Source organism: Pseudomonas siliginis (assembly GCF_019145195.1).
Taxonomy (GTDB): domain Bacteria; phylum Pseudomonadota; class Gammaproteobacteria; order Pseudomonadales; family Pseudomonadaceae; genus Aquipseudomonas; species Aquipseudomonas siliginis.
On sequence record NZ_JAHSTW010000008.1, the window covers coordinates 57,672 to 113,042 of the forward strand.

Here is a 55,371-nt window from a genome sequence, read left to right on the forward strand (position 1 = left end):
GTGCCAGCAGCATCAACCTTCAACCCAATAACACAAGGATGTGCCGGTAATGAACGGATACCCCCCGATTTATTTCCATGAATCGAGCAATGGCAAAACCAGCAAGCGTGCAGTTGATACGATCGGCGAGAACTTCCATGCACAACCATGAAACCAAGGCACCGGTGAGCCCGGTCGCCGCTCTCGCCGAAAGTCGTGCCAGCAAGAAACCAGACTTCTGTAACAGCGCCAAGACCCCTGGAGAGTTTGATATGGAACCCCGAGTCAGCGAGCTGGAGACTCACTTCAAATACATGCGCCGCGATATGGACGAAGTGCTCAATGATGTCCGGACGATCAAACACCGTCTGGCGTATTCGGCGGGTGCCACCGCTGTCATCCTCGGTCTGCTGGGCTGGGTGGCCAACAGCCGATTCGACCAGTTGGTGACATTGATCAGCAACTGACCGAATCATTCGTTGCACGCGCCGTGCGTTTCAGCCGACGCGTGCATGGGCGAGATGCTCTACCCCAGAAGGTCACTGAGGGGAATGAAGCTCACTGCATCACCCTCGCTCAGCGTGCGGCCTTCTAGGACTTCCACCAATCCGTCGGCCCACGCCGCGCTACGCAGCACCCCCGAACTCTGGTTGCGGTAAATGATCGCCCGCCCCTGTTCCAAGCGCCCGCGCAGATATTCACGACGGTTGCCGGCCACCGGCCAGACAAAGCCTGCTGGCACTGCAAACTTGAGCGGCTCGACATCTTGCACACCCAGGCGTCGCAACAGATAAGGCCGCGTCAGCAAGGCGAACGTCACCAGCGTAGAGGCGGGATTGCCGGGCAGGCCAATCACCGGCACGTTGCGGAAATGACCGAACGTCAATGGTTTTCCGGGCTTGATCGCCAGTTTCCACAGGTCCAGCTCGCCTTCTTCACGCAAGGCAATGCCGAGGAAGTCCGCTTCACCGACCGAGACCCCGCCGGTAGAGAGGACCAGATCGACATTTTGCAGCTCACCCAGCCGCGCCCGCGTCGCGGGTAGATCGTCCGGAAGAATTCCACCATCGATGACTTCGCAGCCCAGACGCTGCAGCCAGCTGCACAGAAGCACGCGGTTGCTGTTGTAGATCTGGCCCGGACCCAATGCCTGACCGGGTTCAACCAGCTCGTCCCCAGTGGACAGAACCGCCACCCGCGGCTTGCGCACGACGTTAACCCCGGCACAGCCAAGCGAAGCAGCCAGGCCTTGCTCAATCGGTCCGAGCCGGGTTCCAGCTTGCAGCACCAATTCGCCGACCGTGGTTTCCTGCCCTTGCGGACGAATGTTCTGCCCGGCTTTCAAAGGTTCAAGAAAGCGCACTCGGCCGTCGGCCTGAACTTCGGCGTTTTCCTGCATCTCGACACAGTCAGCGCCCGGCGGCAACGGCGCCCCGGTAAAGATGCGTGCGCAGGTACCTGGTTCCAACGGCTGCGGAGATTGCCCGGCAAACACCTTTTGACTGACCGGCAGCGGCTCGCCCTGCCAATCCAGCAGGTTCAAGGCGTAGCCGTCCATGGCGCTGTTCGGCCACGGCGGCAGATCCAGCGTCGAGATCAGATCTTCAGCCAGCACCCGCCCTTCGACCTGAGCCAGCGGCAAGTGCTCGCGTTCGACAATGCGCGACGCATCGGCCATGGCCAGCAAACGCTCGAGCGCCGTTTCGACAGGCAGCAAACTGCTGGTCTTGCCCGGCTTACCCACGGGATTCACAAGGCGCCGCCTGCTTCAGATGGGTGACGAAGTTGCACGGACGATGACGGGCGTCCAGTTGCTCAGCAAGAATGCCATCCCAGCCAGTGCGCACCGCATTGGTCGAACCCGGCAGGCAGCACACCAGCGTGCCGTTGGCCAAGCCTGCCAAGGCACGGGACTGCACGGTCGAAGTGCCGATATCGGCCACGGAGATATGGCGGAACAGTTCGCCGAATCCGTCGACCTGCTTGTCGAGCAGACATGCCACCGCTTCCGGTGTGCTGTCACGCCCGGTGAAGCCAGTGCCGCCGGTGATCAACACAACCTGAACCACATCGTCGGCAATCCAGTTGGCGACTTGCGCACGGATTTTGTAGAGATCATCTTTAAGCAAAACCCGCTCGGCCAGCGCGTGACCGGCCGCGATCAAGCGATCAACGAAGACCTGGCCGGAGGTATCGGTTTCCAGGGTTCGGGTGTCGCTGACAGTCAGCACCGCAATATTGAGCGGCACGAAAGGTACATCAGCCTTGGCTTTCATAGGCTCTTCCAGTTGTAGGGGAAACAGCCCGGTGTTATATCACAGCGGCTCATTTTTCCGCCGCCCCTCTGGAGAGTCGTCATGCCCTCGAACAACCCGTTGCCATCCTGCTCCGTCCTGCTTCTGGCCGGTGGACGCGGTCAACGCATGGGCGGTCAGGACAAGGGCCTCATCGAGTGGCTGGGCGAGCCGTTGATCGCGCATTTGCAGCGCAAGGTACGGCCGCTGACCGACGATCTAATTATCTCGTGCAACCGCAATCGCGAGCGTTATGCCGGGTTTGCCGATCAGTTGGTAATGGATGATGAAGGCGATTTCCCCGGGCCGCTGGCCGGTATTCGTGCAGGACTGAAAGCGGCGCGCCATGCGCATTTGCTGGTGTTGCCGTGTGATGTGCCGAGAATCGACAAAGCCTTGCTGCAAGACATGCTGACCACTGCCGATCTGCAACGTGAAAAACCTTTAATGCTGCGCCACGGCGAGCACTGGGAACCGCTGCTGTGCGTGATTCCGGTGGCGCTGTTGCCGGCATTCGAAGCAGCCTGGAATGCAGGCGAGCGCAGCCCGGGGCGGGTGATGCGCAGTCTCGGCGCCGTCGCATTGCAATGCCCTGACAACGATCCGCGACTGGCCAACCTCAACACCCCGGAATTGTTACATCTGCACAACACTGTGTCAGACTGACACTATCCAAGGAACTCTCACGCCTTGTTTACGTCTCAAGCTCAGTAACCAGAAGATTTCCCATTCGGAGACACACTCATGACTCAACGGACCCTCGCCACTTTCATGCTCGCACTGGGCCTGGCAACCCTCGCCGGTTGCTCCTCGCCGACAGTGATCACCTTGAATGACGGTCGCGAAATCCAGGCCGTCGACACCCCGAAATACGATGATGATTCGGGCTTCTACGAGTTCCAGCAGCTGGACGGCAAAGAGACCCGCATCAACAAGGATCAGGTTCGTACCGTTAAAGAGCTGTAAGGCTCCGCGTCGTTACCGGATACAGAAAAGCCCGCATTGTCATGCGGGCTTTTTCTTGGGCACTCGGAAAGCAGTTTCAGCATTACCACTGCAAGGTGATTCGACTCTCGAACTCCCGCAACTCACCGGTCACCGGATCGATGAAGCGCAGGCCTTGCGCAAGCAGCTTCAACGGGTTGGCGTAGTCGTCCTCGACATCTTTCAACACCGTCGGATAAAACGGATCGTTGCAAATACTCGCTCCCAGCGACGTCATGTGCACCCGCAACTGATGCTTCTTGCCCGTCACGGGATAAAGGCCATAGCGCCACAGATCACCATTTTTCTCACGCACCTCGACCGCCGTTTCGGTATTGCTGGCGCCAGGCCCTTCTTGCATGCGGAAGAACGGCTCGCCATCGACCAAACGGCTCTTGTGCACCAACGGGAAATTCAACTCGGGCAGCGCCCGGGCGATCGCTTCATAGCGCTTGTCGATCTGCCGGGTCGGGAACAACGACTGATAGGCCGAGCGGGTTTGCGGGTTGGCCGAGAAGATCACCAGACCTGCCGTGTGCCGGTCGATGCGGTGCAGCGGCACCAGATGCGGATTGTCCAGCCGACGGATCAGCCGCCGCAGCAGGGTTTGTTCGACATATTCTCCGGCCGGGGTTACTGGCAGAAAGTGGGGTTTGTCGGCCACCACCAAGTGTTCATCGGCGTAGAGAATCGACTCGAGCACCGGGATCGGCTTCTCGTCCGGCACTTCGCGAAAGTAGTGAATGCGCAAACCTTCCTTGTACGGCAAGTCCAGCGCAATCGGCTGGCCCTGCGCATCCAGCACCCGCCCCCGAGCAATCCGGTCGAGCCATTGTTCGCGGCCGATGGCACTGAAGTGCTCGCACAGGCAATCGAGCACTGTCAGCCAGGGACCGGGCGGTAAATACAAGGTGCTGGCCTGATTGTGCGCAGCGGAAAATACGGGGCTGGTCATACGAAACAGAAATCCTCAATGCAGGCCGGCATTATCCAACAGTGAGGCAAAGCCACCTAGCGCAGTTTGATCAGGCCGGAATCGATTTGAGAGCCGCTGCTTCGGTGAACTCCTTCAGCCAGCGCAACACATCGACCGCTTCCCAACGCCCTGGATCGTACAACGCGTATAACAGTCCCTGATAACCGACCACATCCAGCTGCTTGTGATAACCGGCGCGCTGAAACAGGGCTTCGATCTCGGCAAAGCAGGTGTTGAAATGCAGCTTGTTGAACGGCGTCTTGCCTTCCGTGACCAGCCCGTCCAGGCGCAATTCGAGGACGGCCTCGCGCACCACGTCGACCGACATCCGGTTAACGCTGCTCTTCAACTGTTCGACATTGACCACGGTTCATCCCTCTGACTCGATTGCTGTATGGACATACAGTAACCGAAGAAGTCAGCGAGCGCCAACGCAAGGATGCATTGCTGCGACCAGCGGGAGAACGAGAGTAAAGCTCATCATCGTAAAAACGCCGCGATTTCATCGCCACTGAACGGCCAATCCAGCTCAGCGCCAATGTCGACCCGCCGCAGTACCGGGATGCGCAAGCTGTATTTTTCGAACCACGATTCGTCTTCGGCGATGTCCACCAGTTCAACCAGCAGACCATGCTCGACGAAGGGCATCAGCTCGGCTTCGGCGACTTCACACAGGTGACACCCGAGGGTGCCGAACAGCTGACATTCAGGAGGCATGACGGCATTACCGGAAAACAAGTGAGCCCATTCTAGGACGCCACTAAACCCTCGTCGACCCGGCGCCGCTCAAAGGACCCAACGCTCCCGGCGCAAAATCCTGACGCAAATCATTCAGCGCAAATTGCAAATGCGTCATCCTCGCGGACTTTTTGCCTCTACGCTTCAGAGGCCAACGCCCTGACAGCGGAGTGTCCCGTGTTTGCAAATCTGTTGATCATCCTCGCCTCATCCCTGGTGGTGATTGCCCTGTTCCGGCGCCTGCGACTGCCGCCGGTACTGGGTTACCTGTGCGTGGGATTACTGGTCGGGCCGAACGCATTCGACTGGGTCAACGAGAGCGAACATCTGCCGGATGTCGCCGAGCTGGGCGTGGTGTTTCTGCTGTTTTCGCTGGGCCTGGAGTTCTCCCTGTCGAAGATGATTGCGCTGCGTCAGGTGGTGTTTCGCCTCGGCAGTCAGCAAGTGCTGATCAGCACAGCGTTGCTCGGCACACTGTTGATGGGCCTGGGTATGCCGCTGATGCCGGCGCTGTTGCTCGGTGCCGGTTTATCGCTGTCATCCACGGCGATCGTGACCAAGGAGCTGGGCAGCCTTGGTGAAGTGTTCAGCAGCCACGGCCAGAACGCGGTCGGCGTGCTGCTGTTTCAGGACGTTGTCGCGGTATTGCTGCTGACACTGGTTCCGGTGTTCGCCGGCACCAGCGAGCAGGCCTGGTATTGGGCCTTGCCGCTGACACTGGGCAAGACCTTGGTGCTGTTCTTCGGCCTGCTGCTCGCCAGTCGCTGGTTATTGCCACGGCTGTTTCATGAAGTGGCGGCCTCGCGTTCGGCGGAGCTGTTCGTCCTGCTGGCGCTGGTGATCGTGCTGCTGACTGCCTGGCTCACGCACTTGTTGGGGCTGTCGCCTGCACTCGGCGCTTTCCTTGCCGGCATGTTGCTCGGGGAAAGCCATTACCGGCACCAGATCGAAGCTGACATCCGGCCCTTTCGCGACATTCTGCTCGGCGTATTCTTCGTCAGCATCGGCATGCTGATCGACCTGCAACTGTTCGTCAGTCACAGCCTGTTGATCATCGGCCTGACGCTCGGCCTGATGCTGATCAAGGGCATCGTGGTCGCGCTGCTGGTGAAGTGGCGCGGCAGTGACAGCGAAACCGCATGGCGCAGCGGCCTCGCCCTGGCCCAGGGTGGCGAATTCTGTTTTGCCTTGATGGCGCAGATGCAGCAGAACAGCCTGTTGCCGGCCGAACCGGGTGCACTGCTGCTCGCGGCGACGTTCTGTTCGATGCTGCTCACGCCACTGCTGTTGCGTGCGGCGCCGCGCATTGCCGCCGTGCTGCACCGCAAGCCCAATCAGGAAGCGCAGATCGAACAGATCAGCGCGCTCAACGCCGACCTCGACCAGCACGTGGTGATCTGCGGCTACGGTCGCGTCGGCCAATCCATCGGCCGCTTCATGGGCAATGCGGGGCAAGCCTATGTTGCGCTGGACAACGATCCGGTGCGGGTGCAGGAAGCCGCATCCGCGGAAAGCGACGTGCATTACGGCGACTCGGCGCGTGGCGATCTGCTTACTGCGGTTGGCCTGTTGCGCGCCAGGCTGCTGGTGATTGCCGTAGATCAGAGCGACGTGGCGTTGCGCATTCTGCGCGAAGCCCGGCGACTCAACCGACAGGTGCCGATTCTGGTACGCACCCGTGACGACAGCCAATCGGCGGAACTCAGAGCCGCCGGCGCCACCGAGGTGGTGCCGGAGCTTTTGGAGTCGAGCCTGATGCTCGCTTCACATGCGCTGATCATGCTCGGCCTGCCCGCGCACAAAGTGCAGGAGAAGGTCGATCAAGTGCGCATCGATCGCTATCGCCTGCTCCACGGTTTCTATCCCGGAGCCAATGATGAGGAAATCTAGTCCTGACTCACCGCGCCGATCTTGTGCAGCGACAGGTCGGCGCCGTAATACTCTTGTTCCTGACTCAGGCGCAGCCCATGCAATGCCTTGATCGCGCCGTAGACGACGAAGCCGCCGACCAGCGCGACCGCGACGCCAAGCGCAGTGCCGATCAACTGGCTGATCAGGCTGACGCCGCCCAGGCCACCCAGCGCAGACTGACCGAAGATGCCGCAGGCAATCCCGCCCCACACGCCACACAAACCATGCAGCGGCCATACGCCCAGCACATCATCAATGCGCCATTTGACTTGCGCAGCGGTAAAGCACCAGACAAACAAGGCTCCGGCGATCGCGCCGGTTACCAGCGCACCGACCGGATGCATGAGGTCGGAGCCGGCGCAAATCGCCACCAGCCCGGCCAGCGGGCCGTTATGCAGAAAGCCCGGGTCATTGCGCCCAACGATCAACGCCGCGACGGTACCGCCGACCATGGCCATCAGCGAGTTGACCGCGACCAGGCCACTGACGCCTTGCAGCGTCTGCGCGCTCATCACGTTGAAGCCGAACCAGCCGACAATCAGGATCCACGAGCCCAGTGCGAGAAACGGAATGCTCGACGGCGCGAACGCGACCAGGCGCCCATCGCGGTAGCGACCATTGCGCGGGCCGAGCAGCAGAACAGCGGCCAACGCCAGCCAACCGCCCACGGCATGCACCACCACCGAGCCGGCGAAATCATGAAATGCCGCGCCAAACTGCGCCGCCAGCCAGCCTTGCAAGCCGAAGTTGCCGTTCCAGATCAGCCCTTCGAAAAACGGATAGATAAACGCTACGATCAGCGCCGTCGCGCACAACTGCGGGACGAAACGCGCGCGTTCGGCAATGCCGCCGGAAATGATCGCCGGGATCGCGGCAGCGAAAGTCAGCAGAAAGAAAAACTTCACCAGTCCATAGCCATGGTCAGCCGTGAGCACCGCCGCCGGTTGCATGAAGGTGACGCCATAGGAGATCCAATAGCCTATAAAGAAATAGGCCAGGGTCGACACGGCAAAGTCGCTGAGGATTTTCGCCAGCGCGTTGACCTGGTTCTTCTGCCGGACCGTGCCGACCTCCAGAAAGGCGAAACCGGCGTGCATCGCCAGTACCATCACCGCACCGATCAGAATGAACAACGTGTTGGAGCTGTGAACCAGCGTGTCCACAGCGCTTTGCAAATTTTCCATGAGGAGGCAGACCCAAGGCTAAAAGGCACCAAAGCGGTTCATGTGTGCATTTCATGCACCAAATTACGACTCATCAAATATCCAACGGCAGGGTTGATGAACTGGTTTGGCGCATATATCGATGTCTGATCACGAACCGCGAGCAAATGAATTAGAGTTTTCTGCTCGGACGCCCGGCAACAGCGCACATACGCCGAGCGACGCACCACGACACAGCAAAAGTTGTACCAGGCATTTGCACTGAACCTTCGCACAAGGCTCATACTCGAACGCTTCAAAGCCACCTACGGAGATCCACCCATGGCCAGCATCAAGGCAAAGACTGCTCAAGAAATCCTGATGAACGACTTCCAGACTCTGGTCGCCGACACCGAACGCTTGCTCGAACACACCAAGACCCTCGCGGGTGATCAGGCCGATGAGCTGCGTGCCCAGATTCATGACAGCCTGCTGCGTGCCCGGGAAACCCTGAAGGTGACCGAAGACACCCTGCGTGAGCGCGGTCAGGCGGCCGTAACCGCTACTGAAGACTATGTGTCGGCCAACCCATGGCAGTCGGTGGGCATCGCTGCCGGCGTCGGCTTTCTGATCGGCCTGCTGGCAACTCGGCGCTGATCATGTCGATCGGTGAATCCGGCCCGACTGCGGGCACCGCCTCCTCTACGCGTCGCCTCGGCGCTGCCGTTCTGGGCCTGCTGCACAGTCATGTCGAACTGTTCGGCATCGAGCTGCAGGAGCAGAAATCACGCACTGTCAGCCTGCTGCTGTTCGCCGGCCTGGCGCTGGTGTTTGCCCTGCTGTTGCTGGTAGGTCTGTCGACGTTGGTGATGATCATCTTCTGGGACACCTACCGCCTGGCGGCGATCATCGGCCTGTGCGTGTTTTACACGCTGGCGTCGATCTTCTGCGGTCTGCGCCTCAAAGCGGCGATTTTCGATGAGTCCTCGCCTTTCCACGGCACGCTCGAAGAGCTGGCCAACGACCGGGAGCGTCTGCTGCCATGAGCCTGCCTGAACTTCCGCACAACAGCTCACGCCGGGAAATGCGCAAGGCGCTGATCCGCCTGCGTATGGAAATGCATCGTCAGGAAATCCGCCACGAGACCGCGCAAGTGCTGCAACCGTTGCAGCGCATGCGTGGCATGAAGCAGAACGTGCAGGATGGTTTCGGCATCAAGCACGCGCCGTTGTGGGGCGTGGCGGCGGTGACGCTGCTGGGTTTCCTCACCGGCAAAGGCTCGAAACGCACCAGTGGTGGCGGTTTGACGCGACTGCTGCGTCTGGGCACGACGCTTGGGCCGCTGATCAGACTGGTCATGCACAGCTCGGGCAAACGCTGAAGCGCCCTTCTGGCTACATTCTTGCAGTAGCGCCGGGATGAATCTCCTTATCGGGAGATTCCATCCCGCGTGCCTATCCGGCAAGCGCGGCCAAACCAAAAACAAGATTAAGGACTTGCCGTGATCGACGGGCAACCGCTCGCCTGTTTTCAGCCTTTCATCGATACCGCCACCGGCCGCATTGCAGGCGTCGAAGCATTGGGCCGCCTGCGTCAGAGCGATGGTCAACTGACCTCGGTCGGACCGTTGTTCGCCGATCCGCGCACGCCGGCCACTGCCTTGCGCCGTCTCGATCGGCAGATCCGTGACCACGCCCTCAGCCGCCTGCATGAAGCGCCGGCCGAGTGGTTTCTCAGCCTGAACATGTCGCCACGCTGGATCAGCCGCCTGCGCGCCGATCAAGCGCTACCAAGTCTCAAGCAATTGGCGCGACACCAGGTTGATCCGCAGCGCATCGTATTTGAAATCACCGAACTGGGTGGTAACAGTGAACGCCTGGCCCACGTGGTCGGGCGCTACCGTGACGCAGGGGCGAGAATCGCCATTGATGATTTCGGCGCCGGCTATTCGCAGCTGGATCGGGTGCTGGCCCTGCAACCGGACATTCTCAAGCTCGACATGCGCCTGTTTCAAGCTGCGGCCCTCGGCGGACCGAGCAGCGATGTGGTCAAGGCTCTCGCCCAGATGGCCGAGAAAACCGGCTGCTGGATCATCGCTGAAGGCGTCGAAACCGAAGCACAGCTGAATTTCGCCCTGGAGTGCGGCTCGCGCTATGTGCAGGGATTTCTCTTCGCCCGAGCACAAGAAGAATTCTTCGCTACCGATGCCTTCGTCGCGCATTTCGCGCAATTGCGGCAACGCTACGTGAAGCAGAAACTCAGCGAGCGCGGAAGGCTGATGCAGATGCGTCAGCAGCTCAGCGAACTGATGGCGATTCTGCAGCAATGGGCGCAGGCCCGCGCCCCGCTCAGTGCGTTGCCGCAATTGCAGGCGTTTCCCTGGCTGCTGCGCTTTTATCAGTGCGACCGCCACGGCACGCAACTGACGCCCAACCTCGAATGGCGCCATGACGGCTGGTTTGCCGATGACCGCTATCTGGGGCACAACTGGTCGTGGCGACCGTATTTCTATCATCTGCTGGCCGAAGGCTGGGAAGAACGCCGCCTGACCCTGTCGAACACCTATCGCGATGCCACCAGCAACCAGTATTGCCTGACCGCCGGGCAGTTCTTCGATAACGGTGAACGGCTGTTGCTGATCGATATCGATGCGGCGGGTCTGTAGTTCCGCTTGCAGGCGCGCAGCCGAACCGGGAAGCTAGGGCGATCAGTCACCAGACGGAGAGATTCAGCCTTGGATTGGCCAACCCTGCTCAACCGCGAACGCCTCGGCAAGCCGCTGCACAGCCCGCAAGAACTCGGCCGCAGCCCTTTTCACAAAGACCATGACCGCATCATTTTCTCCGGGGCCTTCCGCCGCCTCGGGCGCAAGACCCAAGTGCATCCGGTCACCAGCAACGATCACATTCACACGCGCCTGACTCATTCGCTGGAAGTCAGTTGTGTCGGCCGTTCGCTGGGCATGCGTGTCGGTGAAACCTTGCGCAGCGCGCTGCCAGACTGGTGCGACCCGGCCGACCTCGGCATGGTGGTGCAGTCGGCCTGCCTGGCACATGACATCGGCAATCCGCCGTTCGGCCATTCCGGCGAAGACGCGATTCGCCATTGGTTTCAACAAGCCGCCGGGCGCGGCTGGCTCGATGGCATGAGCGAAGCCGAGCGTGGTGATTTCCTCAATTTCGAGGGCAATGCTCAAGGTTTTCGCGTGCTGACGCAGCTGGAATATCACCAGTTCGACGGCGGCACACGCCTGACCTACGCGACGCTGGGCACCTATCTGAAGTACCCGTGGACCGCGCGCCACGCCGACTCCCTCGGCTACAAGAAACACAAGTTCGGCTGCTACCAGAGCGAACTGCCGCTGCTCGAACAGATCGCTCACAAGCTCGGCCTGCCGCAAATCGAAGACCAGCGCTGGGCACGCCATCCATTGGTCTACTTGATGGAAGCCGCCGATGACATCTGCTATGCGCTGATCGATCTCGAAGACGGTCTGGAAATGGAGCTGCTCGAATATGCCGAAGTCGAGTCGTTGCTGCTCGGGCTGGTCGGTGACGACTTGCCGGAAACCTATCGCCAGCTCGGCCCGCAGGATTCCCGGCGGCGCAAACTGGCGATCCTGCGCGGCAAGGCCATCGAGCACCTGACCAACGCGGCAGCGCGGGCATTTGTCGAACAGCAGGATGCTCTGCTCGCCGGCACACTGCACGGCGATCTGGTCGAACACATGCACGGGCCGGCAAAGCGCTGCGTGTTGAACGCCAAGGACATCGCGCGCAAGAAGATCTTCCAGGACAAGCGCAAGACGCTGCATGAGATCGGCGCGTATACCACGCTGGAGATTCTGCTCAATTCGTTCTGCGGCGCCGCACTGGAACAACACAACGGCCGCACGCCATCGTTCAAGAGCCGGCGCATTCTCGATTTGCTTGGCAACAATGCGCCGGACCCTCAAGGTTCGCTGCACAGTTCGTTTCTGCGCATGATCGATTTCATCGCCGGCATGACCGACAGTTACGCCAGTGACATGGCACTGGAAATGACCGGGCGTTCAAGCCACTGAGTGTTGTGGGGTCAGCCGGTCATTGATCTGACCGGCTGACCACCATGAGAGTTTTCGCTGAATGCCCCTGCGAGCCAGGTGAGATTCAACTACGCTTGACCCATTAACCAGATCAAATAAACACCGCTAATTAAACGCAACTTTAAACATCGACAAATAATTGAATATCAATATTGGCCTTCGGATCATTTCAATCTTCGGCCAATTGATTGCTCGCCCTTCCTTACGCCGAACCTAATTTCAACGTAGTCTCTTTCCTCATTACGCGTAGGATTAATCCGATAACGTAGTCGCGACACTACCAGTCCATGCGAGTGCTCATGCATCTGAGCTAAGGTGCGCGCTTTATTCATGCTTGCATGGGACTCTATTTATGAACTCCGTTTTTATTGTGGACGATCATCCGGTCATCCGCCTCGCCGTGCGAATGCTCCTGGAACATGAAGGCTACAAGGTCGTCGGCGAGACCGATAACGGTGTCGATGCCATGCAGATGGTCCGTGAATGCATGCCCGACCTGGTCATTCTCGATATCAGCATCCCCAAGCTGGACGGCCTCGAAGTGCTGGCCCGCTTCAACACCATGGGTTCCAATTTCAAGATTCTGATTCTGACGGCGCAGTGTCCTACGCTGTTCGGCATTCGCTGCATGCAATCCGGTGCATCGGGATATGTCTGCAAGCAGGAAGACTTGAGCGAATTGGTCAGCGCAATCAAAGCGGTACTTTCCGGTTACAACTACTTCCCCAGTCAGGCACTTAATCCGGTGCGCAGCGATGACACTCGATATGCAGAACTTGAACTATTCAAATCCGTTAATGATCGCGAGCTGATGGTATTGCAGTTATTTGCACAAGGACGCACCAACAAGGAAATTGCCAAGGGCATGTTTCTAAGCAACAAAACCGTCAGCACCTACAAAAAGCGCCTGATGCAAAAACTCAAAGCCAGATCCCTTGTAGAACTTATCGAGATGGCCAAACGCAACGCACTCGTGTGAGACCCCACATGCCCAGCCGTCTGAAGGACTACCTGATCACCTTGAGCGCCGTTCTGTATCTGAGCGCCAATGCCTTCGCCTCGCCAAGCCCCTCACCCGACTATGCGTTGCTCAGCCGCTCGGCAACCGAGGCTGTCGGGATTGTCCTGCAACCGTCACAACGGCAATGGCTGCAGACTCGCAGCGAACTGAAACTGGGTACCTCCGCACCTGATTACCCGCCATTCGACATGACCGTCAGTGGCCAGGACTACGAGGGACTGACCGCCGATTACGCAGGGATTCTCGGTCAGGCCACCGGTTTGCCGATTCGCGTGCAACGCTTTCCCTCGCGCGAGGCTGCCATTCGCGCCTTGATCGATGGCCAGATCGACCTGCTTGGCACAGCCAACGGCTACGAAGCAGGCAATGCCAATCTCGCCCTCTCCACACCTTACGCGGTCGATCAGCCGGTACTGGTGACCCGCGAAGATGAAACCCGCTCGCTAACCGAAGGCCTGGCCGGGCTGCGTCTGAGCATGGTGTATCACTATTTGCCGCTGCCCGAGATCAAGGCGCTGTATCCCAAAGCGCTGATCACCTGCTATCCGTCCTATCAGAACGCAATCAACGCGGTGGCCTTCGATCAGGCCGATGTGTTTCTCGGCGACACCCTCTCCACCCATTACATGATCAACAAGGGATATCTCAACAACGTCCGCATGGCCAACTTCGGCAAGCAGGAAGCCCATGGCTTCAGCTTCGCCGTGCGGCGCAGCAATCCGCAGTTGCTGGGCATCATCGACACAGTGCTCGCAGCGATCCCGCGCAGCCAGCGCGATGACATCGCCAAACGCTGGAGCGCCGGCAGCGACCTGCTGCTCACCGACAGCAAACTCCAGCTGACGGATCGTGAGGAGAACTGGCTCAAGCAGCATCCCGTCGTCAGCGTAGTGGTCAATGAAGCGTACGCACCGTTGACCTTCTTCGACAGCGCCGGCAATTTTCGCGGCATCAGCGCCGATCTTCTAGAACTGATTCGCTTGCGTACGGGCCTGCGTTTCGAGATTCAGCGCAGCCGCAACGATGCGGAAATGATCAGGCAGATCGACAATCACAAGGCCGATCTGATTGCCGCCCTGCTGCCCAGCGCCGAACGTGAAAAAAACCTGAGTTTCAGTCGTCCCTATCTGGAAAATTCCTACGTGCTGCTGACCCGCAAAAGCGCCGACAGCCCGACCAACCTGGCCCAGCTCAAAGGCAAGCGTCTGGCGATCGCCCAAGGCAATCCGCTGGTCGCCTACTTGCATGAGAATTTTCCGGGCATCGAACTGATCGAAACCCCCGACACCTTCAGCGCCGTGTCGATGCTGGCCGACAATCACGTCGACGGCGCGGTGAACTCGCTGGTGATCGCCAACTATTTCATCTCATCGCGCATATTCGATCGGCCACTGCAAATCACCACCACGATCGGCACCAGTCAGGCAGCCTTCTCGCTGGCGACCGCCCGTGACAACACCGAACTGGCCTCGATCATCAACAAGGCGCTGCTGAGCATCGCTCCCGAGGAGCTCGGCGTGATCAACGGCCGCTGGCGCGGTTACTCCACGGCATCACAGAACATCTGGCAAAACTACCAGCGGCTGTTCTATCAAGTAGTCGCGGCCGCCGGCCTGATCCTGCTGCTGTTGTTGACCTGGAACGCCTACATGCGCCACCAGATCAAGCAACGTCAGGCTGCCGAACGCGCGCTGAACGATCAACTGGAGTTCATGCGCTCGCTGGTCAACGGCACACCACACCCGATTTACGTGCGAGATCGCCAGGGGCTGCTGCAAAGTTGCAACGACAGTTATCTCGAAGCGTTCAACGCCAGACGCGAGGACATCATCGGCAAAGGCGTCGTGCAAGGCACTCTGAGCAATGCGTTCGAGGCCGAGGCGTTCCAGGCCGATTACCAGAGAGTCATTGCCGAAGGCATTCCCTTGATACTCGACCGGCCTCTGCACATCGGCAGCCGCCGCCTGACGATTTACCACTGGATACTTCCCTACCGCGACTCCAGCGGTGCCGTCCAGGGCATCATTGGCGGCTGGATCGATATCAGTGAACGCCGCCAATTGTTTGAAAAACTGCGTGCGGCCAAAGAACAGGCAGACGAGGCGAACCGGGCCAAAAGTACCTTCCTGGCAACCATGAGCCACGAGATCCGTACACCGATGAACGCCGTGATTGGCATGCTCGAACTGACCCTGCGACGCATCGATCCGCAGCACCCCGATCGCGCTTCGATCGACACGGCCTACCATTCGGCCAAGGATCTGCTCGGGCTGATCGGCGATATTCTCGACATCGCCCGCATTGAGTCCGGCCGTCTGAGCCTGTCCCCGGAATGGATCAATCTGGTCGACACGGTGACCTCCGTTGCGCGTATCTTCGACGGCCTCGCGCGGCAGAAAAACCTTGCCTTGCAAGTCGTCTTCAACCCGCCGCACCCGGCTGTGGATGTGCATCTGGATCCGCTGCGCTTCAAGCAGGTGCTGTCCAACCTGGTCAGCAACGCTATCAAGTTCACCGAAAGCGGCCACGTGCGGATCACCCTCGACCTGATCCCGGCAGACGCTGCTGGTCGAACATTGATGCAACTGACCGTGCAGGACAGCGGCTCAGGCATCAGCGCCGAAGATCAACAGCGCTTGTTCGAACCTTTCTCGCAGGCGGATAACGGCAGTAGGCAGGCAAAAAACGGCGCTGGCCTGGGGCTGGTCATCAGTCGCAACCTGTGCGAAATGATGGGCGGACAACTGCAGTTGAGCAGCCAGCCCGGCATCGGCACTCAGGTGTGCATATCGCTGCCGCTGGACAGCCTGCCGGCAAAGGCGAATCCGCCGAAAAGCGAACCGTTGATCAAGCCTGCGACAACGCCGTTACATGTCCTGGTTGTCGACGACCATCCGGCCAACCGTTTGCTCATGTGTCAGCAACTGGAGTTTCTCGGTCATCGCTTCAGCATTGCCGAAGATGGCTGCAGCGGCCTTGAGCGGTGGAAGGCCGATCATTTCGATCTGGTGATCGTCGACTGCAACATGCCCTTGATGAACGGCTACGAGATGACCCGTGGGATTCGCCAGCTTGAACTGCAAAACCATCGCCCGCCGTGCACCGTGCTGGGTTTCACCGCCAATGCCCAGCCCGAAGAAGTCCAGCGCTGCAAGCTCGCCGGCATGAACGACTGCCTGTTCAAACCGTTGAGTCTGACCCTGCTCGGACAATGGATCGACGGCATCACGCCGGCATCACCGGCCTCAGTGTTCGACCTGCAAAGTCTGAGCTTGCTGACCGGCAACAACCCAGCGCAGACCCGACGCATGCTGGTGGAGCTGCTCAAGAGCAGCCGCCTCGACCGCGAGGAACTGCTCAGGCTGTCGCCCGAGGATGATCGCGAAGCGCTGGCAGTGGTTGCGCACAAGATCAAGGGCGCAGCCCGCATCGCGCAGGCCTCGCGGTTGATCGAATGCTGCGATGAGCTCGAGGACGCCTGCCAGCGAGCGCTCGCGTCACAGGAGATTGCCCGTCGCTGGGCGGCAACCAGCCAGGCGATGCTCGAACTGGCGCAGGCCCTGCAACAGCAATTGACCCTGGCCGATCAAGGCACAGTAAGCGAGTCTTAACTATGCTTGGACGCTGAGCAGTGAGTTAAACATTCATGGAGAGCCTGCAATGCACAGCCCACTGCGCCCCGAGCAACGCCGGTTGCCGCTGCACGTGCACATCAGCGTCATGTTCACCTTTCTTTTATTGCTCACGGGCGTGGTGCTGGGCCTGTTCAATTACCACCAGACCACGCAGATCATCCTGTCGAGCAGCGAAAAGCTGTTTGACCGCATCGAGCAGGATGTACGCCTCGATTTGCAGGCAACCTATCAACCGATCCGCAACCTGCTGAGCCTGCTGGCGGATACCCCGGCGGCCCAGGCGAGTGATCTGCAACAACGCCTGCCGTTGCTCAAACCCTTCAGCCAGTCGCTCACCGATAACCCGGCGCTGGCGTCGCTGTATCTGGGTTATACCAATGGTGATTTCTTCATGGTGCGCGCGCTGCGCACTCCGGCTCTGAAGGCACAGCTTCAGGCGCCGGAAGCGGCGGCCTATCAGGTCTGGAGCATCGAGCATGCTCCACAAGGCGCCGTACGCTCGCAATCATTGTTCTTTGATCAGGCCCTGACACCGATCAACCGCCGCGAGCATCCCCAAGAGCCGTACGATCCGCGCAGCCGGACCTGGTTCAGCGGCGCCCTGCAACAGGCCGGGCAAATCACCACCGAGCCCTATGTATTTTTCTCGACCCACAATGTCGGCACCACGCTGGCCCGGCGCAGCGGCGAGAACGCGGTGATCGGCGCCGATCTGACCCTCGCTTCGCTGTCGACCGCCCTGGGCAAGCACCGGGTAACGCCTTCGACAGAGATCGCGCTGTACGACACCGACGGCAACGCCGTGGCTTACCCTGACAGCCATCGCCTGATCGTCGATGACCGCACTGCGCGTCTGGCCAGAGCGGCCGATCTCAGCCCTGAGCTGAACGCGCTGCTCAGCTCCGACACTATCGGCAAGCGTCTGCAAGTAAACGACCGGCAATGGATCGTCGCGCGCACCAGCATTGAGGAAGGCGGGCCGAAAGGTCTGCAACTGGCGCTGCTGGTGCCGGAAGACGAATTACTGGTGGATGCGTTCCGGATGCGCTGGCAAGGCGCGCTGATCACCCTGGCCATCCTGTTGCTGTGCCTGCCATTGGGCTGGGTGATTTCGCGGATTCTGGTCAAGCCGCTGCATGCCCTGGTCAAGGAAGCCGACGCGATCCGCAGCTTCGACTTCAGTTCTCCGCTGGCGCGCCGCTCGCCCGTACTGGAAGTCGATCAATTAAGCCTGTCGATGGCGCGGATGAAAGAAACCCTGGGCAGTTTCTTCCGCATCACTGACAGCCTGTGCGCCGAAACCCGCTTCGCCCCGCTGCTCGAACGCGTGCTGTTCGAAACCGTGCAGATCGCTCAGGCGCAGGCCGGTCTGATCTACCTGCGCGAAGCCGACGGCGCGCGCATGGAACCTTATGGACTGGTGATTGATGGCGTGCCGCAGAAGCTGGAGGCGTTTGACATTCAGGGACGCGAGCTGCATAAAAACACTGGCCCGGCGTGGTTCGAGCAACTGGCCAGCGCCAACAATACCGTCAGCCATCTGGGCTTTGATCAGGCCGGCGACTTGCAGAAAATCCTCTTGGCCATGGAATCACCGCGCATTCACCTGATCGGCATCCGCTTGCACAACCAGCACAATGAAACCATCGGCCTGCTGGTTCTGCTGGTCAATGACAGCGGCGCGCCGGGCGATCTGGAAAAGCTGCGCCCCGACCGTATCGCCTTCTTGCAGGCGGTGTCCGGCGCGGCGGCGGTGAGCATCGAAAGTCAGCGTCTGCAAGCGCGGCAGAAACAACTGCTCGACGCCTTCATCCAACTGCTCGCCAGCGCGATCGATGCCAAGAGCCCCTACACCGGCGGCCATTGCCAGCGAGTGCCGGAATTGACGCTGATGCTCGCCCAGGCTGCTGCGGCAAGCCAGGACCCGGCGTTCAGCGCTTACCAACCGAGCGAGGATGAATGGGAGGCGTTGCACATCGCAGCGTGGCTGCACGATTGCGGCAAGGTCACGACGCCGGAATACGTGGTCGACAAAGCCACCAAACTCGAGACCATCAACGACCGCATCCACGAAATCCGCACCCGCTTCGAAGTGCTCAAGCGTGACGTGTGGATCAACTACTGGCAGACGCTGGCAGGCGGTGCAGACGAAGCGGCGCTGGCCCGCGCCCGTGATAGTGAGTTGCTGATGCTCGACGACGACTTCGCCTTTGTCGCCCGCTGCAATCTCGGTGGCGAGGCCATGGCCGAGGCCGACCTGCAACGCCTCGAACGAGTGGCGCAACGCAGATGGCTGCGCACACTTGATGATCGCCTCGGTGTGTCATGGGAAGAAAACCGCCGCCAGGCGAAAACCCCTGCGCCGCTGCTGCCCGTCAGTGAAAGTCTGTTGGCCGACAAACCCGAGCATCTGATCGAACGCGACAAGAGCGAGCTGATCCCCGAGGACAACCCCTGGGGCTTCAAACTCGATGTGCCCGCGTACAAGTACAACCGCGGCGAGTTGTACAACCTGAAGATCGCCCGCGGCACGCTGACCCGTGAAGAGCGCTACATCATCAACCATCACATGGTGCAGACGATCATGATGCTCAGCCACCTGCCCTTCCCCGGTCACCTGGACAGCATTGCCGAGATCGCCGGCGGCCATCATGAAAAAATGGACGGCACCGGGTATCCGAAACGGCTGAAGCGCGAGGAAATGAGCCTGCCGGCGAGGATGATGGCGATTGCCGATATTTTCGAAGCGCTGACTGCCGCCGATCGCCCTTACAAGAAAGCCAAGTCGCTGAGCGAGGCGCTGGGGATCATGGCGACCATGTGCCGTGAAGCGCACATCGATGCGCCGCTGTTCGGCCTGTTCATCAACGAAGGGGTGTACATGCAGTACGCAACGCGGTTTCTCGATCCCGCGCAAATCGACAGCGTGGATACGGCCAGCCTGTTGCACAAGGCTGGCCTCGGTGGTTGATCAGCAGTCGGTCAGGCGCAGGAAAATCGCCGCCAGTTGTTCGATGCCGGCCTGATCTTCGGCGCCGAAACGCGCCAGCGTCGGGCTGTCGAGGTCGAGCACGCCGATCAGGCGTCCGTCCTTGACCAAGGGCACCACCAGTTCGCTGTTGGAAGCGCTGTCGCAGGCAATGTGGCCCGGGAAGGCATGTACATCCTCAACGCGCTGGGTTTGCAGGCTGGCAGCAGCGGCGCCGCAAACACCGCGCCCGAACGGAATGCGCACGCAAGCGATCTGGCCCTGAAACGGGCCGAGCACCAGCTCTTCGTTACGATTGAGGTAGAAACCGGCCCAGTTCAGATCATCGAGCTGGTTGAACAGGAATGCGGAAAACTGCGCGGCATTGGCGATGAAGTCGCGTTCGTCCGCCAGTAGCGATTCCAGTTGCGCGGCCAACATACCGTAGCCTTCGAGGCCCTGGCCGCTTTGTTGCAAATCAATCATGCCTTGTGCTCCAGCAATTTCAGTCCCACCCAGTAGCGGGCGAATTGATACGCGCAACGTCCGTTGCGATTACCGCGGCCGGTGGCCCAGCGCACGGCGAGGATGTCCAGTGCTTCGTCGCGCTGCCAGCTCAGGCCGGCCTTGGCGGCCAACTGGCCGATCCAGTGCTCGACGACGTTGAGAAAATGTTCCTGGGTAAACGGGTAGAACGACAGCCACAGGCCGAAACGATCCGACAGGGCGATTTTGTCTTCCACCGCTTCGCTCGGGTGCAGTTCGCCGTCGACGCGCTTCCAGTTTTCGTTGTCGCTTTCCTTTTCCGGCACCAGGTGGCGGCGGTTGGAAGTGGCGTACAGCAAGACGTTGTCGGGTGCCTGCTCGAGCGAACCGTCAAGCACGCTTTTCAGCACGCGGTAGTCGCCTTCGCCGGATTCGAACGACAGGTCATCGCAGAACAGCACGAAACGTTGCGGCAATTTGGCGACTTGCTCGACCACGCGTGGCAGGTCAGCCAGGTGATCGCGTTCGATCTCGATCAGACGCAGGCCGGCATCGGCGTGCTCGGCCAGCAACGCACGCACCAGCGAAGACTTGCCGGTACCGCGCGAACCCCAGAGCAAGGCGTGGTTGGCCGGCATGCCATCAAGAAATTGTTGTGTGTTGCGCCCCAACTGCTCCAGCTGACGGTCTACGCCGATCAGGTCGGACAGACGCATGTCGAGGCTGACTTCCAGCGGCAACAGGTAGCCGCTGCGCCCGTCACGCTGCCAGCGCGCTGCCAGGCATGTGTTCCAGTCAATGACGGGGCGCGGTGCCGGCAACAGTGGTTCGATTCGCGCCAGGACCGACTCGGCGCGTTCAAGAAAAGCATTCAATCGGGAATCCACGTCTTCTCCTCGGGCACTTTCACAGTGATGATGACGATCCAGCGACGACACACAGATAAAATCGCCTCAGCAAGCCTTGTTACAAGGCGATTCGGGAACCTCGGTATCCCTGCATGATCGACTATGCTTGAGCAGCGAAGGGAAACGGAAGTGGTTCAACAACCCATGGATATCAAATTCACCCACCGGCTGTCTTACAAGCAAGCCAGACTTACCGTGCTGGTCGGGTTCATTCTGGGCACCCTGCTCAGTCTGCTGCAGATCGGCATCGATTATGCCAGCGAAGACGCTTCCATCAACCGTGAAATCCTCGCGCTGCTGGAAATCAGCCACAATCCGGCCTCGCGCATCGCCTATAACATCGACGCCGAACTGGCGCAGGAGCTCACCCTCGGCCTGCTGCGCTCGCCGGCGATCATCGCCGCGCAACTGATCGACAACAACGAGACCGTGCTGGCCAACGTCAAACGCCCGGAACTGCAGAGCAGCTATCGGCTGATCAGCGACTTCCTGTTCGGCGCCAAGCGTCATTTCGAAGATCGCCTGTACCTCGACCATTTGCCCAACGAATCCCTCGGCGTCCTCAAACTGGAAGTCGACACTTACGCCTTTGGCAGCCGCTTCTTGCGCCGCGCGGAAGTCACCCTGCTCAACGGTTTCGCCCGCAGCCTGCTGCTGACCGGGATCCTCCTGGCGCTGTTCTACGTCATGCTGACCAAACCACTGGTGCGGGTCATCCGTGAACTCAGTGGCCGCGACCCGCGCAGCGCGGAGCCAACCACGCTCGAGTGCCCCGCCGGCCACGGCAACGATGAGATCGGCGTGCTGGTCAAAGTCGCCAATCAGCAGTTCGAGAACATCGCCACCGAAATCCAGCAACGGCGCACCGCGGAAAACCGCCTGACCGAATACCTCGCGCAACTGGAAGACATCGTCTCGGCGCGCACCGCCGAACTCAAGGCAATCAACGCCCGCCTCAGTCAATCCAACGAAGAGCTCGAAGTGGCCCGCCGCACTGCGCTGGACATGGCCGAAGCGCGTTCGGCGTTTCTGGCCAATATGAGCCATGAAATCCGCACGCCACTCAACGGTTTGCTGGGGATGATCGCGCTGTCGCTGGATGGCCCGCTCAACGCCGAGCAGCAGCAACAACTGTCAATCGCCCACGACTCGGGCAAGGTGCTGGTGGAACTGCTCAACGATATTCTCGACCTGTCGAAATTCGACGCCGGGCAACTGGAGCTGGAAAACATCCCGTTCGACCTCGGCTCGCTGATCGAAGACACCGCCAACCTGCTCTCGCAGAACGCCGCGCCAAGCGTCGAGCTGACCTGTCTGATCGAACCGCACTTCCCGGCGCTGGTGCTGGGCGACCCGACCCGGGTGCGGCAGATCGTCAGCAACCTGCTGTCCAACGCGCTGAAATTCACCCGTTTCGGTCGGGTCGATGTGCGCCTGTCGGCACACAAGGGTGGCGTGCGCATCGAAGTCTGCGACACCGGCATCGGCATCGCCCAGGAAGCGCAGGTGAAAATCTTCCAGCCGTTCACCCAGGCCGGCGCCGGTATCACCCGTCAGTACGGCGGCACCGGGCTGGGGCTCGCGCTGACTTACAACCTGTGCGAAGCGATGCAGGGTCGGCTGACCATCAGTTCCGAAAGCGGCTTCGGCAGCCAGTTCTGCGCCGAACTGCCACTGCCCTCTCACACCCGCGCGCTGCCGCCGATACCGTTACGCGGCAAGGTTCTCGCCATCACCGCTGCCAGCAGTGGTCTGGCGGAATTGCTGAAAAGCCTGTTGCCGGTGTGGGGCCTGGAATACACGCAGCGCACTATTGATGATTCGCTGCTGGGCCTGAATCCGGATGTGCTGATCACCGATTGTCCGGAATGCCTGTTCGGTCTGCGCCCGAGCATCACCGCGCCGATCCTGCTGGTGACTGCTTATGGCAGTTTTCTGCCCAGCGAAGAAGCCGCCGCCCTCGCCCCCTTGCAGCAGCAAGCCCGGCCGCTGGCGCGCAACGCGCTGTACCAGCATCTGCGACGGATTCTGCAACCGGACGCCGCCACCCTCAACGAAGCACAAGCAGACGCCTTGCCGTCCGCGCGCCGGGGCAAGGTGCTGCTGGTCGAGGACAACCCGGTCAATCAACTGGTCGCCAAAGGCATGCTCGGCAAGCTTGGCTGCGATGTAGTGGTGGCAGGTCATGGCGCCGAGGCGCTGGATCAGCTGGAGTTTGCCGATTTCGATCTGGTGCTGATGGACTGCAATATGCCGGTGATGGATGGCTATGAAGCCAGTCGGCAGATTCGCCAGAGCGGGCGCTGGCCGAATCTGCCGATTGTCGCGCTGACCGCCAATGCCATGTCCGAGGAACGCGAACGCTGCCGCGCGGCGGGCATGAGTGACTATCTGGCCAAACCGTTTCGCCGCGAAGAACTCGCCGCGCTGCTCGATCAGTGGATGCCGACTACGCCAGCGCTTTGATTTGCCCGAGCAAGTGATCGAGGCCGGCGCGCAAATCATTAAGCCGGTCCAGATCAACGCCACTGTCGCAGAGCAGGCGCGCTTTCAGCGGACCGACCTGCTCGCGCAATGCGGCTCCGGCAGGCGTCAGGCTCAGATGCATCTCGCGTTCATCCCGCGCCGAGCGCCGACGCTGGACCAGATCGCTCTGCTCCAGACGTTTGAGCAAAGGCGTCAACGTCCCCGAGTCCAGGGCCAAGCGTTCGCCCAAGGCCTTGACCGTCGGTTGCTCCGGCGCAGCATCCTGCCATTCCCACAGCACCAGCATCGCCAGGTACTGCGGGTAGGTCAGGCCCAACTGATCGAGCATCGGCTTGTAGGCGCGAATCACCGCCCGCGAGGCCGCGTACAGCTTGAAGCACAACTGGCTGTCGAGCTTCAGCGAATCAACCGCCAGGCTCATTTCAGCAGAGCTTCGATCTCGCCGCTCAGGTCTTGCGGCTTGGTCGTCGGGGCGAAACGCTTGACCAACTGGCCATCCTTGCCGATCAGGAACTTGGTGAAATTCCACTTGATGCCCTGCGAGCCGAGCACGCCAGGGGCGCGCTTCTTCAACTGCACGAACAGCGGATGGGCATCGGCGCCGTTGACGTCGATTTTCTTGAACAGCGGGAAGCTGACGCCGAAATTCAGTTCGCAGAATTCGCTGATGGCGCCCTCATTGCCCGGCTCCTGCTTGCCGAACTGGTTGCACGGGAAACCCAACACCACCAGCCCCTGGTCCTTGTAGGTCTGCCAGAGTTCTTCGAGACCCTTGTATTGCGGAGTGAAGCCACACTTGCTCGCGGTATTGACCACCAGCACCGCTTTACCGGCGAAATCGGCCAAGGTCTTTTGCTCGCCCTTGATGGTGGTGCACGGGATATTCAGCAGGTTGTCGCTCATGGGTCGGCTCCGCAATGGTCAGGAAGGCGCAAACATAACGAGCAATTGAATTGTGCGCAATCTAATTGACCGATAAAAAGGCGACGCGATGTCGCCTGTTTCGGTTATTCCCGGGGCTCGAGATTCAGGCACACCGAGTTGATGCAATAACGCAGGCCGGTCGGTGGTGGGCCATCCGGGAACACGTGGCCCAAGTGCGCATCACAGCGCGCGCATTTCACTTCGGTGCGGATCATGCCGTGGCTGGTGTCGCGGATCTCAGCCATCGCGCTATCGCCGATCGGCGCGTAAAAGCTCGGCCAGCCGCAGCCGGAGTCGAATTTGGTCTTGGAGTCGAACAGCGGCTCGTTGCAGCAGACACAGTGGTAGACACCGTCGGTTTTGGTGTTGTTGTATTTGCCCGAGAACGGACGCTCGGTGGCACTCAGACGGCAGACGTTGTACTGCTCGGGGTCGAGCATGGCACGCCATTCTTCCAGGGTTTTCTGCAACTTTTCCATCATCACACCTCAGCGGCTGAAAAAGCCCGATCTGTACCTTTTCCACGGATCGGGCGGCACGTATGATTGCGCCTCGTCACGCGCCAGTCTGGCAGCCAGACCGGGCGCATTCAAACGGATTCTGAGCGCTAAAGCGCCAGACCTCCGCCTGTGCGAAGACGCAGCAATCCCAGTACGGTTGTCCATTTGCCGCCTGGATCGTTCATTTTCGGGATCACATCGCCATGCAGTTCAGCAAATCGAACAAGCTCGCCAACGTCTGCTATGACATTCGCGGCCCGGTGCTCAAGCACGCCAAACGACTGGAAGAGGAAGGCCAGCGCATCCTCAAGCTGAACATCGGCAACCCGGCGCCGTTTGGTTTCGAAGCGCCGGACGAAATCCTCCAGGACGTGATCCGCAACCTGCCGACCGCGCAAGGTTACAGCGACTCCAAAGGCCTGTTCAGCGCACGCAAGGCGGTGATGCAGTACTACCAGCAGAAGCAGGTTGAAGGTGTCGGCATCGAAGACATCTACTTGGGCAACGGTGTGTCCGAGCTGATCGTGATGTCGCTGCAGGCGCTGCTCAACAACGGCGACGAAGTGCTGGTGCCAGCCCCGGACTATCCGCTGTGGACCGCTGCCGTCAGCCTCGCTGGCGGTAACGCCGTGCATTATCTGTGCGACGAAGGTGCCGACTGGTTCCCGGATCTGGCCGACATCAAGGCCAAGATCACCCCGAACACCAAGGCCATGGTCATCATCAACCCGAACAACCCGACGGGTGCGGTGTATTCGAAGGAAGTGTTGCTGGGCATGCTGGAAATCGCACGTGCGCACAATCTGGTGGTGTTCTCCGACGAGATCTACGACAAGATTCTCTATGACGACGCGGTACATATCTGCGCTGCCTCGCTGGCGCCGGACCTGCTCTGCCTGACCTTCAACGGCCTGTCGAAATCCTACCGCGTGGCCGGTTTCCGCTCCGGCTGGATCGCCATCTCCGGGCCGAAACACAACGCGCAGAGCTACATCGAAGGCATCGACATGCTGGCCAACATGCGCCTGTGCGCCAACGTGCCGAGCCAGCACGCGATCCAGACCGCGCTGGGCGGCTACCAGAGCATCAACGATCTGGTGCTGCCGCAGGGTCGCCTGCTGGAGCAGCGCAATCGCACCTGGGAGTTGCTCAACGATATTCCCGGCGTCAGCTGCGTGAAGCCGATGGGCGCGTTGTACGCGTTCCCGAAAATCGACCCGAAGGTCTGCCCGATCCACAACGACGAGAAGTTCGTGCTTGATCTGCTGCTTTCCGAGAAGCTGCTGGTGGTCCAGGGCACGGCATTCAACTGGCCGTGGCCGGATCACTTCCGTGTGGTCACCCTGCCCCGCGTCGATGATCTGGAAATGGCCATCGGCCGCATCGGCAACTTCCTCAAGTCCTACCGCCAGTAATGGCCAGCAGTGCGCAACGGAATGGCTGTTGCGCACTGTCTGATTCAGCAACACATCTTTGTTCCGCGCCTTTGCAGCCCTTCTACACTTGCGATGCGAGCCGTACAGACGTGTCTGACCTAATGGCGGCGGGGCGAAAGGCTGTGTCATCCATGTCGGAATCGAGGGTGGGAATTTTCTTTTTGCTCAGGAAACCGCTGTAGGACACAGTTTGAAATAGTCACTCGGTTGAATAGGCCGGTGCCGCACCTTATATACCCCGCAGTACGCTACATCTTTAGCTTGAGGAGAGTTCTACAACCATGATGCGCATCCTGCTGTTTTTGGCCACTAACCTGGCGGTCGTGCTGATAGCCAGCATCACCCTGAGCCTGTTCGGCTTCAACGGGTTCATGGCGGCCAACGGGGTCGACCTCGACCTCAGTCAGCTGCTGGTCTTCTGTGCGGTCTTTGGTTTCGCCGGCTCGCTGTTCTCGCTGTTCATCTCCAAGTGGATGGCGAAGATGAGCACCGGTACGCAAATCATCAGCCAGCCACGCACTCGTCATGAGCAATGGCTGCTGCAAACGGTCGAGCAATTGTCCCGCGAAGCCGGGATCAAGATGCCTGAAGTCGGGATTTTCCCGGCCTACGAAGCGAATGCTTTCGCTACCGGCTGGAACAAGAACGACGCGCTGGTCGCGGTCAGCCAGGGCCTGCTCGAGCGATTCTCGCCCGATGAAGTGAAAGCCGTACTGGCCCACGAAATCGGTCACGTCGCCAACGGCGACATGGTCACGTTGGCGCTGATCCAGGGCGTGGTGAACACCTTTGTGATGTTCTTCGCGCGGATCATCGGCAACTTCGTCGACAAGGTCATCTTCAAGAACGAAGAAGGTCAGGGCATCGCCTACTACGTGGCGACCATCTTCGCCGAACTGGTGCTGGGCATCCTCGCCAGCGCAATCGTCATGTGGTTCTCGCGCAAGCGCGAATTCCGTGCCGACGAAGCCGGCGCCCGCCTGGCCGGTACCAGCGCGATGATTGGCGCTCTGCAACGTCTGCGTGCCGAACAGGGCCTGCCGGTGCACATGCCCGACACCCTGAACGCCTTCGGCATCAACGGTGGCATCAAACAAGGTTTCGCCCGCATGTTCATGAGCCACCCGCCGCTGGAAGAGCGGATTGACGCACTGCGTCGTCGCGGTTGATTTGATCGCAATAAGAAAGAAGGCCCGCAGCGATGCGGGCCTTTTTTTGTATCTTCAGATCATGCGTTGTCAGCAAAGTCCCATTCGCGAGCAGGCTCGCTCCCACCTTTGGAATGCATCCCACTGTGGGAGCGAGCCTGCTCGCGAAGACGCCGGAGCTGCTAACAGAAAACTATCTGGAAGAAACCCGATAAACCCGCTCCACCAACCACTCAACCCCGCCCTGCAGAAACTTCGGGCTCTCAGCCAGAATATCTCGCTCTTCCAGTTTCTCCACCTGCCAACCCTCGCCCAGCAACCGCTGCACCTCATCATCATTCACCGCAAACGGCGGTCCCGGGATCTGCGACTGATCGTAATCCAGGGTAATCACCAGCCCTTTCATTCCTGACGCCAGCAACTGCTGCAGATTTGCCGTGTAGCGCTGGCGCATCGCGTCCGGCAAGGCAATCAGCGCGGCGCGCTCATACAGCGCAGTACAATCTGCGACGTCCTCGGCCGTCAGCGCAAAAAAATCACCGCACCACAATTCGAACGCAACACTGCGATAAACCTTGAATGCGCCCTGCTCGCTGATCTGCGGCTGCAACTGATGTTCGCTGAAAAACTCCTCGACAGCCTTTTCCGCTAGCTCAACCCCAATCACCTGGTGTCCCTGCCCGGCAAGCCAGAGCAGATCCAGACTCTTCCCGCACAGCGGCACCAGCACGCGTGCTGACGGTGCAATCGCCAGCTCCGGCCAATAGCGCTGCAAATACGGGTTGGCCTCGGCCTGATGAAAGCCGATCTGGTTCGAATCCCATTTCTTGTACCAAAACTCAGGCTGCATGTATCACTCCCGAAAAACCGATGAAAAACCGCAGAAACTTATATTGGATTCAGATCGATGATCTGACTGAAGATGGTTCATCTTAGCGCTCAGGAGCCCGTCCATGTTGCCCAGCCTGTTTATCTCCCACGGTTCACCGATGCTGGCGCTGGAGCCCGGTGCCAGCGGCCCGGCACTGGCGCGACTGGCCGCCGAACTGCCGCGTCCCAAAGCCATCGTCATCGTCTCGGCGCACTGGGAAAGCCAGGAACTGCTGGTCAGCAGCCACTCACACCCGGAAACCTGGCACGACTTCGGCGGTTTCCCCCGTGCGCTGTTTGAAGTGCAGTACCCGGCACCGGGCAATCCGCAGCTGGCCGCCGAGGTGGCTCAACTGCTGAACGCCAATGACCTGCCGGCGCGGCTCGATCCGCAACGACCGTTCGATCATGGTGCTTGGGTGCCACTGTCTTTGATGTATCCGCAGGCCGATATTCCGGTGGTGCAAGTCTCGTTGCCGAGTCGCGGCGGACCGGCATTGCAGACGCGAGTTGGCCGTGCACTGGCGAGCCTGCGCGAACACGGCATTCTGTTGATCGGCTCCGGCAGCATCACCCACAACCTCCGGGAGCTAGATTGGCATGCCGGCCCGGAAAGCGTTGAACCGTGGGCGCGGGATTTCCGTGACTGGATGATCGACAAGCTGGCGGCCGACGATGAAACAGCGCTGCATGATTATCGCCAGCAGGCGCCGAATGCCGTGCGCAGTCACCCGAGTGATGAGCATTTGTTGCCGTTGTATTTTGCTCGCGGTGCTGGCGGGGTTTTCAGCGTGGCGCATCAGGGTTTCACGATGGGGGCGCTGGGTATGGATATTTATCGCTTCGGTTGAGGCCTTCGCGAGCAGGCTCGCTCCCGCAGTAGCCAAAGAACAGGCAAAAAAAATCCCCGAACCAGTCGGGGATTTTTTATGTTCGATCAATCAGCCCGAGGGCGGATCAATCTTCGCGGTAGCGACGCAGCTTGAGCTGCTTACCGGCCACGCGAGTGTCCTTCAGTTTGGTCAGGAGTTTTTCCAGACCTTCTTCCGGCAGCTCGACGAGGCTGAAGCTGTCACGCACCTGGATGCGACCGATCGCTTCACGGGCCAGACCGCCTTCGTTGAGGATGGCGCCCAGCAGGTTTTTCGCAGCGATACCGTCACGCGCACCCAGCGCGGTACGGCAACGAGCACGGCCTTCGCCCAAAGGCATTGGCGCACGACGCTCGCGGTCACCACGATCAGGACGATCACCGGAACGCTCAGGACGGTCGCCACGCGGTGCGTTGTTCGGCACCAGTGGACGTTCCTTCTCGATTGCGGCCAGGTTCAGCGCTTGACCATTGGTAGCTTTGCGCAGCAGCGCAGCAGCCAGAGCACGCGGGGTGCAACCGATGTCGGCGGTCAAGCGGTCGAGCAGCTCACCGTGAGTCGATTCGGCATCAGCAACCAGCGGCGAAAGGCTGTTGGTCAGTTTCTTGATGCGTGCATCGAGAACGGCTTGAGCGTCTGGCAGGCGTACTTCGGCAACTTTCTGACCAGTTACGCGCTCGATCACTTGCAGCATGCGGCGCTCACGTGGAGTCACCAGCAGCAGTGCACGACCTTCGCGACCGGCACGGCCGGTACGGCCGATACGGTGCACGTAGGACTCTGGGTCGTACGGCATGTCGACGTTGAACACGTGAGTGATGCGCGGAACGTCCAGACCACGGGCAGCAACGTCGGTCGCGACAACGATGTCCAGACGACCATCCTTCAGCGAGTCGATCACGCGCTCACGCTGGTTCTGGGCGATGTCACCGTTCAACGCGGCGGCTTTGTAGCCTTTGGCGTCGAGGGCGCTGGCCAGGTCCAGGGTCGCTTGCTTGGTACGCACGAACATGATCAGGGCGTCGAAGTCTTCGACTTCCAGCAGGCTGAGCACGGCCGAGGTTTTCTGGTCAGCGTGAACCAACAGGTGAGCCTGTTCGATCGCGGTAACGGTCTGGGTCTTGGTCTGGATCTTGACGTGTTGCGGATCGCGCAGGTGGCGTTCGGCAATGGCGCGGATCGACTGCGGCAGGGTCGCCGAGAACAGCACGGTCTGGCGGGTCGATGGCAGAGCCTTGAAGATGACTTCCAGGTCATCCATGAAGCCCAGCTTCAACATTTCGTCAGCTTCGTCGAGAACCAGATGGTTCACAGTCGACAGGACTTTTTCGTCGCGACGCAGGTGGTCGCACAGACGACCCGGAGTAGCGACAACAATCTGTGCGCCATTACGGATTGCCTTGAGTTGCGGGCCCATCGGCGCGCCGCCGTAGACAGCCACGACGGTGACGCCTGGCATTTGCTTGGCGTAGGTTTCAAAAGCGGTTGCTACTTGCAGCGCCAACTCTCGGGTTGGCGCCAGGATCAGGGCTTGCGGTTCGCGCTTGGCAGGATCGATGCGGTGCAGGATAGGCAGTGCGAACGCGGCGGTTTTACCGGTACCGGTTTGCGCCTGGCCAATCATGTCCTGGCCGGCCATGATGATCGGGATCGATTGCTGCTGAATCGCCGAAGGCTCTTCGTAGCCAGTCGCTGCGACGGCTGCAAGAATATTCGGGTTGAGATTAAAAGCGGCGAATCCGCCGGTTTCCTGGGTCATGGGTCTGCCTCTAAGTGCATCCGCAAAGACCCATGCTCCAAAGCTGCGCATGCCGTGTTGAGACTCAAGAGTCGCCCTGGCAGCTTTGTCGGCGGGGATTTGCGAAAACGAATGAATGAAGATGAATCGTCAAGGAAGAGCCCGCAATGCGGACGTGCAGCCGAAGCTGACTTCGGGAAATGCGCTACCTAAACGCGGCCCGGTTAAAGGCCGGCGCGCACTATACCGGATTTCGCCCGAAAAGGGAGCTTTTTTTGTGGCCCTTATCCGTGTGTCACCGCCGTGTAACGGGGTTTTGCGGATAATCGCGCAACGGTCTATTTTGCAAAGGCCCGGCCCTGCGGGCGATGACGCTTAAACGGTTCACCGAGCTGCGGCAAAGCGCCGCGCACCCGCCCTTCCCGCTTGAGGATTTAGCCATGAATCAGCCCTGCGCCGGCCGCGTCAGCCGAGAACGTCGTGGTCATGTGCACTTGATCGGCCTCGATCGGGCGGCCAAGCGCAACGCTTTCGATATCGACCTGCTCAACGACCTGAGCCTGGCCTACGGCGAGTTCGAAGCCGACCGCGAAGCGCGGGTCGCCGTGGTGTTCGGCCACGGCGAACACTTCACCGCCGGGCTCGATCTGGTCAATGCCAGCGCAGCCCTGGCCGAAGGCTGGCAGGTTCCGAGCGGCGGCTGCGATCCCTGGGGCGTTTTCGTCGGACCACGGGTAAGCAAGCCGGTGATTGTCGCCGCGCAGGGTTACTGCCTGACTATCGGCATCGAGCTGATGCTGGCGGCGGACATCAACCTGTGCGCGAGCAACACTCGCTTCGCGCAGATGGAAGTACAGCGTGGGATCTTTCCGTTTGGCGGCGCGACTTTGCGTTTCCAGCAGATTGCCGGCTGGGGCAATGCTATGCGCTGGTTGCTCACTGGCGATGAATTTGATGCCCACGATGCGTTGCATCTGGGCTTGGTCCAAGAAGTGATGGCCAGCGAAGACTTGCTGCCCCGCGCGATCGAGCTGGCCGAACGGATTGCCCGGCAGGCACCGCTGGGCGTGCAGGCGACCTTGATGTCAGCGAGACAGGCGCGTTATGAGGGTGAGACAGCGGCGGCGCAGGCGTTACCGGCGCTGGTGAAGAAGTTGCTCGCCACTGAGGATGCCCGGGAGGGGGTGCGATCGTTGGTGGAGCGGCGTCCGGGGATCTTCAAAGGCATCTGAAGATTCTGCTGCCTGTCAGGGCCTTGTCGCGAGCAGGCTCGCTCCCACAGGTCGAACGCATTTCAAATGTGGGAGCGAGCCTGCTCGCGAAGGGGGCGGTACTGCCGGCTCAGGTCGCCGGGCGAATCGCGTTGATCAACGACTGCAACGAATAACCCAGCTGCGGCGCCAGCGCTTCGGCCCGTTGGGTCAGCGCCTGCATGTCCAGCGCCTGATCGAGATCCGCCGGAACGATCAGAATCACGTTGCCCTCCTTCACCGGCAACTCCCAGTAATGCCGGTGATAGAGCCCGCGTAACAATGCCGCGCCGAGCGGTTTGCCGTCGTCGGTGGCCCACTGGTTGATCACCAGCCAGCCGCCCGGATTCAGGCGCTTCTGACAATCGCCGAGAAAACTCCAGGCCAGATGCCCGACACCGGGGCCGACGTCGGTATAGAGGTCGACGAAAATCAGATCCGCCGGCTCGGCAGTCGGCAACAGTTCAAGCGCATCACCGACGCGGATGTACAAACGCGGATCGTCATCCAGGCCGAGATATTCGATGGCCAGGCGCGGCACGTCCGGGCGCAGTTCGATGGCCTCGACGTCTTCGAGCGGCAGAAACTTCAGGCAAGCCTGGGTCAGCGTGCCCGCACCCAAACCGAGAAACAGCGCGCTCTCCGGCTGCTCGTGGCATAGCGCGCCGATCAGCATCGCGCGGGTGTAGTCGTACTCCAGCCAGCTCGGGTCGGCAGTGAACACGCAGCTCTGCTCGATCGCATCGCCGAACTCGAGAAAGCGGTAATCGGCCACTTCCAGCACGCGAATCACGCCGAACTCATCCTGTACTTCGGCGAGCAGATGCTCGACGCGCTCCTCAGTCATTTCGTCTCCTGATGGTCACCGGGCGCGGTGACGCGATGGCACCGCTGTGGCGCCGTGGCAAAGCGGCGATTGTCGGCGATGGGGCGGGAGCAGGTCACGCACTAATTGCTGCTAACATGGCGCTTCCCTGCGTACGAACTTCGAGACCGTGATGAGCCAACCGTGGAGCCCTGACAGCTGGCGCGCCCTGCCGATCCAGCAACAACCGCAATACCCCGACGCCGCGCACCTGCGCCAGGTCGAGCAGACCCTGGCCAGCTATCCGCCGCTGGTGTTCGCCGGCGAGGCGCGCGAGCTGCGCCGCCAGTTCGCCGAAGTTACCCAGGGTCGCGCGTTTCTGTTGCAGGGCGGCGATTGCGCGGAAAGCTTCGCTGAATTCTCCGCAGCGAAGATTCGCGACACCTTTAAAGTGTTGCTGCAGATGGCGATCGTCATGACCTTCGCCGCTGGCTGCCCGGTGGTCAAGGTCGGGCGCATGGCCGGTCAGTTCGCCAAGCCGCGTTCGGCCAACGACGAAACCATCGGCGGCGTGACCCTGCCGGCCTACCGTGGCGACATCGTCAACGGCATCGGCTTCGACGAAAAGAGCCGCGTGCCGGATCCGGAGCGTTTGCTGCAGTCCTATCATCAGTCAACGGCGACTCTGAATCTGTTGCGCGCTTTCGCCCAGGGTGGTTTTGCCGACCTGCACCAAGTGCACAAGTGGAACCTGGATTTCATCGCCAACTCGGCGCTGGCCGAGAAGTACAGCCACCTCGCCGACCGCATTGATGAAACTTTGGCATTCATGCGCGCCTGCGGCATGGACAGCTCGCCGCAACTGCGCGAAACCAGTTTCTTCACTGCCCACGAAGCGTTGCTGCTGAACTACGAAGAAGCCTTCGTGCGCCGCGACAGCCTGACCAACGATTACTACGATTGCTCGGCGCACATGCTGTGGATCGGCGACCGCACCCGTCAGCTCGACGGCGCGCATGTCGAATTCCTGCGCGGGGTGAACAACCCGATCGGCGTCAAAGTCGGCCCGAGCATGAACCCTGATGACCTGATCCGCCTGATCGACGTGCTCAACCCGGACAACGATCCGGGCCGCTTGAACCTGATCGCGCGGATGGGCGCGAACAAGGTCGGCGATCATCTGCCGGCACTGATCCGCGCGGTCCAGCGCGAAGGCAAGCAGGTGCTGTGGAGCTCCGACCCGATGCACGGCAACACCATCAAGGCCAGCAGCGGCTACAAGACCCGTGACTTCGCGCAGATCCTTGGCGAAGTGAAGCAGTTCTTCCAGGTGCACGAAGCGGAAGGCAGTTATGCCGGCGGCATTCATATCGAGATGACCGGACAGAACGTCACCGAGTGCATCGGCGGCGCGCGGCCGATTACCGAGGATGGCTTGTCCGATCGTTATCACACCCACTGTGATCCGCGGATGAATGCCGATCAGTCGCTGGAATTGGCGTTTTTGATTGCCGAGACTCTGAAGCAGGTTCGGCGATGAGGTTGGCGTTCTTTATTGCCTGAACTGGCCTCTTCGCGGGCAAGCCCGCTCCCACAGGGTTCGTGTCGTATGCAATTTATGTATCCGGCACAGAACCTGTGGGAGTCTGGCTTGCCAGCGATGGCGTCAGCTCAGTCGCACCCGATCTGCGCCAATGCCACCCCAAGCCGAGCTGCACTCTCCCGTCGACAATTCAACTGCACCCGCTCAAGCCCCAGCCAACCCGCCATCCGCCGCAAATTCAGCGCCAGCGCCAGCATGCCCTCCTCGTCCAGTCCCGATTCTTCCTCATGCACCGCATGCACCGCCAACTGCCCTGCCGCCCGCTCGGCACGCAGATCAACCCGCGCGGCGATCCGCTCATTGTGCAAAAACGGCAGCACGTAATAGCCATACACCCGCTTGGGCTGCGGTGTGTAAATCTCCAGACGATAGCGGAAATCGAACAAACGCTCGGTGCGGCTGCGCTCCCAGATCAGCGAATCGAACGGCGACAGCAGCGCGCTGGCGATGACCTTGCGCGGCACTTTGGGCTCCGGCAGGCAATAGGCGATCTGCCGCCAATCAGCGACTTCGCACATCTGCAATTGCCCCGCCTCAACCAGTTCAGCCAGACGCGGCCGCGCATCCGCAGGGCTCAGGCGAAAGTAATCACGCAGGTCTTTTTCCGTACCAACGCCCAATGCTTGCGCCGCATGCAACAGCAAACCGCGTTGTGCCTCGGTCTCGTCCGGCGTGGGCTGTTGCAGGATCGCCGCAGGAATCACCCGCTCGGGCAAATCGTACAAGCGCTCGAAACCGCGCCGCCCCGCCACTGTGACCTCACCGGCGGCGAACAACCATTCCAGCGCATGTTTCTCGGCACTCCAGTCCCACCATGGCCCGGCCTTGTCTTCGCGGGTCGACAGACTGCCGGCGCCAAGCGCACCCCGCTCCTCTACCGCAGTCAGCACACGGCGAATGGTTTCCTGCTGTTCGCGACCAAACTTTGCCAGTTGCTGATAGATGTCTTCGCCACGCTTGGCGCGTTGCATGCGCCAACCCAGCAACGGGTACATCGACAGCGGCAACAGCGACGCTTCATGGCCCCAGTATTCGAACAGCGTACGGCGACGCCCCGAACTCCAGGCAGCCTGGTCGAGCAAGTCAGATGGATAGCAACCGAGACGGGAAAACAGCGGCAGGTAGTGCGAGCGCACCACGGCATTGACGGAATCGATTTGCAGCAGGCCCAGCAGTTCGATCAGCCGGTTGAGATGACTGGCATTGACGGTCGGCGGCTGGCGCCCGTTGAACCCTTGGGCGGCCAGCGCCAGACGTCGCGCCTGTTTGAGGGAAAAGGACACTGTCGCGGGCATTTATTCCTCCATGTCTGCTCGCAACCTACCTCACCTGAAAGGGGTTTGTGTAGCGATAGCCTCATCATTTATGCATCGGGTCGTCCCAGAACGGCCGCACGGTTTCATGCTCGACATCTGCGCGGCTGATGCCGATGTCCTTCAGCGCCTCATCGCTCAAACCGGCGAGCATTTCCCGTTCACGATGCAGCTCATACCAGCGGCTGAATTTGTGCAGCAGATCGGACACGATATGGCCGTGGCCAGACAGCTGTTCTTGGCTTGCATACTCTCTTTGACCTTTCATCGTCTTGCCTCCTTTTGTGGATGGCTCAAGTCTCTCTCCGGCGCTAAGATCAATCCAACGAATGTTTCTGATGGCATGCATCACGGAGATTCATCAATTGTCCGCCTACCCCAGTATCGATACCGATGTCCTGCGCACCTTCGTCGCGATTGCCGATCAGGGCGGTTTCACCCGTGCCGGCGAGATGGTCAACCGCACCCAGTCGGCGGTGAGCATGCAGATGAAACGCCTGGAAGAAGACGTGTTGCAGCGCCAGCTGTTCGAGCGCGATGGCCGTCAGGTGCGGCTTACGGCTGAAGGCCAAGTGCTGCTCGGTTATGCGCGGCGCATCCTCAAACTGCACAGTGAGGTGTTCAACACCCTGCGCGAGCCGCACATGGTCGGCACCGTGCGCATCGGTACGCCGGATGATTATGTGATGCGTTTTCTGCCGGGAATCCTCTCGCGGTTCGCGCAGTTCTATCCGCTGATCCAGATCGAAGTGCATTGCGAGTCGAGCAAGCAGTTGCTGCAACGCACCGATCTGGACTTGTCGATCGTCACCCGTGAGCCGGGCAACGAGATCGGCCAGTTGCTGCGCAAGGAGCGCTTTGTCTGGGCCGAGGCGCAGAACTTCAGCGCCCACGAACAAACGCCGCTGCCCCTGGCGATGTTCAACAGTGATTGTTTCTGCCGCCTGTGGGCGTGCAATGCGCTGGACGCGATGGGCCGCGATTACCGCATCGCCTACAACAGCAGCAGCCTGTCGGCGCTGATGGCCGTGGTCAGCGCAGGGCTGGCGATCACCGCGCAACTGGAAAGCCTGATTACCCCGGACATGCGCATCCTTGGCGCCGCCGAAGACCTGCCGCTGCTGCCCGAGGCGAGCATCATGCTGATCCGCAATCTGAACAACCCGTCGCCGATCACCGAGTGCCTGGCCGAGCACATCGTCGAGGGCTTCAAACTTTAAACGCGAGCATCACCGCACACAGCACGAGGAAGCCGCAGAACAGCCCGCGCAGAATTTTTTCCGGCATGGCGTGGGCAACTTTCACGCCCCAACTGATGCTGAGCAGACCACCGACCGCCAGAGGCAGACCGATCATCCAGTCGACTTCGTGGTGCACCGCATAGGTCACCAGGGTTACACCAGTGCTCGGCAGGGCCAGCGCCAGCGACAATCCCTGAGCGACCACTTGGCTGGTGCCGAACAGGCTGGTCAGCACCGGCGTGGCGACCACGGCGCCGCCGACGCCGAACAGACCGCCCATGGTCCCCGAGGCGGCGCCGAGCACGCCCAACCACGGCCACGAATAGCGCATCTCGGCAGTCGGCGCTGGTCGCGGGCCGAACATCTTCAACAGGTTGTAGGCCGACAGTGCCACCAGAAAGGCGACAAACCCGATGCGCATGGTCTGCGCATCGATGCCCACCGCCCAGATCGAGCCGAGCCAGGCAAAGCAGAAACCCATCACAGCCAGCGGCAGCGCATGGCGCAATTCGATGCGATTGCGCTGGTGATAACGCCACAGCGCCAGCATTACGTTCGGTACTACCATCACCAGCGCCGTACCTTGGGCGATCTGCTGATCAAGCCCAAACCAAACACCAAGCAACGGAATCGCGATCAAGCCACCGCCAATGCCAAAAATCCCGCCCAATGTGCCCAGGGCGGCGCCGAACAGCAGGTACAACAGAAAATCCATCACAACGGTAATCCTCTAACGACAGGCAACCAATGCTACGCACTCGCGCCTAGAGGGGAAACGCATAGCAACGCACAATGGCTGTGCCGATTTTGCACAAGCGTGGTCTCCATGAATCCCAACCAATTGACCGATCAACTCGGCCTGTTTCTCGATGTGCTGGAGAGTGGCAGCTTTTCTGCCGCTTCGCGCCGCCATCCGCTGACACCTTCCGCCGTAGCCCGGCGCATCGACAGCCTGGAAAGTGCCGTCGGCAGTCAGCTGTTCGTACGCAGCACCCATGCCGTGCTGCCGACTTCGGCCGGTCTGGCCTTCGCCGAACGGGCGCGACGGATCATTGCCGAGTTGCAACTGGCGCGTGCCGAAGCGGTGTCGTTGAGCAGCGCACCGGAAGGCCTGATCCGCATCGATGCGCCAGCAGCTTTCGAGCGGCGACATCTGGCGCCGGTAATTGCCGATTTTCTCCTGCTGTACCCGGGACTGGATGTGCAGATGCACCTGATCGACAGCTTCAGCGACATGGCCGGCAGCAGCCTGGGCAAGGTCGATCTGGTGCTGCGGACCGGACAATTGGCCGACTCGCGCCTGGTCGCCACGCCATTGGCGAGCATGGTCCGCGTCGCCTGCGCCAGCCCTGACTATCTCAAGCAGCGCGGCGTGCCCGAGCACCCGGCGCAGTTGAGCGAACACGACGGGCTCGACTGGGAGGGCCTTGCGCCGCCGTTTGCCTGGAAATTCGAAGTGGACGGGCAAATGCAACTGCACCGGCCATCGCGGGTGCGGCTGAGCGCCAACAATGCCGAGGCTCTGGCGTGTGGCGCGGCGGCGGGTCTGGGCGTCGCACACTTGCCGACCTGGCTGGCCAGCGAATACCTGCTGCGTGGCGAACTGGTGCCACTGTTCTGCGAAAATGGCCTGCCGCCGCCGGAGTCCACCGGCATTTACGCGCTGCGCATGGAACAGCAGGTCCATTCGCGCAGTCGGTTATTGCTGGAATATCTAAAAACCCGCTTCAGCCCGGTGCCGCCGTGGGATCTGGCGCTGCAACGGCAATTCGCCCGGCACTGACGCCGGACATATTTATCTGGCGCCTTAAAGATTCGAGCGCTAGATTAAAAAACGATCAACGATCAAGGCTTTGACAATGACTTGCGAACGCGACAACTGCGACGACCTTCTGCTCGACAATCAGGCGTGCTTCGCCCTGCACTCGACCTCGCTGATGATGACCAAGGTCTACAAGCCGCTGTTGCAGGCGCTGGGCCTGACCTATCCGCAGTATCTGGCGATGATGGTGTTGTGGGAGAAGGACGGTCTGACTGTCGGAGAAATCAGCGCACGCCTGCTGACCGATCCGGGATCGCTGACGCCATTGCTCAAGCGTCTGGAAGCCGAAGGCCTGCTCAGCCGCACCCGCAGTCGTGAAGATGAGCGGGTGGTGATTGTCGAACTGACCGCAGCAGGCCGCGCCTTGCGCGACAAGGCGCAGACCGTGCCGCAGTGCATTCTTGGCGCCAGTGGCTTCACCTTTGAACGTCTGCAGAAGTTGCAGGCCGAGCTGCAAGCGCTGCGCGGGCATCTGCAAGACAGCCTGAATTAAGCCCCGCTACATTCCCCTGTGGGAGCGAGCCTGCTCGCGAAAGCGTCCGATCAGACAGCGAGTCGTTGAATGTTCCACAGCCTTCGCGAGCAGGCTCGCTCCCACAGTGATTTCAGCGCCAAAAAAATTATTTTCCCCGCCTGAATTCCCTCGTCAAGCGCTCTAAATCAAGCTTTATCCGCCCCTGCCACGCTATGGCCTTGAGCAAAACGTGCTTTTTGTTAAAAAATTTATCTTGCGCACTAAACATTAGCGCTATACATTCTCTCCACACCTACTTAGCGCGCAAACAATTAGCGCACAAAACCACAACCCATGAGGCTCACACCATGCAAACTCTCTACACCGCAATCGCAACTTCCACTGGCGGCCGTGACGGTCGTGCGATCTCCAGCGACAACGTACTCGACGTCAAACTGGCCACCCCGAAAGAACTCGGCGGTGCTGGCGGTGCGGCGACCAACCCTGAGCAACTGTTCGCTGCCGGTTACTCGGCCTGCTTCATCGGCGCACTGAAATTCGTCGCCAGCCAGACCAAGCGCAAGATTCCTGACGACGCGTCGATCACCGCCCATGTCGGCATCGGTCAGATCCCTGGCGGTTTCGGTCTGGACATCGATTTGCACATCAGCCTGCCAGGTCTGGAACAAGCCGATGCGCAGTCGCTGGTCGACGCCGCTCACCAGGTCTGCCCGTACTCCAACGCCACCCGTGGCAACGTCGATGTCCGTCTGCACGTGACTGTGTAATCACTCAAGCCCCCGGCCCGAACAAGGAAAAATGAACATGAACACCTTCAGCAAAGTCTTGACCGGTACCCTTCTCGCCCTTTCGGTACACAGCGCTTTCGCCGGTGATGTCGAACACAGCACCCAGGCATTCCTCGATGCGCTGAATTCAGGCAGCGGCAAGCCGATCGAGCAGCTGTCGCCCAAGGATGCCCGCGCCGTGCTGGTCGGCGCGCAGTCCGGGGTCAAGTTGACGTTGCCCAAAGCCGATGTCAGCGAGAAGACCATCCAGGTCGATGGTCAACCGCTGAGCCTGACCATCGTCCGGCCGGCCGGGGTCAAGGGTGAGCTGCCGGTGTTCATGTTCTTCCACGGCGGCGGCTGGGTGCTGGGAGACTTCCCGACTCACGAACGTCTGGTGCGCGATCTCGTGGTCGGTTCGGGGGCGGCGGCGGTGTTCGTCAATTACACCCCTTCGCCGGAAGCGCATTACCCGGTGGCGATCAACCAGGCCTACGCTGCGACCAAATGGGTGGCAGAACACGGTAAAGAGATCAATGTCGACGGCAAGCGCCTGGCCGTGGCCGGCAACAGCGTCGGCGGCAACATGGCCGCAGTGGTTGCGCTGATGGCCAAGGACAAGGGCACCCCGGCGATCAAATTCCAGGTGCTGCTGTGGCCGGTGACCGATGCCAACTTCGACACCGGTTCGTACAACCAGTACGCCGAAGGGCACTTCCTCACCCGCAACATGATGAAGTGGTTCTGGGACAACTACACCACCGACGCCAAGCAGCGCAACGAGATCTACGCTTCACCGCTGCGCGCTACTACCGCACAGCTCAAAGGCCTGCCGCCTGCACTGGTGCAGACTGCCAGCGCCGACGTGTTGCGTGATGAAGGCGAAGCCTATGCGCGCAAACTCGACGAGGCCGGAGTACCGGTTACGTCGGTGCGGTTCAACGGCATGATCCACGATTACGGTTTGCTCAACGTGGTCAGCCAGGTGCCTGCGGTGCGCTCGGCGATGTTGCAGGCGTCTGAAGAACTGAAGCAACACTTGAAGTAACCACCGTCCCATTGTGGGAGCGAGCCTGCTCGCGAAAGCGTCCCGTCATACAGCGCGTCATTGAATGACACACCGCATTCGCGAGCAGGCTCGCTCCCACATGGGACAGGTGTGAAACTCAAAGCGCAGGCACAAAAAAACCCGACTCAATGGTCGGGTTTTTTCTTTCCGCAAAAAGCAGTGCTTATTTCGCACGGCCTTTGTAGGAACCGCCTTCGCGGGTATCGATCTCGATCATGTCGCCGATTTCGATGAAGTCGGCAACCGACAGCTCGGTACCGTTCTTCAGTTTGGCAGGCTTCATCACCTTGCCGGAAGTGTCACCGCGAGCGGAGCCTTCGGTGTAGTCAACCTGACGCACGATGGTGGTCGGCAGTTCTACGGAAACCAGACGCTCTTCGAAGAACACGGCTTCGCAAACGTCGGTCATGCCTTCTTCAACGAAAGGCAGAACGCTTTCGATGTCTTCGGCGTTCAGCTCGTACATGGTGTAGTCAGTGGTGTCCATGAACGTGTAGGTGTCACCGCTGATGAACGACAGGGTGGCTTCTTTACGATCCAGGATCACGTCGTCCAGTTTGTCGTCCGCACCGTAAACGGTTTCGGTCTTGTAACCGGTCAGCAGGTTCTTCAGCTTGGTCTTCATGATCGCGCTGTTACGGCCCGACTTGGTGAATTCAGCTTTCTGAACCAGCCAAGGATCGTTGTCGATACGGATCACGGTACCGGGTTTGAGTTCTTTACCAGTTTTCATTGCGAATATCCGAATTTGGATGGGATTTACAAAAATCTAGGCCGCGTATCATATCCAATTTACATAAAACTGTACCAGCGCCGTGGCAAGATCCGCCTGCAAGGCCTGTTCCAGACACCATGCCTCGGCATTTTCCTCGAGTTCCGGCCAATGATTTCGCACCGCCAGCCAGTGCTCACCGATCGGTTGCCCGGCGCTCCACGCTCGCCACAGACCGTTCATCGCCTGCGCCGCAGCGGGGGAAAGGCCGTGAGTGTAGAGCGCGAGGAAAGCGTCGAGCTTGTCCAGATGGATGTCATCGTCCTGCTGATAGATGTGCCAGAGCATCGGCCGCCCCGCCCATTGCGCGCGCACGAATGAGTCTTCACCGCGCACCGCGTTGAAATCGCAACACCAGAGCAGGTGGTCGTATTGATCCTGACGGACGAACGGCAGCACTTGCACGGTCAGGGACTCGCGCACATGAATCGCGCTGACCGTCAGGGTTTCCACATTCAGCCAACGCGCCACATCGCCGAGAATCCGCCCTTCCGGCACCAGCAGGTGAGTTGCCTGTGCATCGGCCGCCAGCACATCCAGCCAACTGGCCAACCCGGCATTTTCATAAGCAAACAGCGAGATAAGTTGCGCATCGGGCGCAGGATCAATGCCCAGGCCTTGCAGGAAATGTCGCTGAGCCGGCCGATCCTGCTGAAACTGCCGACGCTGTTCGAGCAGTCCGCATTCGCGCAGCAGGCCACCGGTGCCCGGTTTGAAGCCTGGAAAGAAGAAGAACTTCTGCACCGTTTTGTATTTCACCGACGGCAAGCCATGGCAGCCGGTGACCCAGTCTTCGGCGCTGAGATAATCGAGGTTGAGCCACAGCGGCGGCGTTTCCCGCGCAGCCATGCTGTCCATGTAGTCGGCGGGCAACTGACAGGCGAAGGCGGCGATGACTACGTCGGCCGCATCGGCGTGCAGCCATTCGCTCGGCCACTGACGCACCTCGACGCCCTGCTGCCATTGCTGCGCAAGATCAATATCGATCTCAGGACAGAGGCGCTCGAACGCGCGCAGATCATCCACCCACAGGCGCACCGGCAAGGCATGCTCGGCCACCAGTTGCCGGGCCAGGCGCCAGGTCACGCCGATGTCGCCGAAGTTATCGACCACGGTGCAAAAAATATCCCAGCGGGGTTTCGCTTCAGCCATGCCGTTCTCCCGTTGGCAAAAAACCTCGATTGTCCGCATAAATGCGCTCGCGCAGAAGAGCCGACGGCGATTAATCTTCGTGCGACAATCGCCGCTTGCCCGCAACCATCCGCCAGGAGGCCGCCATGCCCTACCGTCCCAATCCCCGTCGTCCCTTGCCTGTTCAGCTTAGCGCGCTGCATCTGACCGGCAGCATCGCGCTGGGCCTGTGGCTGGGGTTCCTGGCGATTGCGCTGACCTGCTGGCTGCTTTCGCGCTTTATCTTTCCCGAGCAGATGGCCCCTGTCGCGCAAGCGGTGCAGCAGCGCGTCAATCCCCCGGCTGTGGCGCCCGTGCAGGTTCAGCCGGACATTCCGCCGCAAAGTCCGCTGTTCCAACAGTACGAAGAAAACCTGCGCAAGAATGAACAGCAGGCCCGACTGGATCAGGCGCGCGCCAATTCGCGTAATGCGTCCAATCCGAAATGCCAGTTCTGGCTGCAGCAGGACCAGACCGCGCCGACCGAAAAGAGCCGCGCCAACGTTTTGCAATTCTGCGATTGATCATGAACAAACACAGCGTCCACCAGTTGATTCTCGACAAGCTGCGCATCGACCTCGACATCGCCGAACGCGCCGCGCAAACCGCTTACGAAACTGCGACCCACGAAGAAAACATCGCCGAAAACAAGTACGACACGCTGGGGCTGGAGGCGTCGTATCTGGCGGCGGGTCAGGCGAAACGGGTTGAGGAAATCCGTCAGTCACTGGCGCTGTGTCAGAACCTGACGTTGCGTGCCTACGATGAAAATCGCGGCATCGAAGTCGGCGCCCTGCTCGGTCTGGAGGACGAAAAGGGTCGCGAGCAATGGCTGTTTCTGGCGCCGGATGCGGCGGGGCTGAAAGTCGACGTGGTGGGTCAGCCGGTTACCGTCATCACCCCACGCTCGCCACTGGGCAAAAGCCTGCTGGGCAAGTTCGAGGGCGATGAGGTGGAGATTCTGGTGGCGGGCACCCGGCAACAATTTGCTGTCACCGAGGTGCTCTGAAGCGGGTGCTTAGTGAACGGGCAGTTCGACGCCGTCGAACAGTTCTTCCAGCTCTTGCTTGTTGTGGCACTGAATGGCCTTGGCCATGACTTCGCGGGTCAGGTGCGGGGCGAATTTCTCGATGAAGTCGCACATGAAGCCACGCAGGAAGGTGCCACGACGGAAACCGATCTTGGTGATGCTCGACTCGAACAACTCGCTGGCATCCAGCACCACCAGGTCGTTATCGAGTTTGGTATCGACCGCCATTTTAGCCACGATGCCCACGCCCAGCCCCAGACGCACGTAGGTTTTGATCACGTCGGCGTCAGCAGCGGTGAACACCACTTTCGGCGTCAGGCCACGATGGCTGAAGGCTTCATCGAGCTTGGAACGGCCGGTGAAACCGAACACGTAAGTAACAATCGGATATTCGGCCAGCGCTTCGAGGGTCAGCTTCGGCAGCTTGGTCAGCGGATGGCCATGGGGTACGACCACGCAGCGGTTCCAGCGATAGCACGGCATCATCACCAGATCGCCGAACAGCTCCAGCGCTTCAGTGGCAATGGCGAAATCGACGGTGCCGTCAGCGGCCATTTCGGCGATCTGCATCGGCGAGCCCTGATGCATGTGCAGGGCCACGTCCGGGTATTGCTTGATGAAATTGCTGATCACCGGCGGCAGCGCATAACGCGCCTGGGTGTGGGTGGTGGCGATCGACAGGGTGCCCTTTTTCTCGTTGGAGAATTCCTGGGCAATCTGCTTGATGCTTTCGACTTTGCGCAGGATCTCGCCAGCGGTGGTGATGATGCGCTCGCCGGCCGGGGTGACGCGGGTCAGGTGCTTGCCGCTGCGGGCGAAGACTTCGACGCCCAGCTCGTCTTCCAGCAGGCGGATCTGCTTACTGATGCCCGGTTGCGAGGTGTACAGGCTTTGAGCGGTAGCGGAAACGTTGAGGTCGTGGTGCGCCACTTCCCAGATGTAGCGCAGTTGTTGAAGCTTCATATCAATCCCTCAAAGCAGGTAGACGCCACGGGCATCAGCGACGGTATATAACTATATTAATGGTTCGAAGAATAAATCTAGAACTTTTTTATCAAAACGCCATTATTCCTGCTTCAGCGATCCTCACGCCGCCGGCGTTCCATCAGCGGCACCAGATAGACCGGCACCTTGGCCAATTGCAGGACCCGCGCCGCCGTGCGCCCCAACGGCGTTTCCGCGCCGACGCCATGGCTGTGACTGCCGACGATCAGCAGATCGACCGAGAGCTTGTGCACCTGGTCGAGAATCACCTGCGACGGGTCGCCCTGCAGCACGCGCACCGCGCGAATGCGTTGCAGATCCTGTTCGCCGTCGTCCCCCAGTTCTTCACGAAAGCTGTCGAGCACCCGTTGTTCGATATTGGCGATGACTGTTTTCAGACCCTGACTATGGAATTCGTTCAATGCCTGTTCGTCGAGATAGCTTTGCAGCACCGACTCGGCAAACAGGCCCATGGGTTCCACCGCGTGTACTACATACAGATCGGCATTGAAGGTGCGCGCCAAGGCCAGGGCATGCTGCATCACGAACGGTGCGTACAGACCGAGGTCGGTGGCATACAGCATTGAGCGAATCATGGGACCTCCTCGCGAGCCAACGATGGCGGAGATTGATTCAGCTTAGCAGTGCCTTGGCGAGTACGACGTGCGACGCAACGTCCTGAATGAAAAGGCTCTAGATCGACGGTTCGTTGCTGATGCCATGGGGCACATGGCCGGTGGCGACCACTTCGCGAGCCAGTTCGCAATGGCCGGTCTGGTCATCGAAGAACACGTCGGCGGCGAAGGCTTCGAGGAACGCCGATTTGGTCAGGCCACCGAGAAACAGCGACTCATCGAGACGAATATCCCATTCCCGCAAGGTGCGAATCACCCGCTCATGGGCCGGCGCCGAACGCGCGGTCACCAGCGCCGTGCGGATCGGGCAATCGTCATCGGGAAACTCGCGCTGCAACAGATTAAGCGCTGCCAGAAAGCCCTTGAACGGCCCACCGCGCAAAGGCTCGCGTGCCGATTCGCGTTCCTTGGCCTGAAACGCTTCCAGGCCGCCGGACTGATAAACGCGCTCGGACTCGTCCGAGAAGATCACCGCGTCACCGTCGAAGGCGATACGCAATTCATCGCTGGCCGCGCGGCTGGCGCCACCGGACAGAATCGTGGCGGCGGCGAACCCGGCGTCTAGCGCCGCACGCACGTCTTCAGCGTGGGTCGAGAGAAACAGGTCGCAGCCAAACGCTTTCAGATAAGGGTACGGACTGCGCCCGCCGACGAACGCCGCACGAGAAATCGCCAGGCCGTAATGATGAATCGAATTGAACACGCGCAGACCGGTGTCGGCGCTGTTGCGGGAAACCAGAATCACCTCGACCCGCGCGCGGCCGAGGCGACTGTTCAGGCTCAGGAGTTTTTCCACCAGCGGGAACGCATCGCCCGGCGCGAGGATTTCGTCTTCGTGCTCGATCTGATATTGCCGATAGGCTTCGACGCCGCTCGACAGGTAGACCTTGTGGCTTTCGCTCAGGTCGAACAAGGCGCGCGAGGAAATCGCCAGCACCAGTTTGTCATCGATGTTATTGCCCATGCCTTCCCCCAGAACAACCGACTCAGGTATTGCGTCGGTCGATAAAACCCAAATGACGATACAACGCCTCGATGCGCGGCAACTCGCAGCCCGCCGCTTTCGCCGCCGCCAGTGGCCGGGCGTAGATCGCCTCCAGCTCCAGTGGGCGTTTGTGTGCAAAGTCGTGGTACATGCTCGGCCAGTAATCGGGCATTTTTTTTGTCATGGTGAACAGGTACTCGGCATAGCCGGGCGGGATCTCGTAACCACAGGCCTTGGCACCCTGAACCACTTCCGCCATCAACGCCTGAATCGACAGGCGGCTGTCAGCATCAGCCATCAGCGCTTCGGTTCCCGCGCCGAGCAATACCGAAAGTCCGTTATAGGGAATATTCCACACCAGTTTCTGCCAGCGCGCCTGATGCAGGTTGGCCATCGCCTGCGAGTCGATGCCGGCGGCACGGAACAGTCCGGCTCCCTCCTCGACGATCGCCATGCGCGCTACTTCATCAATGGCCGAGCCGCTGTGATAACCGACATTCACCGCGCCAAGGGCCTGATGGGTAATCTGCCCCGGACCCTCGCGGTGCACGCAGATCAGGCACAGACCACCGAGCAGATGCAGCGAATCCGGCAACAGTGGTCGCAGGCTGTCTTCGACATCCAGACCGTTCTGCAGCAACAGCACTTTTGCGTCAGGTTTGGCGGCCTGAACGATCGCCGGGGCCAGACCGGCGTTGCTGGTGGTCTTGGTGCCGACCAGCAGCCAGTCACAGGGTGGCATGTCTTCGGCAGCGGAATAGGCATTGGCCGGATTCAACGTCAACGGCCCGTGCACCGCACTGTTGATCTGCAAACCGCGCTCAGCCACTGCCGAGAATTCGCTGCGCAACAAGAAATGCACATCGAAACCGGCACGCGCCAGCATCACCCCGTAGAACCCGCCGATTGCACCGGTGCCGATAATCCCCACCACCGGTTTGCTGACTGTCTCGCTCATGGCAACTCCTCTGCAATTCGACCCAGCGCCTGCGCCACTGCCTGGTTGATTTGGTCAACCGTCAGACGAGTGTGCACTGCGCCAAAGAACTCGCCGTCGCGCACCACAAACAGCGCCGGCAAATGAAACACCTGATAACGCTCGACCAGGCCGCCGTTGTTGCCGGCGTCGATCCAGCACAGCCGATCGATCGCCAGTGGCATGCCCGGCAACACCTCGCGGGCATAACGACAACTGGTGCAGCCGACGCTGGTGAAGATCACCAGAGAAACGCCGCGCATCGCCAGCAGCCGCTGGTCGGCGTCGAAGTCGGTCAGCTCGGATTCGACCACTATACTGGGGGAAACAATGTCAGATGGCCGACACAGGGAGTCTGTGCTCATGGGACGTTTCATTCCTCATCCGGACGAAGTGCCGGTTGAATTGACGTTACTCAAGCCTGAATGCATTTCCAGACAACAGCTGCACACTATCAGCCTCGGCGGCATCGCTTGCAATTACCACCGCGCCTGGCGCCACGGCACTGCGCTGCAAGTGCGCATGCCGACGCTGAATGCCGACTTCTGTTATCCGGGCTATGTGGCCTGGTGTCTGCGCCGTAAAAAAGGCTATCTGGTGGGCATCGCCTTCACTGACGAACAGACCCTGTTCAGCGCGCGAATGGGTGAGCAGGTGTGTCAGATCGAACGCTATTCGCGCATGCAGGACAGCCACGACGATCTGCAGGATAGTCAGGCGCTGGCCCTGCAGTGGGTCGAGGAGCACGCCGAAGAGTTCTCCCACGACAACCTGCGCAAGGCTTTTGCGCAGCCAGCGCTGGACTAAAGCACGGTTTGCCCATTGTCGAGCCGCCTCTGACGCGCTAAGGTTCGGCTCCCCCGACGCGCTAAATCTGCTGTGCTCCGCCGCGCGGGGATCGCTGGCGGCCGGCACCCGTGACCTGACGAGTAAACGATGGCTGATTTACCGATCAACGACCTAAACGTCGCCTCTAACGAGACCCTGATCACTCCCGATCAGCTCAAGCGTGATATCCCCCTGAGCGACGCCGCCCTGCGCACCGTCACCAAGGGCCGCGAAGTCATTCGCAACATTCTCGATGGCACCGACCACCGTCTGTTCGTCGTGATCGGCCCGTGCTCGATTCACGACATCAAGGCTGCCCACGAATACGCCGATCGCCTCAAGGTGCTCGCCGAGGAAGTCTCCGACACCCTGTATCTTGTCATGCGCGTGTATTTCGAGAAGCCGCGCACCACCGTCGGCTGGAAAGGTCTGATCAACGATCCGTATCTGGACGACTCGTTCAAGATCCAGGACGGTCTGCACATCGGTCGTCAGTTGCTGCTCGACCTGGCCGAGAAAGGCCTGCCGACCGCGACCGAAGCCCTCGACCCGATCTCCCCGCAGTATCTGCAGGATCTGATCAGCTGGTCGGCCATCGGCGCGCGTACCACCGAATCGCAGACTCACCGCGAAATGGCTTCCGGCCTGTCCTCGGCCGTCGGCTTCAAGAACGGCACCGACGGCGGCCTGACCGTGGCGATCAACGCCTTGCAGTCGGTGTCCAGCCCGCACCGTTTCCTCGGCATCAACCAGGAAGGTGGCGTGTCGATCGTCACCACCAAAGGCAACGCCTACGGTCACGTGGTGCTGCGCGGCGGTAATGGCAAGCCGAACTATGATTCGGTCAGCGTGGCCCTGTGCGAGCAGGCGCTGAACAAGGCGAAGATCAAGCCGAACATCATGGTCGATTGCAGCCACGCCAACTCCAACAAGGACCCGGCCCTGCAACCGCTGGTGATGGAAAACGTCGCCAACCAGATCCTCGAAGGCAACCAGTCGATCATCGGTCTGATGGTTGAGAGCCATTTGAACTGGGGCTGCCAGGCAATCCCGAAAGACCTCGCCGACCTGCAATACGGCGTGTCGATCACCGATGCCTGCATCGATTGGTCTGCTACCGAAAACACCTTGCGCAGCATGCACGCCAAGCTCAAGGACGTATTGCCGAAGCGTCAGCGCACGTAAGCTGCGTTTTACGGGCATAAAAAAACGCCGGACATTGTCCGGCGTTTTTGTGTGTGCGATTCAGATCTTCGCGGCGCGGCGCTGATGGCGTTCCATGTAGCGCTCGACGTAGGAGCATGACGGGATCACCGTGTAGCCCATTTCTTCGGCGTATTGCAGCGCGCGTTCGGTCAGCGCTGCGGCAATGCCACGGCCGCGCAGGGCATTGGGCACGAAGGTGCGGTAGATATCCAGGGTCTGCTTGCCCAGATCCATGTAGGTCAGGTAAGCACGATGACCGTCCACAGTGGTCTCGAATTGATGACCAGCCTGGTCATGGTGGATGGACAACGCCTCGCTCATCACTACTCCTCGCGGGTCTTGAATTGTGACCCCTACCTTACCGATGTTTTTCCGGCGAAGGAACATCTACGCCACCCCGTGCCTGATGGACACTGAGAAGAGCCACACCGATCTCGCGCAATCTGACACCTGCTGAATAGTAGGCACCATTGGCGAAAATGCTCAAGGTACGCTCGTCATCGGATGGTTTGCGTGCATTGGCATCGATGGTCGCAGGTTCGGCAGCAAGACAATCTTTGCGTGCCGTTTGCCTGAACATTGCCGGAATGTTGAGACTTAAGACGTGCGACCTTTTTTAAAGTCACCTGTACATCAACAAAGATACGCGAAGCGCTTCGCAGAACCTGAACAAAAGTGTGGACGAATTCATTTAGAAAGACTTTAGCCGAAGTCGCAAAAACAGCGCGCGAGCGCGGGAACTTTTCCCGTTTGAGTCGCTCACGCCGGGGCTTGCAGCTGGATATTTTTTATACAGCGCAGTTAAAAGTTGCTCGAAAAAGAATCAACGCCTACAATTTTTTTTGCTTCTTGCGCTACGTCAGTTTACTTACTACAAGTAATGGGTAGTATGTACGCCGGCTATTTCCTCAATCGTGAGGAGACAGCCACTTAATTTGAAAGTCCTTGAAGGGGAACACGATGAACAACGTTCTGAAATTCTCTGCTCTGGCTCTGGCCGCAGTTCTGGCTACCGGTTGCAGCAGCGCATCGAAAGAAACCGAAGCACGTCTGACCGCTACTGAAGACGCAGCTGCTCGCTCCCAGGCTCGTGCAGACGAAGCTTACCGTAAAGCTGATGAAGCTCTGGCTGCTGCTCAAAAAGCACAACAGACTGCTGACGAAGCTAACGAGCGTGCTCTGCGCATGCTGGAAAAAGCTAGCCGCAAGTAATAATCCCTCGGGATTGTTATCGAGCCGATCCGGTTTTCCGGGTCGGCTTTTTTGTGCCCGGTGCTTTTCCCCGGGCAATAAAAAACCCGCCGACGCTGCTCGCATCGGCGGGTTTCGATCAGCTCTTATTGCTGCAGATCGATCGGTGCACTGCTCACCATTGGCGCAGAGGTATTCGGCACGGCGATCTCTACCGGCAGGCCGTCTTCGGCCGCAACCACATCACGCACCACATCCCAGTTCATGCGCAGGTTGCTGGTGATGTCTTCACGCTTGAGCATCGCGTTGATCACCGCGGTGTGCTTGTCGACCACCGACGGGTTGCCCTTGTCGTCGAGCGGCGTGTGCGCTTCCAGATAGACCTTGCCGCCACTGCGACCGAACTTGTACGGGTCGTTGATGATGCGCACCGAGGTGCCGACCGGGACCATGCCGGCCATTTCCAGCACGTTGTTGTTGAACATGCGGAAGCAACCATGGCTGGTGCGCATGCCGATGCCGAACTTCTTGTTCGAACCGTGGATGAGGTAGCCCGGCGTGCCGAGGGTGAACTTGAACGGGCCCAGCGGGTTATCAGGACCGGCCGGCACCACATTCGGCAGCGGATCACCGTCAGCAGCGTGTTCGGCCTTGATCGAGGCCGGAGGCGTCCACGTCGGGTTCGGTGTCTTGGCGATGATCGAGGTGTGCGCGATCGGCGAGCCCCAGCCTTCACGGCCGATACCCAGCGGGAAGGTGTACACCACGTCACGGCCTTTCGGATAGTAATAGAGGCGGTATTCGGCGAGGTTGATGACGATGCCTTCCCGCGGGCCCGGTGGCAGGATGAAGCGCGTCGGCAGGACGATCTCGGTACCGGCCCCCGGCAGCCAGGCATCGATGCCCGGGTTGGCCGCAACCATTTCCGAATAACCCAGATCGTAGGTGGTACCCAGATCGGCGAAGGTGTCTTCGTACTTGGCTTTGATCACCTGCACCTGGCCGACGATGTCTTCGCCGGGTGGTGGCAAGGGAAGCTCCAATGCAGCAACGGGGCCGGCCACACACAGGGCGGCAAGTGACAGGCAGCGGGTGACGGCAGGAAAGCGCGGCAACATCCGGAAAATCCTTCGCATGATCATCAAGGGTATAAGAGCGCGATTGTACACCGCGGCTTGGGAATTCGGGGAGGTAGCACCGCTATTGGCGACGGGGTGCTTTCAAGGTGGGAGCGAGCCTGCTCGCGAAAGCAGTGTGTCAGCGACCATAAATGTCGATTGATAAACCCCTTCGCGAGCAGGCTCGCTGCCACACTTTGATCTTGAGCGCTCAGAGTTCGAAACGCAGCTCAGGCCAGATCGGCGACGTACCGCGCTTCTGCGATTCGAGAATCGCCCGGCACAGCGAGCACAGGCGCTGATCCTGGAACACCCGGCGATCAACATTCGACCAGCGCGGTTGCGCCGGCAGCAGAGTGCCGCACAGCGTGCGATCAGCCGAGCCACCGAGTTCCAGCTGACGCGTCACCAGATGCACCCGCACTTCCTGGCAGGCGAACAGATCCAGCTGCTCGTCAGGCTCGATCAGTTGGTAGGCAAACAGGGACCAGGCAGGACGCGGCATCGGGGGCTCCAAATTAGGGGGCGCCACATTAGCCGAAAGCCTGCCTGTAGAAAAGCCTCATAACAGCGGTTTTAGCGTCGGCCAGACATTTTCCAGCAACTTGCCCTGAGCCCCGGCAGCCGGGTGCAGACCGTCGGCTTGCATCAGGTCCGGATGACCACCGACACCTTCGAGAAAAAACGGCACCAACGGGATGTTTTTCTCTACGGCGAGCTTGCCGTAAACCTCGGCGAACGAATCGGTGTAGCGCTTGCCATAATTGGGTGGCAACTGCATGCCGAGCAGCAGCACTTTCGCGCCGCTCTGCCGCGAGCTGTCGATCATCGAGGCAAGATTTTGTTGCAATTGCGTTGGCGGCATCCCGCGCAGGCCGTCATTGCCACCCAGCTCGAGGATCACCAACTCCGGCTTATGCTCTGCAAGCAGCGCCGGCAGCCGCGCCTGGCCTCCGGCACTGGTGTCGCCACTGATCGAGGCGTTGACCACTTTATCGTCGAAACCCTCTTGTTTGAGGCGCTGCTCGAGCAGCGACACCCACCCCAGACGGGTATCCAGGCCGAAACCGGCGCTGATACTATCGCCAACGATCAGGACAGTACCCGCCGCTGCGTTCTGGGCCATGCACATCAAGGCCAGGCCAGCACTCAAAAACCATACACGCATCGGATTCTCCATGGGCGCAAGCATTCTCACCGCGAAGAACCTCAGCAAAGTGGTCCCTAGCGCGGAAGGTGAACTGACTATCCTGCACGAACTCAGCCTGGAACTGAACAAGGGCGATAGCCTGGCCATCGTCGGCGCGTCCGGTTCCGGCAAATCCACCCTGCTCGGCCTGCTCGCCGGCCTCGACCTGCCCAGCAGCGGCGAAGTCACCCTCGCCGGCCAGGGCCTGAGCAATCTCGACGAAGACCAGCGCGCGCGAATCCGCGCCGAGCACGTCGGGTTTGTCTTCCAGTCATTTCAGTTGCTCGACAGTCTCAATGCACTGGAAAACGTCATGCTGCCGCTCGAACTCGACGGCCGCAAAGATGCCCGCGAGCGCGCCACGCAATTGCTCCAGCGCGTCGGCCTCGGCCAGCGCCTGACCCACTCGCCGCGCCAGCTCTCCGGCGGTGAACAGCAGCGCGTGGCCATCGCCCGCGCCTTCGCCGCCGAACCGGACGTGCTGTTCGCCGACGAGCCGACCGGCAACCTCGACAGCCACACCGGCGAGCGCATCAGCGACTTGCTGTTCGAATTGAACAAGGAACGCGGCACCACCCTGGTGCTGGTGACCCACGACGAACGCCTGGCCCATCGCTGCCGGCGCCTGATCCGTCTTGAAGCCGGGCTGCTGGTCGCCCCTCTGGAGCCTTGATGGCACGTCTGCCGCTGTTGCGTCTGTTCAGCCTTGCCCTGCGCCAGCTCATGCGCGATGCCCGCGCCGGTGAGCTGCGCGTGTTGTTCTTTGCGCTGGTGGTGGCCGTCGCGGCAAGCACCGCGATTGGCTACTTCGGCGCCCGCCTCAATGGCGCGATGATGCTGCGCGCTACCGAGTTTCTCGGTGCCGATCTGGTCCTTGAAGGCAGCTCGCCGGCCCGCGAGGAGCAAATCCGCAGCGGCACCGAACTGCGCCTCAATCATGCGCAAGTGGTGGAGTTCTCCAGCGTCATTGCCACCGACAACGGCATTCAGCTGTCGAGCATCAAAGCTGTCGACCGTGCCTATCCATTGCGTGGCGAGCTGAAGAGCGCGCCCGCACCCTTTGCCCAGGAAGAAGTCGGCGGCGAACCGCAACCCGGTGAAGCCTGGGTCGAGGCGCGTCTGTTGACCGCGCTGGATCTGAAGATCGGCGACAGCATCGACGTCGGCATGAAGACGCTCAAGCTGACCCGCGTGCTGACCTACGAGCCGGATCGCGCCGGCAACTTCTACAGCCTGACGCCACGGGTGTTGATCAATCTTGAGGACCTCGCCGCCACCGGCGTGGTGCAACCGGGCAGCCGGGTGAGTTATCGCGAACTGTGGCGCGGCGAACCGCAGGCGCTGGAAACTTATCGCGAGCTGATCAAACCGGGCCTCGCTGCAAACCAGCGAATCCAGGATGCCCGTGACGGTAACCGGCAGATTGGCGGTGCGCTGGGCAAGGCCGAGCGCTATCTGAACATGGCCAGTCTGGTCGCGGTGTTGTTGGCTGGCGTGGCCGTGGCGCTGTCGGCCAATCGTTTCGCCAGTCGGCGTTTCGACGCCAGTGCCTTGCTGCGCTGCCTCGGCTTGTCGCGCCGGGAAACCATGGTGCTGTTCAGCCTGCAACTGACCGTGCTCGGCCTGATTGCCGCCGTCAGTGGCGCCCTGCTCGGCTGGCTGGCGCAACTGGGGCTGTTCGCGTTGCTGCATGATTTGCTGCCAAGTGACGTGCCACCGGGTGGGCTGTTTCCGGCGATGGCCGGGATTGGCACCGGGCTGGTGGCGCTGGCGGGTTTCGCCTTGCCGCCTTTGGCTGCACTGGGTCGCGTGCCACCGTTGCGGGTGTTGCGCCGCGACAT

58 protein-coding genes (1 of these 58 cut by a window edge) are annotated in these 55,371 nt (G+C 60.4%); 30 read left to right on the top strand and 28 right to left on the bottom strand.

Going from position 1 to position 55,371, the window contains the following annotated elements:
• The first annotated feature begins 137 nt into the window (after nt 1-137).
• Entirely contained in the window at nt 138-446 is a 309-nt protein-coding gene (locus tag KVG87_RS16640) for a hypothetical protein (RefSeq protein ID WP_172834003.1), read from the top strand.
• Nucleotides 447-505: 59 nt separating this feature from the next.
• On the opposite strand, the gene KVG87_RS16645 is transcribed toward KVG87_RS16640, so the two are convergent.
• Complete coding sequence (locus KVG87_RS16645; protein ID WP_217851646.1) at nt 506-1,732, bottom strand: molybdopterin molybdotransferase MoeA; 1,227 nt, start codon at nt 1,730-1,732, stop codon at nt 506-508.
• Nucleotides 1,716-2,255 (bottom strand): molybdenum cofactor biosynthesis protein B, encoded by a 540-nt coding sequence (gene moaB, locus KVG87_RS16650; RefSeq protein ID WP_217851648.1) that lies wholly within the window; start codon nt 2,253-2,255, stop codon nt 1,716-1,718. The genes KVG87_RS16645 and moaB overlap by 17 nt, the downstream gene beginning before the upstream one ends.
• An 81-nt stretch (nt 2,256-2,336) precedes the next feature.
• Between moaB and mobA the strand changes: the two genes are divergently transcribed.
• Nucleotides 2,337-2,939, top strand: coding sequence for a molybdenum cofactor guanylyltransferase MobA (gene mobA, locus KVG87_RS16655; RefSeq protein WP_217851649.1), 603 nt, complete (start codon nt 2,337-2,339; stop codon nt 2,937-2,939).
• Nucleotides 2,940-3,017: 78 nt separating this feature from the next.
• Nucleotides 3,018-3,239 carry a YgdI/YgdR family lipoprotein gene (locus KVG87_RS16660; RefSeq protein ID WP_016770600.1) on the top strand — a complete coding sequence of 74 codons (222 nt, stop codon included), beginning with the start codon at nt 3,018-3,020 and terminating at the stop codon, nt 3,237-3,239.
• Between the two features lie 82 nt (nt 3,240-3,321).
• Here the strand turns inward: KVG87_RS16660 and KVG87_RS16665 are convergent, their stop codons facing one another.
• The 3 genes from KVG87_RS16665 to KVG87_RS16675 form a co-directional block, all read right to left on the bottom strand.
• A complete protein-coding gene (locus tag KVG87_RS16665; protein WP_217851651.1) occupies nt 3,322-4,212 on the bottom strand; it encodes a pseudouridine synthase in 891 nt (296 codons plus the stop codon).
• 70 nt (nt 4,213-4,282) lie between these two features.
• A complete protein-coding gene (locus tag KVG87_RS16670; RefSeq protein WP_016770837.1) occupies nt 4,283-4,600 on the bottom strand; it encodes a hypothetical protein in 318 nt (105 codons plus the stop codon).
• A gap of 113 nt (nt 4,601-4,713) precedes the next feature.
• Entirely contained in the window at nt 4,714-4,950 is a 237-nt protein-coding gene (locus KVG87_RS16675) for a glutaredoxin family protein (protein ID WP_217851653.1), read from the bottom strand.
• Nucleotides 4,951-5,148: 198 nt separating this feature from the next.
• On the opposite strand from KVG87_RS16675, the gene KVG87_RS16680 reads away from it, so the two are divergent.
• Nucleotides 5,149-6,861, top strand: a complete 1,713-nt coding sequence (locus KVG87_RS16680) for a cation:proton antiporter (RefSeq protein ID WP_076563710.1) — start codon at nt 5,149-5,151, stop codon at nt 6,859-6,861.
• On the opposite strand, the gene KVG87_RS16685 is transcribed toward KVG87_RS16680, so the two are convergent.
• Nucleotides 6,858-8,066: an ammonium transporter gene (locus KVG87_RS16685; RefSeq protein WP_041478438.1), complete on the bottom strand. Its 1,209-nt coding sequence runs from the start codon at nt 8,064-8,066 to the stop codon at nt 6,858-6,860. The two genes, KVG87_RS16680 and KVG87_RS16685, sit on opposite strands and share 4 nt — an antisense overlap.
• Before the next feature lie 300 nt (nt 8,067-8,366).
• On the opposite strand from KVG87_RS16685, the gene KVG87_RS16690 reads away from it, so the two are divergent.
• From KVG87_RS16690 to KVG87_RS16725, 8 genes are all read left to right on the top strand, one after another.
• Entirely contained in the window at nt 8,367-8,681 is a 315-nt protein-coding gene (locus tag KVG87_RS16690; RefSeq protein ID WP_016770842.1) for an ElaB/YgaM/YqjD family protein, read from the top strand.
• Between the two features lie 2 nt (nt 8,682-8,683).
• Nucleotides 8,684-9,070, top strand: coding sequence for a phage holin family protein (locus KVG87_RS16695; protein ID WP_008079909.1), 387 nt, complete (start codon nt 8,684-8,686; stop codon nt 9,068-9,070).
• Nucleotides 9,067-9,405 carry a hypothetical protein gene (locus KVG87_RS16700; protein ID WP_217851655.1) on the top strand — a complete coding sequence of 113 codons (339 nt, stop codon included), beginning with the start codon at nt 9,067-9,069 and terminating at the stop codon, nt 9,403-9,405. Before KVG87_RS16695 ends, KVG87_RS16700 begins: the two co-directional genes overlap by 4 nt.
• 120 nt (nt 9,406-9,525) lie before the next feature.
• Nucleotides 9,526-10,689, top strand: coding sequence for an EAL domain-containing protein (locus KVG87_RS16705; protein WP_016770845.1), 1,164 nt, complete (start codon nt 9,526-9,528; stop codon nt 10,687-10,689).
• 69 nt (nt 10,690-10,758) lie between these two features.
• Nucleotides 10,759-12,087, top strand: coding sequence for a deoxyguanosinetriphosphate triphosphohydrolase (locus tag KVG87_RS16710; RefSeq protein ID WP_016770846.1), 1,329 nt, complete (start codon nt 10,759-10,761; stop codon nt 12,085-12,087).
• A 373-nt stretch (nt 12,088-12,460) separates the two neighbouring features.
• Nucleotides 12,461-13,087 carry a response regulator transcription factor gene (locus tag KVG87_RS16715; RefSeq protein WP_041478434.1) on the top strand — a complete coding sequence of 209 codons (627 nt, stop codon included), beginning with the start codon at nt 12,461-12,463 and terminating at the stop codon, nt 13,085-13,087.
• A gap of 8 nt (nt 13,088-13,095) precedes the next feature.
• A complete protein-coding gene (locus KVG87_RS16720) occupies nt 13,096-16,740 on the top strand; it encodes a transporter substrate-binding domain-containing protein (protein ID WP_217851657.1) in 3,645 nt (1,214 codons plus the stop codon).
• A 49-nt stretch (nt 16,741-16,789) separates the two neighbouring features.
• A complete protein-coding gene (locus tag KVG87_RS16725; RefSeq protein WP_217851659.1) occupies nt 16,790-19,735 on the top strand; it encodes an HD domain-containing phosphohydrolase in 2,946 nt (981 codons plus the stop codon).
• On the opposite strand, the gene KVG87_RS16730 is transcribed toward KVG87_RS16725, so the two are convergent.
• Nucleotides 19,736-20,218: a GAF domain-containing protein gene (locus KVG87_RS16730; RefSeq protein ID WP_217851661.1), complete on the bottom strand. Its 483-nt coding sequence runs from the start codon at nt 20,216-20,218 to the stop codon at nt 19,736-19,738.
• Nucleotides 20,215-21,105 (bottom strand): ATP-binding protein, encoded by an 891-nt coding sequence (locus tag KVG87_RS16735; protein WP_122507515.1) that lies wholly within the window; start codon nt 21,103-21,105, stop codon nt 20,215-20,217. Before KVG87_RS16735 ends, KVG87_RS16730 begins: the two co-directional genes overlap by 4 nt.
• Before the next feature lie 165 nt (nt 21,106-21,270).
• Here KVG87_RS16735 and KVG87_RS16740 point away from each other — a divergent pair, with 165 nt between their 5' ends.
• A complete protein-coding gene (locus KVG87_RS16740; protein ID WP_217851663.1) occupies nt 21,271-23,592 on the top strand; it encodes a hybrid sensor histidine kinase/response regulator in 2,322 nt (773 codons plus the stop codon).
• Here KVG87_RS16740 and KVG87_RS16745 read toward each other — a convergent pair.
• The 3 genes from KVG87_RS16745 to msrB form a co-directional block, all read right to left on the bottom strand.
• Nucleotides 23,576-24,034, bottom strand: coding sequence for a MarR family winged helix-turn-helix transcriptional regulator (locus KVG87_RS16745; protein ID WP_217851665.1), 459 nt, complete (start codon nt 24,032-24,034; stop codon nt 23,576-23,578). The genes KVG87_RS16740 and KVG87_RS16745 overlap by 17 nt on opposite strands.
• Nucleotides 24,031-24,516, bottom strand: coding sequence for a glutathione peroxidase (locus KVG87_RS16750; RefSeq protein ID WP_133339387.1), 486 nt, complete (start codon nt 24,514-24,516; stop codon nt 24,031-24,033). The genes KVG87_RS16745 and KVG87_RS16750 overlap by 4 nt, the downstream gene beginning before the upstream one ends.
• A gap of 104 nt (nt 24,517-24,620) precedes the next feature.
• Nucleotides 24,621-25,016: a peptide-methionine (R)-S-oxide reductase MsrB gene (gene msrB / locus KVG87_RS16755; RefSeq protein ID WP_217851667.1), complete on the bottom strand. Its 396-nt coding sequence runs from the start codon at nt 25,014-25,016 to the stop codon at nt 24,621-24,623.
• Between the two features lie 224 nt (nt 25,017-25,240).
• Here msrB and KVG87_RS16760 point away from each other — a divergent pair, with 224 nt between their 5' ends.
• Nucleotides 25,241-26,452, top strand: a complete 1,212-nt coding sequence (locus tag KVG87_RS16760; protein WP_217851669.1) for a pyridoxal phosphate-dependent aminotransferase — start codon at nt 25,241-25,243, stop codon at nt 26,450-26,452.
• 302 nt (nt 26,453-26,754) lie between these two features.
• On the top strand, nt 26,755-27,642 hold the full coding sequence (gene htpX, locus KVG87_RS16765; protein ID WP_007908619.1) for a protease HtpX: 888 nt from the start codon (nt 26,755-26,757) through the stop codon (nt 27,640-27,642).
• Nucleotides 27,643-27,814: 172 nt separating this feature from the next.
• On the opposite strand, the gene KVG87_RS16770 is transcribed toward htpX, so the two are convergent.
• The gene (locus KVG87_RS16770) at nt 27,815-28,471 is read right to left on the bottom strand and encodes a thiopurine S-methyltransferase (protein ID WP_217851671.1); all 657 of its coding nucleotides are present in this window, start codon (nt 28,469-28,471) and stop codon (nt 27,815-27,817) included.
• Between the two features lie 103 nt (nt 28,472-28,574).
• On the opposite strand from KVG87_RS16770, the gene KVG87_RS16775 reads away from it, so the two are divergent.
• A complete protein-coding gene (locus KVG87_RS16775) occupies nt 28,575-29,342 on the top strand; it encodes a DODA-type extradiol aromatic ring-opening family dioxygenase (protein WP_217851673.1) in 768 nt (255 codons plus the stop codon).
• A gap of 106 nt (nt 29,343-29,448) precedes the next feature.
• On the opposite strand, the gene KVG87_RS16780 is transcribed toward KVG87_RS16775, so the two are convergent.
• Nucleotides 29,449-31,122, bottom strand: coding sequence for a DEAD/DEAH box helicase (locus KVG87_RS16780; RefSeq protein WP_016770859.1), 1,674 nt, complete (start codon nt 31,120-31,122; stop codon nt 29,449-29,451).
• Nucleotides 31,123-31,541: 419 nt separating this feature from the next.
• On the opposite strand from KVG87_RS16780, the gene KVG87_RS16785 reads away from it, so the two are divergent.
• Nucleotides 31,542-32,333, top strand: a complete 792-nt coding sequence (locus tag KVG87_RS16785) for a crotonase/enoyl-CoA hydratase family protein (RefSeq protein ID WP_073472434.1) — start codon at nt 31,542-31,544, stop codon at nt 32,331-32,333.
• Between the two features lie 109 nt (nt 32,334-32,442).
• Here KVG87_RS16785 and KVG87_RS16790 read toward each other — a convergent pair whose 3' ends face one another.
• Nucleotides 32,443-33,198, bottom strand: a complete 756-nt coding sequence (locus KVG87_RS16790) for a spermidine synthase (protein WP_024013768.1) — start codon at nt 33,196-33,198, stop codon at nt 32,443-32,445.
• A gap of 151 nt (nt 33,199-33,349) precedes the next feature.
• Between KVG87_RS16790 and KVG87_RS16795 the strand changes: the two genes are divergently transcribed.
• On the top strand, nt 33,350-34,696 hold the full coding sequence (locus tag KVG87_RS16795; protein ID WP_038861070.1) for a class II 3-deoxy-7-phosphoheptulonate synthase: 1,347 nt from the start codon (nt 33,350-33,352) through the stop codon (nt 34,694-34,696).
• Nucleotides 34,697-34,827: 131 nt separating this feature from the next.
• On the opposite strand, the gene KVG87_RS16800 is transcribed toward KVG87_RS16795, so the two are convergent.
• Together KVG87_RS16800 and KVG87_RS16805 are read right to left on the bottom strand one after the other, a co-directional pair.
• Nucleotides 34,828-36,054, bottom strand: a complete 1,227-nt coding sequence (locus tag KVG87_RS16800) for a winged helix-turn-helix domain-containing protein (RefSeq protein ID WP_217851676.1) — start codon at nt 36,052-36,054, stop codon at nt 34,828-34,830.
• Between the two features lie 64 nt (nt 36,055-36,118).
• Entirely contained in the window at nt 36,119-36,340 is a 222-nt protein-coding gene (locus tag KVG87_RS16805) for a DUF1127 domain-containing protein (RefSeq protein ID WP_016770864.1), read from the bottom strand.
• A gap of 97 nt (nt 36,341-36,437) precedes the next feature.
• Here KVG87_RS16805 and KVG87_RS16810 point away from each other — a divergent pair, with 97 nt between their 5' ends.
• The gene (locus KVG87_RS16810; protein ID WP_172667885.1) at nt 36,438-37,292 is read left to right on the top strand and encodes a LysR substrate-binding domain-containing protein; all 855 of its coding nucleotides are present in this window, start codon (nt 36,438-36,440) and stop codon (nt 37,290-37,292) included.
• Here the strand turns inward: KVG87_RS16810 and KVG87_RS16815 are convergent.
• Complete coding sequence (locus KVG87_RS16815) at nt 37,282-38,028, bottom strand: sulfite exporter TauE/SafE family protein (protein WP_221264894.1); 747 nt, start codon at nt 38,026-38,028, stop codon at nt 37,282-37,284. The genes KVG87_RS16810 and KVG87_RS16815 overlap by 11 nt on opposite strands.
• Nucleotides 38,029-38,139: 111 nt before the next feature.
• Here KVG87_RS16815 and KVG87_RS16820 point away from each other — a divergent pair, with 111 nt between their 5' ends.
• The 4 genes from KVG87_RS16820 (at nt 38,140) to KVG87_RS16835 (ending at nt 41,425) form a co-directional block, all read left to right on the top strand.
• Nucleotides 38,140-39,096, top strand: a complete 957-nt coding sequence (locus KVG87_RS16820; protein ID WP_217851678.1) for a LysR family transcriptional regulator — start codon at nt 38,140-38,142, stop codon at nt 39,094-39,096.
• A gap of 76 nt (nt 39,097-39,172) precedes the next feature.
• The gene (locus KVG87_RS16825; RefSeq protein WP_217851680.1) at nt 39,173-39,628 is read left to right on the top strand and encodes a MarR family winged helix-turn-helix transcriptional regulator; all 456 of its coding nucleotides are present in this window, start codon (nt 39,173-39,175) and stop codon (nt 39,626-39,628) included.
• Nucleotides 39,629-39,957: 329 nt separating this feature from the next.
• Nucleotides 39,958-40,377, top strand: a complete 420-nt coding sequence (locus KVG87_RS16830) for an organic hydroperoxide resistance protein (RefSeq protein WP_007940002.1) — start codon at nt 39,958-39,960, stop codon at nt 40,375-40,377.
• A 37-nt stretch (nt 40,378-40,414) separates the two neighbouring features.
• Entirely contained in the window at nt 40,415-41,425 is a 1,011-nt protein-coding gene (locus tag KVG87_RS16835; RefSeq protein WP_217851682.1) for an alpha/beta hydrolase, read from the top strand.
• 184 nt (nt 41,426-41,609) lie between these two features.
• Here KVG87_RS16835 and KVG87_RS16840 read toward each other — a convergent pair whose 3' ends face one another.
• Both KVG87_RS16840 and earP read right to left on the bottom strand, forming a co-directional pair.
• Nucleotides 41,610-42,179 carry an elongation factor P gene (locus tag KVG87_RS16840; protein ID WP_003226785.1) on the bottom strand — a complete coding sequence of 190 codons (570 nt, stop codon included), beginning with the start codon at nt 42,177-42,179 and terminating at the stop codon, nt 41,610-41,612.
• A gap of 48 nt (nt 42,180-42,227) precedes the next feature.
• A complete protein-coding gene (earP, locus tag KVG87_RS16845; RefSeq protein WP_217851685.1) occupies nt 42,228-43,370 on the bottom strand; it encodes an elongation factor P maturation arginine rhamnosyltransferase EarP in 1,143 nt (380 codons plus the stop codon).
• 125 nt (nt 43,371-43,495) lie between these two features.
• Between earP and KVG87_RS16850 the strand changes: the two genes are divergently transcribed.
• Nucleotides 43,496-43,912, top strand: coding sequence for a hypothetical protein (locus KVG87_RS16850; RefSeq protein WP_217851687.1), 417 nt, complete (start codon nt 43,496-43,498; stop codon nt 43,910-43,912).
• Between the two features lie 2 nt (nt 43,913-43,914).
• Entirely contained in the window at nt 43,915-44,397 is a 483-nt protein-coding gene (locus KVG87_RS16855; protein ID WP_071173126.1) for a GreA/GreB family elongation factor, read from the top strand.
• A 9-nt stretch (nt 44,398-44,406) separates the two neighbouring features.
• Here the strand turns inward: KVG87_RS16855 and cysB are convergent, their stop codons facing one another.
• The 5 genes from cysB to KVG87_RS16880 form a co-directional block, all read right to left on the bottom strand.
• Complete coding sequence (gene cysB, locus KVG87_RS16860) at nt 44,407-45,381, bottom strand: HTH-type transcriptional regulator CysB (RefSeq protein WP_016770873.1); 975 nt, start codon at nt 45,379-45,381, stop codon at nt 44,407-44,409.
• A gap of 113 nt (nt 45,382-45,494) precedes the next feature.
• Nucleotides 45,495-45,998 (bottom strand): universal stress protein, encoded by a 504-nt coding sequence (locus KVG87_RS16865; protein WP_016770874.1) that lies wholly within the window; start codon nt 45,996-45,998, stop codon nt 45,495-45,497.
• 97 nt (nt 45,999-46,095) lie between these two features.
• A complete protein-coding gene (locus tag KVG87_RS16870; protein ID WP_076563726.1) occupies nt 46,096-47,001 on the bottom strand; it encodes a 5'-nucleotidase in 906 nt (301 codons plus the stop codon).
• 22 nt (nt 47,002-47,023) lie between these two features.
• On the bottom strand, nt 47,024-47,980 hold the full coding sequence (locus KVG87_RS16875) for a putative 2-dehydropantoate 2-reductase (RefSeq protein ID WP_217851689.1): 957 nt from the start codon (nt 47,978-47,980) through the stop codon (nt 47,024-47,026).
• Nucleotides 47,977-48,363, bottom strand: a complete 387-nt coding sequence (locus KVG87_RS16880) for a thioredoxin family protein (protein WP_217851691.1) — start codon at nt 48,361-48,363, stop codon at nt 47,977-47,979. Before KVG87_RS16880 ends, KVG87_RS16875 begins: the two co-directional genes overlap by 4 nt.
• Here KVG87_RS16880 and KVG87_RS16885 point away from each other — a divergent pair.
• Both KVG87_RS16885 and KVG87_RS16890 read left to right on the top strand, forming a co-directional pair.
• Complete coding sequence (locus KVG87_RS16885; protein ID WP_024013780.1) at nt 48,362-48,805, top strand: PilZ domain-containing protein; 444 nt, start codon at nt 48,362-48,364, stop codon at nt 48,803-48,805. The genes KVG87_RS16880 and KVG87_RS16885 overlap by 2 nt on opposite strands.
• 129 nt (nt 48,806-48,934) lie before the next feature.
• Nucleotides 48,935-50,011, top strand: a complete 1,077-nt coding sequence (locus tag KVG87_RS16890) for a 3-deoxy-7-phosphoheptulonate synthase (RefSeq protein ID WP_016770878.1) — start codon at nt 48,935-48,937, stop codon at nt 50,009-50,011.
• A gap of 60 nt (nt 50,012-50,071) precedes the next feature.
• Here the strand turns inward: KVG87_RS16890 and KVG87_RS16895 are convergent, their stop codons facing one another.
• Nucleotides 50,072-50,353 (bottom strand): GNAT family N-acetyltransferase, encoded by a 282-nt coding sequence (locus KVG87_RS16895; RefSeq protein WP_016770879.1) that lies wholly within the window; start codon nt 50,351-50,353, stop codon nt 50,072-50,074.
• Between the two features lie 639 nt (nt 50,354-50,992).
• Here KVG87_RS16895 and oprI point away from each other — a divergent pair.
• Nucleotides 50,993-51,244 (top strand): outer membrane lipoprotei OprI, encoded by a 252-nt coding sequence (oprI, locus tag KVG87_RS16900; RefSeq protein ID WP_003183784.1) that lies wholly within the window; start codon nt 50,993-50,995, stop codon nt 51,242-51,244.
• Nucleotides 51,245-51,369: 125 nt separating this feature from the next.
• Here oprI and KVG87_RS16905 read toward each other — a convergent pair whose 3' ends face one another.
• The 3 genes from KVG87_RS16905 to KVG87_RS16915 all read right to left on the bottom strand — a co-directional run bounded on the left by KVG87_RS16905 (nt 51,370) and on the right by KVG87_RS16915 (nt 53,509).
• A complete protein-coding gene (locus KVG87_RS16905) occupies nt 51,370-52,341 on the bottom strand; it encodes a L,D-transpeptidase family protein (RefSeq protein ID WP_024013783.1) in 972 nt (323 codons plus the stop codon).
• A gap of 211 nt (nt 52,342-52,552) precedes the next feature.
• A complete protein-coding gene (locus KVG87_RS16910; protein ID WP_016770881.1) occupies nt 52,553-52,846 on the bottom strand; it encodes a hypothetical protein in 294 nt (97 codons plus the stop codon).
• A 57-nt stretch (nt 52,847-52,903) separates the two neighbouring features.
• Entirely contained in the window at nt 52,904-53,509 is a 606-nt protein-coding gene (locus tag KVG87_RS16915; RefSeq protein WP_056788467.1) for an arylesterase, read from the bottom strand.
• A 10-nt stretch (nt 53,510-53,519) separates the two neighbouring features.
• Between KVG87_RS16915 and KVG87_RS16920 the strand changes: the two genes are divergently transcribed.
• A complete protein-coding gene (locus KVG87_RS16920; protein ID WP_016770883.1) occupies nt 53,520-54,203 on the top strand; it encodes an ABC transporter ATP-binding protein in 684 nt (227 codons plus the stop codon).
• On the top strand, nt 54,203-55,371 hold the 5' portion of the coding sequence (locus KVG87_RS16925) for an ABC transporter permease (protein ID WP_217851693.1). 1,336 nt of this gene lie beyond the right edge of the window; the window shows 1,169 of its 2,505 coding nt (coding positions 1-1,169); it begins with the start codon at nt 54,203-54,205; its stop codon lies off the right edge, out of view. Before KVG87_RS16920 ends, KVG87_RS16925 begins: the two co-directional genes overlap by 1 nt.

Bases quoted from the DNA above. Each gene is read 5' to 3' on its own strand.
- KVG87_RS16640 (WP_172834003.1), top strand. From the start codon at position 138: ATGCACAACCATGAAACCAAGGCACCGGTGAGCCCGGTCGCCGCTCTC.
- moaB (WP_217851648.1), bottom strand. From the start codon at position 2,255: ATGAAAGCCAAGGCTGATGTACCTTTCGTGCCGCTCAATATTGCGGTG.
- mobA (WP_217851649.1), top strand. From the start codon at position 2,337: ATGCCCTCGAACAACCCGTTGCCATCCTGCTCCGTCCTGCTTCTGGCC.
- KVG87_RS16660 (WP_016770600.1), top strand. From the start codon at position 3,018: ATGACTCAACGGACCCTCGCCACTTTCATGCTCGCACTGGGCCTGGCA.
- KVG87_RS16665 (WP_217851651.1), bottom strand. From the start codon at position 4,212: ATGACCAGCCCCGTATTTTCCGCTGCGCACAATCAGGCCAGCACCTTG.
- KVG87_RS16675 (WP_217851653.1), bottom strand. From the start codon at position 4,950: ATGCCTCCTGAATGTCAGCTGTTCGGCACCCTCGGGTGTCACCTGTGT.
- KVG87_RS16685 (WP_041478438.1), bottom strand. From the start codon at position 8,066: ATGGAAAATTTGCAAAGCGCTGTGGACACGCTGGTTCACAGCTCCAAC.
- KVG87_RS16690 (WP_016770842.1), top strand. From the start codon at position 8,367: ATGGCCAGCATCAAGGCAAAGACTGCTCAAGAAATCCTGATGAACGAC.
- KVG87_RS16695 (WP_008079909.1), top strand. From the start codon at position 8,684: ATGTCGATCGGTGAATCCGGCCCGACTGCGGGCACCGCCTCCTCTACG.
- KVG87_RS16700 (WP_217851655.1), top strand. From the start codon at position 9,067: ATGAGCCTGCCTGAACTTCCGCACAACAGCTCACGCCGGGAAATGCGC.
- KVG87_RS16715 (WP_041478434.1), top strand. From the start codon at position 12,461: ATGAACTCCGTTTTTATTGTGGACGATCATCCGGTCATCCGCCTCGCC.
- KVG87_RS16720 (WP_217851657.1), top strand. From the start codon at position 13,096: ATGCCCAGCCGTCTGAAGGACTACCTGATCACCTTGAGCGCCGTTCTG.
- KVG87_RS16725 (WP_217851659.1), top strand. From the start codon at position 16,790: ATGCACAGCCCACTGCGCCCCGAGCAACGCCGGTTGCCGCTGCACGTG.
- KVG87_RS16730 (WP_217851661.1), bottom strand. From the start codon at position 20,218: ATGATTGATTTGCAACAAAGCGGCCAGGGCCTCGAAGGCTACGGTATG.
- KVG87_RS16740 (WP_217851663.1), top strand. From the start codon at position 21,271: ATGGATATCAAATTCACCCACCGGCTGTCTTACAAGCAAGCCAGACTT.
- KVG87_RS16745 (WP_217851665.1), bottom strand. From the start codon at position 24,034: ATGAGCCTGGCGGTTGATTCGCTGAAGCTCGACAGCCAGTTGTGCTTC.
- KVG87_RS16750 (WP_133339387.1), bottom strand. From the start codon at position 24,516: ATGAGCGACAACCTGCTGAATATCCCGTGCACCACCATCAAGGGCGAG.
- msrB (WP_217851667.1), bottom strand. From the start codon at position 25,016: ATGGAAAAGTTGCAGAAAACCCTGGAAGAATGGCGTGCCATGCTCGAC.
- KVG87_RS16760 (WP_217851669.1), top strand. From the start codon at position 25,241: ATGCAGTTCAGCAAATCGAACAAGCTCGCCAACGTCTGCTATGACATT.
- htpX (WP_007908619.1), top strand. From the start codon at position 26,755: ATGATGCGCATCCTGCTGTTTTTGGCCACTAACCTGGCGGTCGTGCTG.
- KVG87_RS16770 (WP_217851671.1), bottom strand. From the start codon at position 28,471: ATGCAGCCTGAGTTTTGGTACAAGAAATGGGATTCGAACCAGATCGGC.
- KVG87_RS16775 (WP_217851673.1), top strand. From the start codon at position 28,575: ATGTTGCCCAGCCTGTTTATCTCCCACGGTTCACCGATGCTGGCGCTG.
- KVG87_RS16780 (WP_016770859.1), bottom strand. From the start codon at position 31,122: ATGACCCAGGAAACCGGCGGATTCGCCGCTTTTAATCTCAACCCGAAT.
- KVG87_RS16785 (WP_073472434.1), top strand. From the start codon at position 31,542: ATGAATCAGCCCTGCGCCGGCCGCGTCAGCCGAGAACGTCGTGGTCAT.
- KVG87_RS16790 (WP_024013768.1), bottom strand. From the start codon at position 33,198: ATGACTGAGGAGCGCGTCGAGCATCTGCTCGCCGAAGTACAGGATGAG.
- KVG87_RS16795 (WP_038861070.1), top strand. From the start codon at position 33,350: ATGAGCCAACCGTGGAGCCCTGACAGCTGGCGCGCCCTGCCGATCCAG.
- KVG87_RS16800 (WP_217851676.1), bottom strand. From the start codon at position 36,054: ATGCCCGCGACAGTGTCCTTTTCCCTCAAACAGGCGCGACGTCTGGCG.
- KVG87_RS16805 (WP_016770864.1), bottom strand. From the start codon at position 36,340: ATGAAAGGTCAAAGAGAGTATGCAAGCCAAGAACAGCTGTCTGGCCAC.
- KVG87_RS16815 (WP_221264894.1), bottom strand. From the start codon at position 38,028: ATGGATTTTCTGTTGTACCTGCTGTTCGGCGCCGCCCTGGGCACATTG.
- KVG87_RS16820 (WP_217851678.1), top strand. From the start codon at position 38,140: ATGAATCCCAACCAATTGACCGATCAACTCGGCCTGTTTCTCGATGTG.
- KVG87_RS16825 (WP_217851680.1), top strand. From the start codon at position 39,173: ATGACTTGCGAACGCGACAACTGCGACGACCTTCTGCTCGACAATCAG.
- KVG87_RS16830 (WP_007940002.1), top strand. From the start codon at position 39,958: ATGCAAACTCTCTACACCGCAATCGCAACTTCCACTGGCGGCCGTGAC.
- KVG87_RS16835 (WP_217851682.1), top strand. From the start codon at position 40,415: ATGAACACCTTCAGCAAAGTCTTGACCGGTACCCTTCTCGCCCTTTCG.
- KVG87_RS16840 (WP_003226785.1), bottom strand. From the start codon at position 42,179: ATGAAAACTGGTAAAGAACTCAAACCCGGTACCGTGATCCGTATCGAC.
- earP (WP_217851685.1), bottom strand. From the start codon at position 43,370: ATGGCTGAAGCGAAACCCCGCTGGGATATTTTTTGCACCGTGGTCGAT.
- KVG87_RS16850 (WP_217851687.1), top strand. From the start codon at position 43,496: ATGCCCTACCGTCCCAATCCCCGTCGTCCCTTGCCTGTTCAGCTTAGC.
- KVG87_RS16855 (WP_071173126.1), top strand. From the start codon at position 43,915: ATGAACAAACACAGCGTCCACCAGTTGATTCTCGACAAGCTGCGCATC.
- cysB (WP_016770873.1), bottom strand. From the start codon at position 45,381: ATGAAGCTTCAACAACTGCGCTACATCTGGGAAGTGGCGCACCACGAC.
- KVG87_RS16865 (WP_016770874.1), bottom strand. From the start codon at position 45,998: ATGATTCGCTCAATGCTGTATGCCACCGACCTCGGTCTGTACGCACCG.
- KVG87_RS16870 (WP_076563726.1), bottom strand. From the start codon at position 47,001: ATGGGCAATAACATCGATGACAAACTGGTGCTGGCGATTTCCTCGCGC.
- KVG87_RS16875 (WP_217851689.1), bottom strand. From the start codon at position 47,980: ATGAGCGAGACAGTCAGCAAACCGGTGGTGGGGATTATCGGCACCGGT.
- KVG87_RS16885 (WP_024013780.1), top strand. From the start codon at position 48,362: ATGGGACGTTTCATTCCTCATCCGGACGAAGTGCCGGTTGAATTGACG.
- KVG87_RS16880 (WP_217851691.1), bottom strand. From the start codon at position 48,363: ATGAGCACAGACTCCCTGTGTCGGCCATCTGACATTGTTTCCCCCAGT.
- KVG87_RS16890 (WP_016770878.1), top strand. From the start codon at position 48,935: ATGGCTGATTTACCGATCAACGACCTAAACGTCGCCTCTAACGAGACC.
- KVG87_RS16895 (WP_016770879.1), bottom strand. From the start codon at position 50,353: ATGAGCGAGGCGTTGTCCATCCACCATGACCAGGCTGGTCATCAATTC.
- oprI (WP_003183784.1), top strand. From the start codon at position 50,993: ATGAACAACGTTCTGAAATTCTCTGCTCTGGCTCTGGCCGCAGTTCTG.
- KVG87_RS16905 (WP_024013783.1), bottom strand. From the start codon at position 52,341: ATGTTGCCGCGCTTTCCTGCCGTCACCCGCTGCCTGTCACTTGCCGCC.
- KVG87_RS16910 (WP_016770881.1), bottom strand. From the start codon at position 52,846: ATGCCGCGTCCTGCCTGGTCCCTGTTTGCCTACCAACTGATCGAGCCT.
- KVG87_RS16915 (WP_056788467.1), bottom strand. From the start codon at position 53,509: ATGCGTGTATGGTTTTTGAGTGCTGGCCTGGCCTTGATGTGCATGGCC.
- KVG87_RS16920 (WP_016770883.1), top strand. From the start codon at position 53,520: ATGGGCGCAAGCATTCTCACCGCGAAGAACCTCAGCAAAGTGGTCCCT.